Source organism: Ruegeria sp. CL3, from assembly GCF_056536505.1.
Genome location: NZ_JBQFPT010000006.1, coordinates 221,839 through 279,391, shown reverse-complemented (window position 1 = coordinate 279,391; position 57,553 = coordinate 221,839). Strand labels below are relative to the sequence as shown.

50 protein-coding genes (2 of these 50 running past the window's edge) are annotated in these 57,553 nt (G+C 59.5%); 32 read left to right on the top strand and 18 right to left on the bottom strand.

Annotated features, from left to right (window positions below; all coding sequences use genetic code 11):
• The 3 genes in view from ACR0NO_RS11385 to ACR0NO_RS11375 are tightly spaced (at most 27 nt apart) and all read left to right on the top strand, a layout consistent with a single transcriptional unit that may run on beyond the window.
• A protein-coding gene (locus tag ACR0NO_RS11385) for a cupin domain-containing protein (protein WP_170491353.1) crosses the window boundary here: on the top strand, positions 1-250 show its 3' portion. 8 nt of this gene lie to the left of the window's left edge; the window shows 250 of its 258 coding nt (coding positions 9-258); its start codon lies off the left edge, out of view; it ends in the stop codon at positions 248-250.
• Positions 247-1,356 (top strand): mandelate racemase/muconate lactonizing enzyme family protein, encoded by a 1,110-nt coding sequence (locus ACR0NO_RS11380; protein ID WP_480724005.1) that lies wholly within the window; start codon positions 247-249, stop codon positions 1,354-1,356. Before ACR0NO_RS11385 ends, ACR0NO_RS11380 begins: the two co-directional genes overlap by 4 nt.
• Before the next feature lie 27 nt (positions 1,357-1,383).
• On the top strand, positions 1,384-2,655 hold the full coding sequence (locus ACR0NO_RS11375) for an aspartate aminotransferase family protein (RefSeq protein WP_480724004.1): 1,272 nt from the start codon (positions 1,384-1,386) through the stop codon (positions 2,653-2,655).
• A 214-nt stretch (positions 2,656-2,869) separates the two neighbouring features.
• Here the strand turns inward: ACR0NO_RS11375 and hemC are convergent, their stop codons facing one another.
• A complete protein-coding gene (gene hemC / locus ACR0NO_RS11370) occupies positions 2,870-3,832 on the bottom strand; it encodes a hydroxymethylbilane synthase (RefSeq protein WP_480724003.1) in 963 nt (320 codons plus the stop codon).
• A gap of 106 nt (positions 3,833-3,938) precedes the next feature.
• Between hemC and hemE the strand changes: the two genes are divergently transcribed.
• A complete protein-coding gene (hemE, locus tag ACR0NO_RS11365; RefSeq protein ID WP_480724002.1) occupies positions 3,939-4,973 on the top strand; it encodes a uroporphyrinogen decarboxylase in 1,035 nt (344 codons plus the stop codon).
• A gap of 39 nt (positions 4,974-5,012) precedes the next feature.
• On the opposite strand, the gene ACR0NO_RS11360 is transcribed toward hemE, so the two are convergent.
• Positions 5,013-6,140: a CaiB/BaiF CoA transferase family protein gene (locus tag ACR0NO_RS11360; protein WP_480724001.1), complete on the bottom strand. Its 1,128-nt coding sequence runs from the start codon at positions 6,138-6,140 to the stop codon at positions 5,013-5,015.
• 126 nt (positions 6,141-6,266) lie between these two features.
• Here ACR0NO_RS11360 and ACR0NO_RS11355 point away from each other — a divergent pair, with 126 nt between their 5' ends.
• The 6 genes from ACR0NO_RS11355 to uvrC all read left to right on the top strand — a co-directional run bounded on the left by ACR0NO_RS11355 (position 6,267) and on the right by uvrC (position 13,061).
• On the top strand, positions 6,267-7,196 hold the full coding sequence (locus ACR0NO_RS11355) for an ABC transporter ATP-binding protein (RefSeq protein ID WP_170553853.1): 930 nt from the start codon (positions 6,267-6,269) through the stop codon (positions 7,194-7,196).
• Positions 7,193-7,954 carry an ABC transporter permease gene (locus tag ACR0NO_RS11350; RefSeq protein ID WP_170379180.1) on the top strand — a complete coding sequence of 254 codons (762 nt, stop codon included), beginning with the start codon at positions 7,193-7,195 and terminating at the stop codon, positions 7,952-7,954. The genes ACR0NO_RS11355 and ACR0NO_RS11350 overlap by 4 nt, the downstream gene beginning before the upstream one ends.
• A 204-nt stretch (positions 7,955-8,158) precedes the next feature.
• Positions 8,159-8,956: a S49 family peptidase gene (locus ACR0NO_RS11345; RefSeq protein ID WP_480724000.1), complete on the top strand. Its 798-nt coding sequence runs from the start codon at positions 8,159-8,161 to the stop codon at positions 8,954-8,956.
• A gap of 168 nt (positions 8,957-9,124) precedes the next feature.
• Entirely contained in the window at positions 9,125-10,096 is a 972-nt protein-coding gene (locus tag ACR0NO_RS11340; RefSeq protein WP_480723999.1) for a calcium/sodium antiporter, read from the top strand.
• A gap of 20 nt (positions 10,097-10,116) precedes the next feature.
• Positions 10,117-10,896 (top strand): SDR family oxidoreductase, encoded by a 780-nt coding sequence (locus tag ACR0NO_RS11335; RefSeq protein WP_480723998.1) that lies wholly within the window; start codon positions 10,117-10,119, stop codon positions 10,894-10,896.
• Between the two features lie 290 nt (positions 10,897-11,186).
• Positions 11,187-13,061, top strand: a complete 1,875-nt coding sequence (uvrC, locus tag ACR0NO_RS11330) for an excinuclease ABC subunit UvrC (protein ID WP_480723997.1) — start codon at positions 11,187-11,189, stop codon at positions 13,059-13,061.
• Here uvrC and ACR0NO_RS11325 read toward each other — a convergent pair.
• Positions 13,058-13,942 (bottom strand): DMT family transporter, encoded by an 885-nt coding sequence (locus ACR0NO_RS11325; RefSeq protein ID WP_480723996.1) that lies wholly within the window; start codon positions 13,940-13,942, stop codon positions 13,058-13,060. The genes uvrC and ACR0NO_RS11325 overlap by 4 nt on opposite strands.
• A 183-nt stretch (positions 13,943-14,125) precedes the next feature.
• Here ACR0NO_RS11325 and pgsA point away from each other — a divergent pair, with 183 nt between their 5' ends.
• From pgsA to ACR0NO_RS11310, 3 genes are read left to right on the top strand one after another with little or no spacing between them, the layout of a single operon-like run.
• On the top strand, positions 14,126-14,794 hold the full coding sequence (gene pgsA, locus ACR0NO_RS11320; RefSeq protein WP_480723995.1) for a CDP-diacylglycerol--glycerol-3-phosphate 3-phosphatidyltransferase: 669 nt from the start codon (positions 14,126-14,128) through the stop codon (positions 14,792-14,794).
• Positions 14,795-14,797: 3 nt separating this feature from the next.
• Entirely contained in the window at positions 14,798-15,043 is a 246-nt protein-coding gene (moaD, locus tag ACR0NO_RS11315) for a molybdopterin converting factor subunit 1 (protein WP_170379166.1), read from the top strand.
• Position 15,044: 1 nt separating this feature from the next.
• On the top strand, positions 15,045-15,488 hold the full coding sequence (locus ACR0NO_RS11310; RefSeq protein ID WP_480723994.1) for a molybdenum cofactor biosynthesis protein MoaE: 444 nt from the start codon (positions 15,045-15,047) through the stop codon (positions 15,486-15,488).
• A gap of 48 nt (positions 15,489-15,536) precedes the next feature.
• Here ACR0NO_RS11310 and ACR0NO_RS11305 read toward each other — a convergent pair whose 3' ends face one another.
• From ACR0NO_RS11305 to ubiA, 4 genes are all read right to left on the bottom strand, one after another.
• Entirely contained in the window at positions 15,537-16,067 is a 531-nt protein-coding gene (locus tag ACR0NO_RS11305) for a hypothetical protein (RefSeq protein ID WP_170553823.1), read from the bottom strand.
• Positions 16,068-16,380: 313 nt separating this feature from the next.
• Positions 16,381-16,701, bottom strand: coding sequence for a hypothetical protein (locus ACR0NO_RS11300; protein WP_170379160.1), 321 nt, complete (start codon positions 16,699-16,701; stop codon positions 16,381-16,383).
• A gap of 1 nt (position 16,702) precedes the next feature.
• The gene (locus ACR0NO_RS11295) at positions 16,703-18,637 is read right to left on the bottom strand and encodes an OmpA family protein (RefSeq protein ID WP_480723993.1); all 1,935 of its coding nucleotides are present in this window, start codon (positions 18,635-18,637) and stop codon (positions 16,703-16,705) included.
• Positions 18,638-18,701: 64 nt separating this feature from the next.
• Positions 18,702-19,664 (bottom strand): 4-hydroxybenzoate octaprenyltransferase, encoded by a 963-nt coding sequence (ubiA, locus tag ACR0NO_RS11290; RefSeq protein WP_480723992.1) that lies wholly within the window; start codon positions 19,662-19,664, stop codon positions 18,702-18,704.
• 12 nt (positions 19,665-19,676) lie between these two features.
• Between ubiA and ACR0NO_RS11285 the strand changes: the two genes are divergently transcribed.
• The 13 genes from ACR0NO_RS11285 to ACR0NO_RS11225 all read left to right on the top strand — a co-directional run bounded on the left by ACR0NO_RS11285 (position 19,677) and on the right by ACR0NO_RS11225 (position 43,235).
• Positions 19,677-20,402, top strand: a complete 726-nt coding sequence (locus tag ACR0NO_RS11285) for a 16S rRNA (uracil(1498)-N(3))-methyltransferase (protein ID WP_480723991.1) — start codon at positions 19,677-19,679, stop codon at positions 20,400-20,402.
• 319 nt (positions 20,403-20,721) lie between these two features.
• Positions 20,722-21,456, top strand: a complete 735-nt coding sequence (locus ACR0NO_RS11280; protein WP_480723990.1) for a helix-turn-helix transcriptional regulator — start codon at positions 20,722-20,724, stop codon at positions 21,454-21,456.
• Between the two features lie 132 nt (positions 21,457-21,588).
• On the top strand, positions 21,589-30,330 hold the full coding sequence (locus tag ACR0NO_RS11275) for an Ig-like domain-containing protein (protein ID WP_480723989.1): 8,742 nt from the start codon (positions 21,589-21,591) through the stop codon (positions 30,328-30,330).
• Between the two features lie 17 nt (positions 30,331-30,347).
• Positions 30,348-31,106, top strand: coding sequence for a SapC family protein (locus ACR0NO_RS11270; RefSeq protein ID WP_480723988.1), 759 nt, complete (start codon positions 30,348-30,350; stop codon positions 31,104-31,106).
• Positions 31,103-32,419, top strand: a complete 1,317-nt coding sequence (locus ACR0NO_RS11265; protein ID WP_480723987.1) for a TolC family protein — start codon at positions 31,103-31,105, stop codon at positions 32,417-32,419. Before ACR0NO_RS11270 ends, ACR0NO_RS11265 begins: the two co-directional genes overlap by 4 nt.
• Positions 32,420-32,426: 7 nt before the next feature.
• Positions 32,427-34,547, top strand: a complete 2,121-nt coding sequence (locus tag ACR0NO_RS11260; RefSeq protein ID WP_480723986.1) for a type I secretion system permease/ATPase — start codon at positions 32,427-32,429, stop codon at positions 34,545-34,547.
• A 2-nt stretch (positions 34,548-34,549) separates the two neighbouring features.
• Complete coding sequence (locus ACR0NO_RS11255) at positions 34,550-35,851, top strand: HlyD family type I secretion periplasmic adaptor subunit (RefSeq protein ID WP_170666759.1); 1,302 nt, start codon at positions 34,550-34,552, stop codon at positions 35,849-35,851.
• Between the two features lie 102 nt (positions 35,852-35,953).
• Entirely contained in the window at positions 35,954-36,481 is a 528-nt protein-coding gene (locus ACR0NO_RS11250) for a hypothetical protein (protein WP_480723985.1), read from the top strand.
• 65 nt (positions 36,482-36,546) lie between these two features.
• Positions 36,547-37,917 carry a glutamate--cysteine ligase gene (locus tag ACR0NO_RS11245; protein ID WP_170553793.1) on the top strand — a complete coding sequence of 457 codons (1,371 nt, stop codon included), beginning with the start codon at positions 36,547-36,549 and terminating at the stop codon, positions 37,915-37,917.
• Between the two features lie 70 nt (positions 37,918-37,987).
• On the top strand, positions 37,988-39,061 hold the full coding sequence (gene pheS, locus ACR0NO_RS11240) for a phenylalanine--tRNA ligase subunit alpha (RefSeq protein WP_480723984.1): 1,074 nt from the start codon (positions 37,988-37,990) through the stop codon (positions 39,059-39,061).
• 368 nt (positions 39,062-39,429) lie between these two features.
• Positions 39,430-40,233 (top strand): CE1 family esterase, encoded by an 804-nt coding sequence (locus ACR0NO_RS11235; protein WP_480723983.1) that lies wholly within the window; start codon positions 39,430-39,432, stop codon positions 40,231-40,233.
• Positions 40,234-40,311: 78 nt separating this feature from the next.
• On the top strand, positions 40,312-42,708 hold the full coding sequence (gene pheT / locus ACR0NO_RS11230) for a phenylalanine--tRNA ligase subunit beta (RefSeq protein WP_480723982.1): 2,397 nt from the start codon (positions 40,312-40,314) through the stop codon (positions 42,706-42,708).
• Between the two features lie 80 nt (positions 42,709-42,788).
• Positions 42,789-43,235, top strand: coding sequence for a YtoQ family protein (locus ACR0NO_RS11225; RefSeq protein ID WP_170379140.1), 447 nt, complete (start codon positions 42,789-42,791; stop codon positions 43,233-43,235).
• 48 nt (positions 43,236-43,283) lie between these two features.
• On the opposite strand, the gene ACR0NO_RS11220 is transcribed toward ACR0NO_RS11225, so the two are convergent.
• Entirely contained in the window at positions 43,284-43,982 is a 699-nt protein-coding gene (locus ACR0NO_RS11220; protein WP_170469198.1) for a glutathione S-transferase N-terminal domain-containing protein, read from the bottom strand.
• A gap of 262 nt (positions 43,983-44,244) precedes the next feature.
• On the opposite strand from ACR0NO_RS11220, the gene ACR0NO_RS11215 reads away from it, so the two are divergent.
• A complete protein-coding gene (locus ACR0NO_RS11215) occupies positions 44,245-45,006 on the top strand; it encodes a mechanosensitive ion channel family protein (RefSeq protein ID WP_480724040.1) in 762 nt (253 codons plus the stop codon).
• 195 nt (positions 45,007-45,201) lie between these two features.
• Here the strand turns inward: ACR0NO_RS11215 and ald are convergent, their stop codons facing one another.
• Positions 45,202-46,320 carry an alanine dehydrogenase gene (gene ald, locus ACR0NO_RS11210; protein WP_170469192.1) on the bottom strand — a complete coding sequence of 373 codons (1,119 nt, stop codon included), beginning with the start codon at positions 46,318-46,320 and terminating at the stop codon, positions 45,202-45,204.
• 138 nt (positions 46,321-46,458) lie between these two features.
• Here ald and ACR0NO_RS11205 point away from each other — a divergent pair, with 138 nt between their 5' ends.
• Together ACR0NO_RS11205 and ppk2 are read left to right on the top strand one after the other, a co-directional pair.
• Positions 46,459-46,917, top strand: coding sequence for an Lrp/AsnC family transcriptional regulator (locus ACR0NO_RS11205; protein WP_170462590.1), 459 nt, complete (start codon positions 46,459-46,461; stop codon positions 46,915-46,917).
• A gap of 220 nt (positions 46,918-47,137) precedes the next feature.
• Positions 47,138-48,055: a polyphosphate kinase 2 gene (gene ppk2 / locus ACR0NO_RS11200; RefSeq protein ID WP_170379135.1), complete on the top strand. Its 918-nt coding sequence runs from the start codon at positions 47,138-47,140 to the stop codon at positions 48,053-48,055.
• A gap of 51 nt (positions 48,056-48,106) precedes the next feature.
• On the opposite strand, the gene ACR0NO_RS11195 is transcribed toward ppk2, so the two are convergent.
• Positions 48,107-49,273, bottom strand: a complete 1,167-nt coding sequence (locus ACR0NO_RS11195) for a CAP domain-containing protein (RefSeq protein WP_480723981.1) — start codon at positions 49,271-49,273, stop codon at positions 48,107-48,109.
• Between the two features lie 291 nt (positions 49,274-49,564).
• Positions 49,565-49,771 (bottom strand): 30S ribosomal protein S21, encoded by a 207-nt coding sequence (rpsU, locus tag ACR0NO_RS11190; protein WP_005614280.1) that lies wholly within the window; start codon positions 49,769-49,771, stop codon positions 49,565-49,567.
• Between the two features lie 111 nt (positions 49,772-49,882).
• Between rpsU and ACR0NO_RS11185 the strand changes: the two genes are divergently transcribed.
• Together ACR0NO_RS11185 and ACR0NO_RS11180 are read left to right on the top strand one after the other, a co-directional pair.
• Complete coding sequence (locus ACR0NO_RS11185; protein ID WP_480723980.1) at positions 49,883-50,575, top strand: COQ9 family protein; 693 nt, start codon at positions 49,883-49,885, stop codon at positions 50,573-50,575.
• Positions 50,576-50,630: 55 nt separating this feature from the next.
• Entirely contained in the window at positions 50,631-51,629 is a 999-nt protein-coding gene (locus tag ACR0NO_RS11180) for an NAD(P)H-quinone oxidoreductase (protein ID WP_480723979.1), read from the top strand.
• A 12-nt stretch (positions 51,630-51,641) separates the two neighbouring features.
• On the opposite strand, the gene ACR0NO_RS11175 is transcribed toward ACR0NO_RS11180, so the two are convergent.
• On the bottom strand, positions 51,642-52,499 hold the full coding sequence (locus tag ACR0NO_RS11175) for a DUF2189 domain-containing protein (protein WP_480723978.1): 858 nt from the start codon (positions 52,497-52,499) through the stop codon (positions 51,642-51,644).
• Between the two features lie 193 nt (positions 52,500-52,692).
• Here ACR0NO_RS11175 and ACR0NO_RS11170 point away from each other — a divergent pair, with 193 nt between their 5' ends.
• The gene (locus ACR0NO_RS11170; protein WP_480723977.1) at positions 52,693-53,676 is read left to right on the top strand and encodes a quinone oxidoreductase family protein; all 984 of its coding nucleotides are present in this window, start codon (positions 52,693-52,695) and stop codon (positions 53,674-53,676) included.
• Positions 53,677-53,730: 54 nt separating this feature from the next.
• Here ACR0NO_RS11170 and ACR0NO_RS11165 read toward each other — a convergent pair whose 3' ends face one another.
• The 6 genes from ACR0NO_RS11165 to ACR0NO_RS11140 all read right to left on the bottom strand — a co-directional run.
• A complete protein-coding gene (locus ACR0NO_RS11165; protein WP_170553761.1) occupies positions 53,731-54,261 on the bottom strand; it encodes an outer membrane protein in 531 nt (176 codons plus the stop codon).
• Positions 54,262-54,528: 267 nt separating this feature from the next.
• Positions 54,529-55,002 (bottom strand): YHS domain-containing (seleno)protein, encoded by a 474-nt coding sequence (locus ACR0NO_RS11160; RefSeq protein WP_170379123.1) that lies wholly within the window; start codon positions 55,000-55,002, stop codon positions 54,529-54,531.
• 190 nt (positions 55,003-55,192) lie between these two features.
• The gene (locus ACR0NO_RS11155) at positions 55,193-55,462 is read right to left on the bottom strand and encodes a hypothetical protein (protein WP_480723976.1); all 270 of its coding nucleotides are present in this window, start codon (positions 55,460-55,462) and stop codon (positions 55,193-55,195) included.
• Positions 55,459-56,064 (bottom strand): glycerol-3-phosphate 1-O-acyltransferase PlsY, encoded by a 606-nt coding sequence (gene plsY / locus ACR0NO_RS11150; RefSeq protein ID WP_170678643.1) that lies wholly within the window; start codon positions 56,062-56,064, stop codon positions 55,459-55,461. The genes ACR0NO_RS11155 and plsY overlap by 4 nt, the downstream gene beginning before the upstream one ends.
• Positions 56,064-57,344, bottom strand: a complete 1,281-nt coding sequence (pyrC, locus tag ACR0NO_RS11145; protein ID WP_480723975.1) for a dihydroorotase — start codon at positions 57,342-57,344, stop codon at positions 56,064-56,066. The genes plsY and pyrC overlap by 1 nt, the downstream gene beginning before the upstream one ends.
• On the bottom strand, positions 57,341-57,553 hold the 3' end of the coding sequence (locus tag ACR0NO_RS11140; RefSeq protein WP_170666774.1) for a hypothetical protein. It continues 240 nt past the right edge of the window; the window shows 213 of its 453 coding nt (coding positions 241-453); its start codon lies off the right edge, out of view — the gene reads right to left on this strand; the stop codon is at positions 57,341-57,343. Before ACR0NO_RS11140 ends, pyrC begins: the two co-directional genes overlap by 4 nt.

The window sequence follows — 57,553 nt, the reverse complement described above, 5'->3', positions numbered from 1 at the left end:
CGACGCGCGCGTACGAGTGACTCGGTTTGACTTTGCCCCCGGCGCTGAAACCGGCTGGCACCGCCATGCGATGGACTATGTGATCACCGCCGTCACCGATTGCCACATGCGTTTGGAATTGCCTGATGGAACGGTCAATGAGGTGACAGTGCCTGCCGGAACATCCTACCGCCGGGACCAAGGGGTCGAGCACAATGTGATCAACGCGGGGGACCAACCCATGTCCTTTGTCGAAGTGGAACTGAAATGAAGATCACTCGACTAACGGTTTTTCAGGTCGATCTGCCGCTGGAGCATCCCTACTGGCTGTCTGGCGGACGGCTGAAGTTTGAAAATCTCGACGCAACGATAGTGAAGGTTGAAACGGATGCGGGCCTGACGGGATGGGGCGAAGGCACTCCCTGGGGTCACACCTATGTACCCGCGCATGGGCCGGGTATTCGGGCTGGGCTCGAAACCATGGCTCCGTTCATTCTGGGTCTTGATCCCCGCAAGGTGCTGGAGGTCGAGCGCGCGATGGACCTCGCACTGCCCGGTCACCTATATGCCAAAAGCCCGATTGATATGGCGTGTTGGGATATCGCCGGGCAGGCGGCGGGCTTGCCCATCGCCGATCTGATGGGCGGAGGTTCCCGCACGCCGCGCCCGATTGCCTCGTCTGTCGGGGCGAAGACCGTTGAGGAAACCCGCGAAGTCATCGAACGCTATCGTAGCCGGGGTTACATCGCTCATTCGGTCAAGATCGGCGGCGATGTGGAGAGAGACATCGCCCGCGTTCGGGATGTGGAAAGCCTCCGCCGACCGGGTGAAATTGTCCTCTATGACGTCAATCGAGGTTGGACCCGGCAACAGGCCCTGAGGGTGATGAGCGCCTGTGCAAACCTGAATGTGATGTTTGAGCAGCCGGGCGAGACGCTGGATGACATCGCAGCGATTTCGGCGAAACATGCGTCACCCGTCTCGGTGGACGAGTCTCTTGTCACCTTGCAGGATGCCGCCCGGATTGCGCGGGATGGATTGGCCGAGATATTCGGGATCAAGCTGAACCGGGTCGGTGGGCTGACCAAGGCCGCGCGGATGCGGGACATCGCGCTAGCCCATGGGATCGACATGTTCGTCATGGCGACCGGAGGGACCGTGCTGGCCGATACCGAGGCGCTGCATCTGGCCGCCACCATCCCAGATGACAATTGCCACGCCGTCTGGGCCTGTCAGGACATGATCACCGTCGACATCGCAGGCGGGCGCGGCCCGCGCAACGTGGACGGCCATCTGCATCTGCCCGACACGCCCGGCCTTGGTGTGCATCCCGACGAAGACGCTCTGGGCGCCCCGGCGGCCGTTTACAGACTCTGATTTTCTTGACGATGGAGATCGCGTGATATGCTCAAGATCAACACTCAATCCGAATGGATCGACCGCGCCAAGGCGGCTCTGCCTGCGGGTGGCTTCGGCAATTTCGACCCCGGCATCATGATCTCACGCGGCGAAGGCAGCCGCGTCTGGGATGAGGATGGGAACGAATATATCGATTACCTGATTGGCTCGGGCCCGATGCTTTTGGGTCATGGCCACCCCGAAGTGCTTGAAGCCGTTATGGAGCAACTGCCCAAGGGTATGACCTTCTTTGCAAATAACAGCAAAGGTGTCGAACTGGCCGAGGCGATCATTGACGCCGTGCCTTGCTGTGAACAGGTGCGTTTTGTCGCCTCGGGCGGCGAGGCGGATATGTACGCGCTTCGTCTGGCCCGCGCCTATACCGGGCGGGACAAGATCCTGAAATTCGAAGGAGGCTATCACGGCATGAGCGCCGAAGCGCAGATGAGCCTCGCCCCCAGCCGCGAGGTGAACTTCCCGCAAGCCGTGCCGGACAGTGCGGGCATCCCGCCAGGCGTTGCCGAACAGATGCTGATCGCGCCTTTCAATGACCTTGAGGCCGTCGAGACCCTACTGAACGAACATGACGATATCGCGGCGATCATGGCAGAGCCTTTACAGCGTATCATTCCTCCGATGCCGGGATATCTGCAGGGCCTGCGCGCGCTGTGCGACAAATACAATGTGCTGCTGATCTTTGATGAAATCGTCACCGGATTCCGTCTGGCCTATGGCGGGGCGCAGGAACGGTATAGTGTAACGCCCGATATCTGTACGTTGGGCAAAATCACCGGCGGCGGTTTTCCTCTGGCTGCGCTGGGCGCAAGCGCTGAGATCATGAAGCATTTCGACAAATCGCAGGTGGGTGAGGCCGGATGGCTGATGCAACTGGGCACTCTGTCAGGTAACCCTGTGGCCTCGGTCGCCGGGTTGAAGACGATGGAGATTCTGCGGCGCGAGGGGACATATGAGCAGCTGCGCGCAACAGGCGCGGCCTTGCAGCAGATGCAGGTGGATGAGCTAACAAAAGCGGGTATTCCCCATCAGATCTGCGGCGACGAAACGCTGTTTGACGTCTATTTCACCGAAACCCCCTGCCGCGACTACCGCAGCGCTAGACACGACGACCCCAAACGGAACGCGCTCTACAATGATGTTCTACGGGAGAACGGGATTTTCAAATCTCCGGGCAAACTCTACCCGTCTCTGGCGGTGACCGAGGCCGATCTGGAGCAAACGCGCGAAGCGGTGAAACAAGCGGTCGCGGCACTGGGCTGATCAAAAGAAAACGGGCCGCTGTCGAAATTGACAGCGACCCGTTCACCTATTGCAGTCTGGGCGTAGCCTCGCCCCCTCGAATACTTGTTAAAACACCAACAATCTGAAAACTTTCGATACTTTCGAGGCTATCCAGTCGTGCAACCGGTATGGCCTATTAATGCCTGTCTTTTCGGAATGCCACAGTGAACAAGTTCACTTTAGCTAAAATTATTTAGGATTTTTTCCAATCGAAGAAACCGGGGCCTGCCTGACGAAGCAGAGTGTCGGCCATTTCCCAGCCCATCTCGGTGGCGTCTTCAATTGCGCCCGTTGTGTTTTCCGCAATGGCCTCGGATCCGTCGGGGCGCAGAACCTCGCCCCGCAGCCGCATTTGACCGTTCTCGATTTCGCAAAGCCCGGCGATCGGGGTCTCGCAAGATCCGTCCAGCCCGGCCAGTAGCGCACGCTCCGCTGTCAGACGTTGACCGGTTTCAGCGTGATGAATCGCTTCAAGCAGTTCGGCGGCCCGGCTGTCTGTTTCGCGGCGTTCAATGCCGATCGCGCCTTGCGCGATGGCGGGCAGCATATCGTCCGTCGAAATCGCGGTGGCAGGGACGTCCTCCATCCCCAGTCTACGGATGCCGGCCATGGCCAGAAAGGTGCAATCAGCCACGCCGTCCGCCAGTTTCTTCAGGCGGGTCTGCACGTTGCCGCGAAATTCGACCACATTCAGGTCTGGGCGGCGGTTCAGCAATTGTGCCCGACGCCGCAGGGACGATGTGCCGACAACGGCGCCCTCGGGCAGGTCGTGGATCGAGGTGAATTGCGGGGAAATGAACGCATCGCGCACATCCTCGCGCGGCAGGAATGTATCCAGCACCAGCCCAGCGGGCTGTTCGACGGGCATATCCTTGGTCGAATGGACGGCGATGTCGATATCGCCGCGCAGCATCGCCTCTTCGATTTCCTTGGTGAAAAGGCCCTTGTTGCCGATCTCTTTCAACGGGCGATCTGCATCGATCATGGCGCGGTTGTCGCCGGTGGTTTTGATCACCACTATCTCAAACGCCTCATCGCTCAACCCAAATGCATTGCGCAGCCTCTGGCGGGTCTCATAAGCTTGTGCCAAAGCCAGCGGAGAGCCTCGGGTGCCAATTTTCAGCGGCGATGCGGGGGTGGGCAGAGTCAGTGTCATGGACACCAGCTTTAGTCGCGTCACATTGCCCTGACAATGGGGGCAGTGCTTGACAAATTGCCACTGAGCGCAGACCCGTGGATGAAACGCAAGATTGAGGGCAATGATGGCTGAGACGAAGAAATTGCTGCGGGCACTGGCCGGAGAGGTTCAGGACATTCCGCCGATCTGGATGATGCGTCAAGCCGGGCGGTATCTACCGGAATATCGGGCAACACGCGCGCAAGCCGGGGATTTCCTGTCGCTGTGCTACAATCCCGAACTGGCGGCCGAGGTGACGTTGCAGCCCATTCGCCGCTATGGGTTTGACGCCGCGATCCTGTTTGCCGACATCCTTCTGGTTCCTCAAGCGCTGGGGGCAGATTTGTGGTTTGTAACAGGCGAAGGCCCGCGCTTGTCGACGATCACCCAGCAATCCGACTTTGACGTGTTGAAGCCCGTTGAGGACATTCATGAGACCCTGTCCCCGGTCTATGAAACCGTGCGTATCCTGTCGAAGGAATTGCCGTCCGAGACCACGTTGATCGGGTTTGCAGGCGCGCCGTGGACTGTCGCGACCTATATGATCGCAGGGCGTGGCACGCCTGATCAGGGGCCTGCGCATGCGCTGCGCGAGGAGAAAAACGCTCTGTTCGAGGCTCTGTTGGAGCGGATCACACTGGCGACGATCGAGTATCTGTCGGCTCAGATCCAAGCCGGGGCCGAGGTGGTCAAGATCTTTGACAGCTGGGCTGGGTCGCTGAAAGGCGACGCTTTCCAGAAATACGCGGTTGAGCCGTGTCGTGTGATCACGCAGGCCATTAAGGCACGCCATCCCGGTATTCCAGTCATTGGCTTCCCGCGTGAAGCGGGCGAGGGCTATGTTGGGTTTGCCAAGGCAACCGGTGTGGATTGTGTGGCGTTGGACAACTCGGTCGCGCCTGACTGGGCGGCGGCGCATGTGCAGGTGGACGGTTGTGTGCAGGGGAACCTGGCCTCGTCCCATATGGTGACGGGCGGTCAGGCGCTGGTGGATGAGACGCGGCGGATTGTTGAGGCGTTCTCCAAAGGACCGCATATCTTCAACCTCGGCCATGGGATTACGCCGGATGCGGATCCTGAGAACGTGCAATTGATGATCGACACGGTGCGCGGGCGGTAAAGGGAAGGGGGTCAGCCCCCTTCTTGGCCTGTGGCCAATTCACCCCCCGGGATATTTTTGGCCAGATGAAGAGGCGGATCGGTCTTGGCCGGAGAGTTCGTCCAGAATGTCTTGCGTGTGTTCGCCTCGGGCCGGGCTGGGTTTGGCACTCCATTGCGTGTTCAAAAAACGGGGCGCTGCGGCGGCTTGCAAGGTGCCATCCACAGATTGCCAGGTTTGGCGGGTGGTGTTCATGGGGTGGTTTTTCGCCTCAATCGGGTCAAGGACCGGGGCGACGCAGGCATTGGTTTCGTGAAACAGCGCGGCCCATTGATCTCGGGGCTTGGTCAGGAATAGGTCCGTCAGTTTCTTCGTTTGGTCCGGCCAGAGTTTTGGGTTGAATTGCTCCTGCAACTCGGCGTTTTGTGACAGGCCCAGAACGTTCAGGAATTCGGCGTAGAATTTTGGCTCAAGGCATTGGACCGTGACGAAGCCATCATCGGCGCAGCGGTAGGTGCGGCTCCAATGTGGACCGTCAAGCAGGCTTTGGCCGCGCGTCTCGGACAGGTTTCCGGTTTGGCGCATGCTCATCAGCAGGTTCATCATATGCGCCGAACCATCGTAGATGGCCGCGTCGACGACGGTGCCCTGACCGGTGTGCTGGGCGTTGAGCAAACCGGCGAGGAGGCCGGTGACCAGATACATCGCGCCGCCGCCAATGTCTCCGACGAGAGTAGCTGGGGTTTGCGGCGGTGTTTCAGGTTGCGCCGCGTACCAAAGCGCGCCCGAAAGGGCGATGTAGTTGAGGTCATGCCCGGCGGTGTGTGACAAGGGGCTGTCCTGTCCCCAACCGGTCATGCGTCCGTAGACCAGTTTGGGGTTCAGCGCATGGCAGATGTCGGTCCCCAGTCCCAATTTCTCCATCACGCCGGGGCGGAAGCCTTCGATCAGTGCGTCGGCGGTGGTGATGAGTTCCTTGGCGGTGTTCAGGTCGGTTGCATCCTTTAGATCAAGCGCAATGGACCGTTTGCCCCGGTCCAGCACCGAGCGTTCCGGCATGCCGGGTGTCACACTGCCGCCCTTGCGATGGATGGTGATCACATCTGCACCGAGATCAGCCAGCAGCATGGCCGCGAAGGGGCCGGGGCCCAGGCCTTCGATCTCGATAATGCGTATTCCGTTCAGCATGGATCTCTCCGGTATATGCAGCGTTCCCCGGACCCTACAGCAATTCTGCGCAGAGCTCTGTGCGAAATTGGCCTGTTCCACCGGGAGGCGAAACGATAGGGTCTCTGCCAGAACGGGGAAACAGGCATGACTACCATTTTGTCGATCAAGGATTTGCGCAAATCCTATGCGGACGGGTTTGAGGCGCTGAAAGGCGTGTCGCTGGACATCGAGGAAGGTGAAATCCTTGCTCTGCTCGGGCCGAACGGGGCGGGGAAGACAACGCTGATCTCGACCATTTGCGGGATCACCACACCGACCTCGGGCAGTGTCTCGGTTGGCGGGCACGATATCCAGGCCGAGTTCCGCGCCGCCCGCAAAATGATCGGTCTGGTGCCGCAGGAAATCGCGTTGGAGCCGTTCGAGAAGGTCTATAATACGGTGCGGTTTTCCCGAGGGCTGTTTGGCTATGGCAATGACAGCGCGCGGATCGAAGAGATCCTGCGCAAACTGTCGTTGTGGGATAAACGCAAGAACGCGATCAAGGAACTTTCCGGGGGCATGAAGCGCCGGGTTCTGATCGCCAAGGCCTTAGCCCATGAACCGCGCATTCTGTTTCTGGATGAGCCCACCGCCGGTGTCGATGTCGAGCTACGCAAGGATATGTGGGAGATCGTCGCCGAGCTGAAGCAGGCGGGCGTCACCATCATTTTGACAACGCACTACATCGAAGAAGCCGAAGCCATCGCTGACCGTGTGGGTGTCATCGACAAAGGTGAGCTGCTGCTGGTGCAGGACAAGAAAACCTTGATGGCGCAGATGGGTAAGAAACAGATCGAGGTCATGCTGACCGAGCCGATCGCGGCAATCCCGGACGGTTTGGCCGCGCATAATCTGGTTTTGAACGGAAATGGCGATGCGCTGATCTATACCTATGACACCAATGCGGATCGGACCGGGATCACAACGCTGCTGAATGACGTGGCCCAATCGGGGCTGGTTCTGAGGGATGTGCAGACGAGGCAATCCAGTCTCGAAGAGATCTTCGTCAATCTGGTATCGGGAGAGGCCGCATGAACTGGACCGCCATTGCCGCCATCTACCGGTTTGAGATGGCTCGCTTCTTCCGCACCTTGGCCCAGAGCTTTCTGTCGCCGGTCTTGTCGACCTCGCTGTATTTCGTGGTCTTTGGCACGGCCATCGGCAGCCGGATTCAAGAGGTGGAGGGCGTATCATACGGGGCATTCATCGTGCCCGGGCTGATCATGTTGTCGGTGGTCATGCTGGCGATCTCGAACGCGTCGTTCGGGATCTATTTTCCAAAGTTTCTGGGCACGATCTATGAGTTACTCTCGGCCCCGGTCAATTTCATCGAGATTGTCATAGGTTACGTAGGCGCGGCCGCCACCAAGGCGCTATTCGTCGGTCTGGTGATCCTTGCGACGGCGACATTCTTTGTCGATATCCGGATTGAGCATCCGCTGGCGATGGCCGCGTTTTTGGTGCTGTCTTGCCTCAGCTTTTCGCTTTTGGGGTTCATAATCGGAATATGGGCCAGCAATTTTGAGCAGATGTCGCTGGTGCCGCAGTTGGTTGTCACGCCGCTGATCTTTCTGGGCGGCACGTTCTATTCGATCTCGATGCTGCCGCCGCTGTGGCAGACGATCACCCTGTTCAACCCTGTGGTCTATCTGATTTCCGGCTTTCGCTGGTCGTTCTATGGGCTGGCTGATGTGCCGATCGTGTTCAGCCTTTTAGCCATCGTGGCCTTCACCGGACTGTGTCTTGCGATCATCTGGTGGATCTTCAAAACCGGTTGGCGCATCCGCAGCTAGATCGCTTTGCGTTTGATTTGAACCGAAATGCGCTGTCTCTCCCTATGCTCGAACGCGCATCTCGGTGGCATTGTGTCAGCTACAACGCAAAACGCTTTATGGCGTTGCATTTTTGCCCATCGGTGTGAGGAAATTGTCTAACGCCGCGTTTTGCGTTCGGCGAGTCCCTTGTTTAGCCGATGGGGGCACTCTACATCGGCACCCATGAAACTCAGCCTGCCTTTTATCAAAAAACCGCCCGTTGTGGCCATCGTTCGCCTGTCCGGTGCCATCGGCATGGCCGGGCGCGGCGCGTTGAATGATACCTCGCTGGCACCTGTGCTGGAAAAGGCCTTTCGCAAAGGCAAGCCTGCGGCTGTCGCGCTCGAGGTCAACTCGCCTGGTGGATCGCCTGTGCAAAGCTCTCTGATCGGCGCGCGTATCCGACGGCTGTCGGACGAGCTTGAGATACCGGTGGTGGCCTTTGTCGAAGACGTTGCGGCCTCGGGCGGGTATTGGCTGGCGGCGGCAGCGGATGAGATCTGGGCCGATGACAGCTCGGTTCTTGGGTCGATCGGGGTGATCTCGGCCGGGTTTGGCGCACATGAATTTCTGGTGAAGCAGGGTTTTGAGCGGCGCGTTCATACGGCCGGGAAATCTAAATCCATGCTCGACCCGTTCCGCCCGGAAAAGGAAGAGGATGTCGCGCGGCTGGAACGCCTTTTGGAAGACATCCACGAGAATTTCATCACCCATGTCAAAACCCGTCGTGGGGACAAGCTGGACGCGGATGCTGATCTGTTCACGGGTGAGATCTGGCTGGCGCGACGCGCGCAGGAGCTGGGCTTGATCGAAGGCATCGCCCATCTGAAACCCAAGATGCAGGAGCGTTTCGGCGACAAGGTGAAGTTCCGCCGCTACGGCGTGCGTAAACCACTTTGGTCACGTTTCGGGGCCGCACTGGCGCAGAACGCCGTAGCGGGGCTAGAGGAGCGGGCGGCCTTCGCGCGTTTCGGTCTGTAACGTGATCATCAAGATCGTCACTCTGTTTCTGGTCGCCATGGGTGTTTTGGCGATGTTCGGCAAGCTGCGCTTTCCGGGGCAAAATCGGTTGAGTTCTGCCAAATGTCCGCGTTGCGGTCGGTTCAGGATCGGCAAAGGCCCCTGCGCCTGTGAAAAAGGAGGCCGGACATGACGGCATGGCTGCTCTCCGGCCTCGGATTGGTGATCTTGCTGCTGGCAGGTGATGCGCTGGTGCGCGGTGCGGTTAACCTAAGCCTGCGGCTGGGTGTGCCCGCCTTGATCGTCAGTCTGACGATCGTTGCCTTTGGCACTTCGGCACCTGAGTTGCTGATTGCGATCAGCGCGGTGAAGGAGAACGCACCGGGCATCGCATTGGGTAACGTCGTCGGCTCCAACACCGCGAATATCCTTTTGGTTCTGGGCCTGCCTGCCTTGTTGGCAACGCTGCACACCAGCGAATGCGATAGCCGCAAGAACTACGTCTTCATGCTGTTGGCGAGCGTCCTGTTCATTGGCCTGGCCTTCTGCGGGGTGTTCAATCTGATCAGCGGTGCCATTTTGCTGGCTGCCCTTGGGCTAGTATTGTGGAACGCGTTTCGCGAAGCCAAGGCGCATCGCAAGGCCTGCGCTGATGCAGCCGGGGCATGTGGCGACGACGAAGAGCTGGACGGTTTGGAAGAGGCCGATCCGAATATGCCCTATTGGAAGATATCGATCTACGTGGTCCTTGGCTTGATCGGTCTGCCCATGGGCGCGCATCTATTGGTCGAAAACGCCACCGAAATCGCCCTGATGTACGGGATCACCGAAACGGTGATCGGGTTGACACTTGTGGCTGTCGGAACGTCTCTGCCTGAACTGGCAACGACCGTTATGGCGGCGCTTCGGCGTCAGGCGGATGTGGCGCTTGGCAACGTGATCGGCTCGAACATGTTCAACCTGCTGGCCATCGTTGGCATTGCCACGTGGTTCGGCAGCATCCCGGTTGATCCGGAATTCCTTGAATTCGACCTGTGGGTCATGCTGGGCGCCTCGCTGCTGCTGATCCCGTTTGTGTTCTTCAAACAGGATATTTCCCGGATCTGGGGTCTGGTGTTGACTTTCCTTTATGCGCTTTATGTCACCACATTGCTGATGTGATCTGACGGAAAGAGGTATCCATGTCCCGAGCGCTAGTAACCGGAGCCGGCATCCGCTTGGGCCGAGCCATGGCCCTTTATCTGGCAGGGCGCGGGTATGATGTCGCCGTACACTATGCGACCTCGGAACAGCCCGCGGCTGAGACGGTTGCAGACGTCCAGGCGCTGGGCCGCAAAGCTGTGGCGTTGCAGGCCGACCTGCTGGATGAGGAACAGGTGACCGCCCTGCTGCCCCGCGCGGCTGAGGCTTTGGGCGGGCCGATCACATGTCTGGTCAATAACGCGTCGGTTTTTGAGTATGACAATATCCATACAGCTACGCGCAAAAGCTGGGACCGGCATATCGACAGCAACCTGCGCGCACCCTTTGTTCTGACTCAGGCCATGGCCGAACAGGGCTTGCAACCTGAGACGGATGCGCAGGGAGAGCCGCAGGCATCCGGCTTGATCGTCAACATGGTTGATATGCGGGTGCGGAAACTGACGCCTGAATTCATGAGCTACACCATCGCCAAGATGGGCCTGTGGGCGCTGACGCGCACGGCTGCCCAAGCGCTGACACCCGCAATCCGCGTCAACGCCATCGGTCCCGGACCGACCATGCAGGGACATCGTCAGAGCGAACAGCACTTCAAAACGCAGCGCTCCAACACAGTGCTGGAGCGGGGCTCGAACCCGTCAGATATCACCGCAGCTTTGGGCTATTTTCTGGATGCGCATGCCGTCACTGGGCAACTTTTGTGTGTGGATGGTGGTCAGCATCTGGGATGGCAAACGCCGGACGTACTGGGCGTAGAATAAGTAAATCCGCTGCAAGTTTTGCACCGCTCTCGTTTGCGTTACTTAGTCGTTACAAAAACGTCTTATTTTTCATACACTTGCTAAGCGTGTAAAAAAATAGCAATAAAAAACAATCACTTAAGTGTATGCCTGTTTTTTGTGCAAATTGACGAACAAGCAAGGAAACAAGGAAGATTCTACGCTCACGGAAACTTATCTTCATACTTATCCACAGAAACCGTGGATTTGTTTTCTCTTGAACTGAAGCGCCCAAGATTGCAGCCATAGACAGAGAATCATATCTCAGGCCCATGACAACCCAGGACGAATCGACACCCGAGCTTCAGCCCACCGGCTATGCCTGCATCCAGCGCTATGTGAAAACGCTGGACAGCTCGCCCGGTGTGTATCGGATGTTGGATGCGGACAGTCGGGTTTTGTATGTGGGTAAGGCGCGGAACCTTAAGGCGCGGGTGTCGAACTATACGCGGCCTGGGCACTCGGGACGGATCGAGAAAATGATCGCCTCAACTGCCTCAATGATGTTCCTGACCACAAGGACCGAGACCGAGGCGCTGCTGCTGGAGCAAAACCTGATCAAGCAGCTCAAGCCCAAGTACAACGTGCTGCTGCGCGACGACAAGAGTTTCCCGAACATTCTGGTCGCCAAGGATCATGCTTATCCTCAGATCAAAAAGCATCGTGGCGCCAAGAAAGAGAAGGGCGCGTATTTCGGCCCTTTTGCCAGCGCAGGTGCTGTAAACCGGACGCTGAACCAGCTGCAAAAAGCGTTTCTTCTACGCAACTGCTCGGATTCCATGTTCGATAGCCGCACGCGCCCATGTCTTCTCTATCAGATCAAGCGGTGTTCGGGGCCATGCGTCGGGCTGATCTCGGAAGCCGACTACCGCGAAAGCGTCAAGGATGCAAAACGTTTCCTGTCGGGTCGGTCCACCAAGGTGCAGGAGGAGTTGGCCGAACAGATGATGGCCGCCTCCGAGGCGATGGAGTTCGAACGCGCCGCCGGTCTGCGGGATCGTATCCGTGCGCTGACGCAGGTGCAGACCAGTCAGGGCATTAACCCGCGCGGTGTGACTGAGGCGGATGTGATTGGCCTCTATATGGATAGCGGGCAGGCCTGTGTGCAGGTGTTTTTCATCCGCGCGAACCAGAACTGGGGGAACAAGGATTTCTACCCTCGCGTCGGTGCGGATGTGTCCCCGGCTGAGGTGATGGAGGCGTTCCTCGGTCAGTTCTACGACAACAAAGAGCCGCCCCGACAATTGATCCTGTCAGATGGGATCGAGAACGCCGATCTGATGCAAGAGGCATTGTCCGAAAAGGCGGGCCGCAAGGTTGAAATCCTTGTGCCCCAGCGCGGTGAGAAACAGGAACTGGTCGCGGGTGCCCTGCGCAACGCGCGTGAATCTCTGGCGCGCCGTATGTCGGAAAGCGCCACACAGGCCAAGCTGCTGCGCGGTGTGGCTGAGGCGTTTGATCTGGACAACCCGCCGGGTCGAATTGAGGTCTACGACAACTCGCATATTCAGGGCACCAATGCAGTCGGCGGCATGATCGTCGCTGGCCCCGAGGGCTTCATGAAAAACGCCTATCGCAAGTTCAACATCCGCGGCGACGACCTCACGCCCGGTGATGACTTCGGGATGATGAAAGAGGTGCTGACCCGCCGCTTCACCCGTCTGCAAAAGGAAGACCCGGATCGTGAAAAGGGCATGTGGCCCGATCTCCTGTTGATCGACGGCGGGGCCGGGCAGGTGAGTGCCGTGCATGAGATCATGGTCGAACATGGCGTCGAAGACATCCCGATGGTCGGCGTGGCAAAGGGCGTCGACCGGGATCACGGCAAAGAGGAATTCCACCGGATCGGTCAGCGTGCATTTGCCCTAAAGCGCAACGACCCCGTGCTGTATTTCATCCAGCGCCTGCGGGATGAGGCGCACCGATTTGCCATCGGTACCCACCGCGCAAAACGGGCCAAGGCCGTTGGCGCGACGCCACTTGACGAAATCCCCGGTGTTGGGGCCGCTCGCAAACGTGCGCTGCTCACTCATTTCGGCAGTGCCAAGGCTGTTAGCCGGGCCAATCTGGCGGATCTGAAAGCGGTCGAAGGGATCTCGGCCGGGTTGGCGCAGAAGGTCTATGATTTCTTCCACGACAAGGGCTAGGCCTTTCGGCCGCGCCATAGGATGTAAAGCCCCGAGACCACGATCAGCGCGCTGCCGATCCACATAGTCTGATCCAACCTCTCGCCAAACATCACCACGCCCAGCCCGACGCCAAACAGCAGGCGGGAATAGCGGAACGGTGTAACGGCCGAGACCTCACCGGTTCGCATGGCCTTCATGAGCGAGGCATAGGCGGCAGTGCCCATCAGGATCGCTCCGCCCACGTGCAGGCTCGTGTTCAGGTCCAGCGGAGCCATCGGCACCCCTTCCCAGACCTGATAGGCCAGACCAGCCACGATGATGCAGAGGAAGCCGTAAAAACCCAAGACCTCGGTCCCCAGTGTCGCGGGCGCGGCGCGGCTGGCCAGATCACGCCCGGCGAAGCCCAGCATGCCCAGAACGGCCAGGATCGACAGGGCCGAGAAGCTGTCTCCGGTCGGTTGAATGATGACCACGACGCCGATCAGACCGACCAGAATGGCACTCCACCGTCGCCAGCCGACAGTTTCGCCGAAAAACAGCGCGGCACCTGCCACCACGACCAAAGGGGTCGCCTGCAGGATCACGGTCGCCGCTGACAAAGGCGTCAGCGTGATCGCCAGCACATAGAACATCCGTCCCAGAATCTCGAAGAGAACGCGCACCTTCATGGGCCGTGACAGCACATCCCGATGCAACAAGCTGGCGCCACGCAGCAGGGCGACGGCGGCAAAGATGATCGCGCCACCGGCACCGAACAGGATCAGGATCTGCCAGATCGGCAAATGCGCCGAGGCGCCTTTCAACAGCGCATCCTCGAGCGCGAACAGTGCCATGCCCGCGATCATCCATGCGCTTCCGATCAGGTTGGATCGGGGGTCGGTTCGAATATGTGCGGTCATGGTCTTCCGTCGCTGCTGAGCCGTGCGCCAATCTGACCGCAAAGCCGCCGTGGGCCAAGCTGTATCTGGCCGAGAGCTCCCGGTTGCGACCCTTTGACTTTTTGCCCCACAACCCTCTGTGAACCGGTCAGTTTTTCATTTGTCTGTCTTTTCTGTCCTTGGGCGGCGATGTAGTGTCGGTTCATGAAGTGGAACTTGCCCAATATTCTGACCTTGCTCCGCCTGCTGGCAGCGCCCGGTCTGGCTGTGATGTTTTTGTATTTCACCCGTCCCTATGCGGACTGGTTCGCGCTGATCTTGTTCATGTCTGCCGCGATCACCGACTGGTTCGATGGTTACTTGGCGCGGGCATGGAAGCAGGAAACCAAGATGGGTGCGATGCTGGATCCGATTGCCGACAAGGCCATGGTGGTGATCGCGCTGATGATCCTAGTCGGCTATTCGACCGAGCATTGGACCCCGTGGCTGGTGCTGCCCGCCACCGTGATCCTATTTCGCGAAGTGTTCGTCTCGGGACTGCGTGAATATCTGGGTGATGTCGCCGGAACGCTCAAGGTGACCAAACTGGCCAAGTGGAAGACCACGGCCCAGATGTTTGCCATCGCCATCCTGTTCTCGCAGGGGATATTCGAGCACAATTTCGTCATGGCCACCTTCGGCATGGACCCTACGATCATAGATCAGGTCCTGACCGGAGAGGTTGAGGACATCAACAACATCCGCTGGCACCTTGAGGGAATGTTCTGGTCAGGACGCATTGGCCTGTGGCTGCTGTGGATTGCCGCCACGCTGACATTGATCAGCGGCTATGACTACCTACGTAAAGCCATGCCGCATCTGAAGGAGAGCTAACCGATGGACGTGCTGTATTTCGCCTGGGTCCGCGAACGCATCGGCCTGCCGAAAGAAAAGGTCGAAACACAAGCTGCGACCGTGTCTGATCTGGTAGCTGAACTCAGCGCGCGTGAGGATCGTTATGCCGCGGCCTTTGCTGATCTGTCTGCGCTTCGAGTGGCCTTGGATCAGGAGCTGTCCGATTTTGACGCTCCTCTGGCCGGCGTGCGTGAGGTTGCGTTCTTCCCGCCAATGACGGGCGGCTGAGATGCGGATCTCGGTTCAGGAAGAGGCGTTTGATCTGGGTGCCGAGGCCAATGCCTTTGCAGCAGGCGACGACGCCAACGGGGCGATCGTGACCTTTACGGGTGTCGTGCGCGATCTGGCCTCGGGCGATCTGGATGTGATGGAGATCGAACATTACCCCGGCATGACCGAACGCGCGCTGACCAAGATCGCGCAGGAGGCCAAGGAGCGTTGGTCGTTGGGCGATGTTCTGGTGATCCACCGCCACGGTAGGCTGGCTCCGGGTGATCGGATCATGATGGTCGCGACAGCCGCACCGCATCGCAAGGATGCGTTCGAGGCGGCAGAATATCTGATGGACTACCTGAAATCCCGCGCACCGTTCTGGAAGAAAGAGATCACCAATTCCGGTGCCGAATGGGTGGCCGCGAAGGACGAAGACGAAGATGCCCTGACGCGGTGGTAAAGGTCGGCTCCGGCACCCGTTTCCAAGTGCCGGGCCAAATGGAATAGCTTAGCTATTCTGCTCCGTATTGCAGGTCCGCGCCGCCTCGATCGCTTTCAAGGTGCCATCAAGACTTACGGTAAATCCGCTCTCTTTTTCCGGGAAGACTGTCATATCGTACTTTTTCATGACGTCCTCAACGAATTGCGGGTTGTTGGCCAGAATGTAGCCTCCTGTATACCCTTCCGCGAGATGCTTGGTCTTCTTGTAGGCTTTGGCTTCGTAGACATTACCATCCAGCGACAGGATGATGTCTTCCTTTTTGCCTTTCAAGCCAATGTCATTCTGAGTGAAGACACCAAGGTATCCCATTTCCTGATCCTTGGTCAGGCCCATTTGTACGACGTTGTTGTTTTCGTCGACACGCTCAATGAGGCAAGAGCCGCGGGTATCATCCACATAGATGGTCCAGCCGGATTCCTCGCCCCATTTCGAAAACGTGTCATTCTCGGAAGGGATCACATCGCTCGAGGCGAAGGCGGCAGTTGTGCCAAATGCGGCAAGGGTAGCGGCGGTCTTTAAAGTAACTTGGAAATTCATGATAGACTCCAGTTTTACAGAAAAAGGACAGTTCCGTGTGCAGGCAAAAACACACTCATTCATTATGTTGAATTTGTTGCAAAACTAAAGAAACCGGAGTCGGATCGGCTAAAACCCGCCGACCCAAGCCGCTCAGGCGCTTTGGGTTTAGACCGAGACGCGAAGACTCTGCCGCGCTTCCAACAGTCTTGGAACGTCCGTGTTGCCGGATGACTCAGGTAAAATCCGAAGCACCATCATTAACTCCGATGGCGGTGCATGCTCCCGTTTGGTCGTCTGAACGGAGCGCGAGAAAAAGACTCAGCGGGTCGTATTAGTCCGCGTTGTTGATGCGTCCGCGCATTTCTTCAGCCTCTTGCCGGGCGGCGCGGAGGCCGTCCATGGCGGCGGCCAGTTCTGCCTCGGTTTGGGTCAGCTGGTTGGTCAGCTCGGCTTCGCGCTGCTGCAGATAGGTGATGGCCTGATCGCGGGTTTCCTCGGCCTCGTGCAGTTCCTGGCTCATACGGTCCAGATCGGCGACGTCACTTTGGCGCACGCGGGACAGGCGATGGGCCAGCCAGTTGGCAAACCATCCCATGCAGAAAGCCGCGAACAGGATGACGGCGGTGGCGATGATGAATTCTACTCTGTTCAACTTACTGGTCCTCTGCTTCCGCATCCGGCGCGGTCGTCTCGGTCTGGTCTTCTGATGCGGACGTCTCGGTCTCGTCTTCCGCCCCGGTCTCAAGCGCCTCGAGGCCGGTTTCCGAGGCCTCGGTGGGTTCCGGCCGGATCAGGCGGAACTCAATCCGGCGGTTTTCTTCGCGGCCCTCTTCGGTGTCATTGTCGGCGATTGGCTGTGTTTCGCCATAGCCGACGGCCGTATAGCTTGAGGTCGGAATGCGCCGTCCGCGTAACTCGTTCAGGATCGACTGCGCCCGCGCTTGGCTGAGCTGCTGGTTCATCTCTTCACGGCCCTGGCTGTCGGTATGGCCCTGAATCTCCATCCGGATCGGGCCGCAATCACGTAAGATATCGGCGATCTGATTGACCGTATCGCGCGACTCCGCAGCAATCGTGGCCGAACCCGGCTCGAACGCGATTTTGCTGGTGGCCTGAATTTCAGCGATACCTTCTTCACAAAGTTCAGGATCGGGCAGGGCGTCTTCGGGTTCGGGCGGGGCGACATAGGTGATCGACAGGGTGAAGTTCTGCGCATCGCCCAGCTTGTCCGAAAGCAGACCGGCGATCCGGGCCTTGGCTTCTTCATCATGGCTGATGCCGTTCAGGTCGACCAACTCGGGCGTTACAGTCAATGCACCGTTATGCAGTTGGGACAGGGCCTCAAGCCCGGCCAGAACACGTACGGGCCAGTCCATCGGCAAATCCGAGGTGATACGGGTCGCGGTATAGACATTGTCGGACCCAAACGCCGCGCGGGCATAGCTGTCGACCATGTCGCGCAGAACGTCATCACCGACGCGGCCGCGCAATTGGATCAGGCCCTCAGGGCTGCGGGTGGCAGAGAACTCGACGGGCCCGGTCTCATCCGCAACCTCGGGTTCAGGCAGCACGGCATGCAGGGCGAACACCTCGGGCAACGCGTTTTCCAGCTCACCCACCACGCGGTCGAACAGCGCCGGGTTCGTGCCTTGAGCTGCGACCAGAGTGATATCCGCATCCGACATTGTCACCGATCCTTGCCCGATTTCGGCAAGTGCGTTGATGCTCTGTTCTGCGGCTTCTGCCCAGCGGGGGGAGGGCACACCCAGACCAATGGTGCAGAAGGAGGGTCCGGCAAGACCGGCCTCCTCCGCCGCTGCGATGATCTGATCGCGGGCGTCTTCATCCTGGGCAGAACAGGCGTCGAACTGGCCTCCGGCCTCGTCAATCAGGTAGCGTAGGGTGAAGGGCGTGATCACCGGGCGTGGGGCTGATATGGACAGACCGATCCGCACGCTTGGTGGAGCGGCGCGGGTCAGGTCTTGCTCCAGCCGCTCTTTTTCTTGCTGGCTGTTGGCAATCGCGGTGATCCGGACAAGGCCGGGGCTGGCCGAGATCTTGGCGCGCGGCAGATCGGACAGGGCCAGCACGGCATAGGCCAGCGCATCGTCCCAGCCATCGGGTTTCGGGTAGTCGGCGGTCTCAACCAGGTCCGAGACGGAATGGTCGCTGTCCAGCGCCTGCAACCCGTCCATAAGTGACTCGCGATCCTCGCTGGCCGGTATCAGGCCGATCACCGAGACACCGCTGTCATTGCGCAGGATTTCCACGGAAAACCTGGGGGCGGCCAGTGCCGACGTGGCGGCCACATCCATCTCATCTATCACCCTGGAGGTGTCGACCTCGGTTCCGGCAGCGGTCAGGGCATTGAAGCGGATCGCCTCATCCGGCGCGGTGCCTGTGAGTATGACGCGCAGACCGTCGGATTCGACCTCGGCCCAGTTGTGACCTTTCAGGTCCAGCGCACGTCGGACGGCGAATTCCGAGGCGTCTTCGACCTTTGTCACGGCAAAGCCCGCAGCCAAAAGGGACAGTCCGGCAGAGACGAGAAAGATCAGGCAAACAGCTACAAAATAGGGCAGACGCATATGCAGGCTTCAGACTCCTCGGGCGTTTGGGCGGGGTTGTACAGGCCCCGGCGCGCAGGTGCAATCAGAGCAGCAACGCGACGCAGAGGAAGATCAGCGGAATTAGGCCGGTATCCCGGTTTGACCGGAATAGCATCAGCAATTTGGCATTGTCCTCGATGTTCAGATTGCGCAGCTGCCACAACATATGCCAGCCCATGGCCCATGGCCCGCCCAATGCAATCGTGACAATCCAGAACGGCGAATCCGGCACACCTGCGTCGATGATCGCCAGCCCCATCAGCGAGACTGTGGCGATCAGAAAATACTTGAGCCATCTGGCCGTATCCGCCCCGAACAACCGCGCAGTGGATTTGACACCGATCAGCGCGTCGTCCTCGGTATCCTGATGAGCATAGATCGTGTCATAGAACAGCGTCCACGCGATACCCGCCAGATACAGCATCACCGCAGGCCAGCCCAGCCATCCAGTATGGGCCACCCAGGCCAGCAGCGCACCCCAGTTGAAGGCAAGTCCCAGAAACACCTGCGGCCACCACGTAAACCGTTTCGCAAAGGGATAGAGGGCAACTGGCGCTAGCGACAGAACGCCCATGAGGATAGCGCCTGTATTGAAGCTGAGCAGAATCCCCAGCGATATCAGCGCCTGCAGACCCATCCAGATCACGGCTTGTCGCACGCTGACCTGACCCGAGGGGATCGGGCGGGATTTTGTACGCTCGACCTGTGCGTCGAAATGGCGGTCGGTGATGTCATTCCACGTGCATCCCGCGCCGCGCATCAAAAAGGCTCCAATAGCACAGCCGATCGCGATCCATGCATCCTCCAGCCGCGCTGTGCCATCGCTGAGGATCGCCAGCGCCAGCCCCCACCAGCAAGGGATCAGCAACAGCCAAGTTCCGATGGGCCGGTCCGCCCGGCTCAGCCGCAGGTAGGGGCGGGTGAAGGCGGGCGCGCGGGTGTCCACCCAATTGCCGGAGACAGCATCAGCGACCTGACCGTCTGGTGTTGGAGCATTGCCTTGCATATGTAGGGTCTCATGAGTGCGAAGATCAGACTGTATGTAGAGCAGCCCTTGGGTCAGGGGCAATCGGTTCCTTTGACGCGTGAGCAGGCGCATTACCTGTTCGGCGTGATGCGGCAAACCATCGGCGCGCAGATTGCGCTGTTCAATGGCCGGGATGGCGAATGGCTGGCCGAAGTCTCTGAGACGGGCAAGCGCGGCGGCGTTCTGTCCTGCCTGCAGCAGACCAAGCCTTTGCAACTGCCACCGGATTTGTGGTTCCTGTTTGCACCGATCAAGAAGGCGCGCACGGATTTCATTGTCGAGAAGGCTGCAGAAATGGGGGCCGCACGCATCCTGCCTGTGCAGACGGAGTACACAAACTCCGAGCGTATCCGGCAGGACCGGCTTCAGGCGCATGCGGTCGAGGCCGCCGAGCAATGTGGCGGAACTTTTGTGCCCGAGGTCGCGGATCTGCAAAAACTGGACCGCGTGCTGGATAGTTGGCCTCAGGATCGGCAATTGATGTTCTGCAATGAGGCCGAGGTCGGTTCAGCCCTACGGCTGGCCGCGCAGGAAAAAGGTCAACCCTGGGCCATTCTGATTGGCCCCGAAGGCGGGTTCTCGGACCAAGAGCGCGCCCGTTTGACCGCGCTGCCCTTTTCGCACGTGGTCAGCCTCGGCCCGCGCATTCTGCGCGCGGATACGGCGGCGGTAGCCGCGCTGACCATTTGGCAGCAGGCCTTGGGGGATTGGCTTTAGCCAAGTTTAATTTCGGCTATTCCCTCAGGATTGCGAACAATAGGCCCTGTTTAGTGGAATTGCACTTAAAGTAAGTGCAATCCGACAAAAACGATCGCCGAAGAGCGCTTTTTCTGAAACCGTTTTCAAGTGTTGAGGCGCAGCTCTCAATGCGACATCAATCATATGAATGTTTGAAGGCCTAGATCTCAGGCCAAGCCTTTGAAAGTAAACTGCCTCTTCAGGGTCCGAAAAGCATCAAAATGTTGACTAAATTTTAATTTCTCTATTTCTTGATTTAATGTGAACTTAACAAGTGAAGTGGACGCCGCTGGTCGTCATGAAAAACGCGCTGATTGATTTCGTTGATGCTTTGGCCGGACTCACCTCCGCAGAAGACCGATGGAATGAAGCAGTCGCGCAGTCTCAGAAACAGGGTATTGAGGCGATCCTAGTCGGTGAGGCCGACGGGATCAAAAAGCAGATCTTCTGGATGAACACCAACATGCCAGAAGACTGGATCACAGAGTATCTCGAAGAAGACTACATGTCGGTGGACGCCATGCTTGAGAATTTGGCCTGGCAGAACGAATACCACATTGTTGAATCCGGCCAGATGAAACGCATTGATGCGCGATCTGACAAGGAATACGCCCTGGATCACGGGTTGAAATCTGCCGGCCTGGCCTCATTGATCGGGTCTCGCTTTGGCGAGCCTGGGCGGCGCGGGGTCTATGTGACGCTGTGTTCTAGCGACAGTATGAAAGCCGCGCATAACAACAGTTCCGTCGATTTGACGATGCTGTCGGCCTTGCTGGCCACTGCCATTACAGAACCCATTCACTCACCAGCAAATCTGAGGTTAAAAGCAATGACCCAGGTCCTTTCACAACGTCAACAAGAAGTATTGGAGTTGCTGGCCAACGGGTGTCAGACGGCCCGCATCGCTGAACGCCTCAACATCAGCGAAGCGGCAGTTAACAAACATTTCTCACTAGCGCGCAAGGCGTTGGGCGCGTCTACCCGTGAACAGGCGCTCGCCATAGCTTTGAAAGAAAACCTAATTAACCTGTGAAGGTATAAATATCTCTACCTTGGGCGAACGCCGCCTGTTTCCTAGAGTGAGGTAGCAAATTTTCGCCGACGAATAGTCGGGGTCCGTTTTTGGCCCCGCTTTACCAGTATTTTCGATGGAGCCACCTCTCACATGAATATGCAGTCGCAATTGACAGGCCGTCTGGCCCGCACGCCTTCGTTCTCCCTATCTACCGTTGAGCTGCGCGGTGTCTCAGCCGAATTCGATCAGTCCATCAAAGTGCTGCCTGCGTCGTTGGTGCAACCTGTGCGGGTTCCGACTGATACCAAGGGGCGGGGCGACTTTCTCAAGCAACTGGCGGCAAAATCAGCCGCGAAGCTGGCTGCGGGTGGTACCGCGCTGATCCTTGTGTTGCTGAGTGCAGAGACAGCCCAGGCGCAAACATCGGACGTGTCTCTGCGTACATTGGACGGTGTGAAGTCCATTGAAGTTCTGCCCGACGGAACCGCCGAGGTCACGCTGGAAAACGGGGCCGTTATGCGCCTGCCTGCGGGTAGCTTCACCGTTTCTGGCAGCGAGGTTCTGGTCTCTGAGGCGGTCGCGCTGCAGATGACAGAAGCCGCAGCAGCGGGCGGAGGTGTGTCCGGGGGAACGCTGGCCGCAGTCGGCGGAGGGCTTGCCTTGGCCGGAGCCGCCGGTGGTGGCGGAGGCGGCGGTGGCAGCAGCGATGGAGGTGGCTCGGGATCGACAACCGCCCCTACCACGGGTACGGTTGTTGATGGCTATCTGGTCAACGCCACCGTCTTTCAGGATTTGAACGGCAACGCGATTTTTGACGCAGGTGAGCCAAATACAACCACCGATGCGCAGGGCAACTATTCGATCACCTTGGATCCCTCAAACCCGACGGCCAAGATCGTGTCGATTGGTGGTACGGATTCCTCGACGGGCCAAGCGTTCACGGGCACTCTGACTGCCCCGGCGGGTTCAACCGTCATCACCCCGCTGACCACACTTGTCCAGAGCCTTGTCGAAGCGAGCGCTGACAGCGACACGCCGCTGACCGCAGCCGAAGCGAATGAGCAACTGGCCGCCGCGCTGGGTCTGGGCAGCGACACCAACCTGTTGGAGCTTGACCCGGTCGAAGAGATCGAAAACGCCAGCGACCCCTCTGATGCTGCAGCTTTTGCGGCTGCCGCTCAGGTTGCCGCAATCATCTCGGCAGCGGCGGCAACGCAATCCGATGCTCAGGGCAGTTCAGACGCCTCCGAGGCCGTGGCCGCATCGCTCGCTCAACAATTGCTGGACGCGGCGGCTGGCCCCGGTGATCCCGATCCGTCTTCGGTTCTGAGTGACGCCGATGCGATTGCAGAAGCGTTGGAAGAGGCTGAGGTTGAAGCGGGCGAGGCCAGCGCGATCGCAAATGGTGTTCAGGCCCTGAACGAGAATATTGATGAAGCCGTAGAGAATGCGGATCCCGGTGATCTTGATGCCCTGCAAAACGAGATCGTCGCCAACCAGGAAGTTGCACAGGGTACATTGGTCGATTTGGTTGAGTCGGGTGATATCGCCACGACTGATCCTGCAGATCTTGCCGATGAGGCGGACAATATCGTTCCGCTGGAACCGGTTGTCCTGTCTGAGGACTTCTTGAGTACCTACGGCCCGTCAAACTTGGATAGCGCTCCGGTCATGTCCGGCACTGGCCGCCCTGGCAGCATCGTTCGTGTGACCTTCAGCGATGGCGATGATGCGACACCTGACGCCAGCCGGACCACGACGGTTGATGGCGCTGGCAATTGGTTGTTCACGTTCGACGCCGCTGATTTCCCCGCTGCAAGTGGGGCTTACACGGTTGAGGTTGCGGCTGCGCCCTCTGGGGCATCTGTGTTCACCGTTCCGGCCGTCTCGGGTGGCAGCTTTGATGTTGATCTGACACCACCGGATGCACCTGTCCTGGGCACGTTGTCCAGCGATGACGCTCTGGCATTGGAGGAACGCGAGTCGGATCTGACGGTTTCAGGCACGGCCGAGGTGGGCGCCACTGTGGCCGTGACGATCGGCGGGGTCACTCTGACGGATAACGCCGCCGCCGATGGTTCGTTCAGCGTCACGTTCGATGCAAGCGACATCCCGAATAGCGACTTTACCATCACAGCCGAGGCTGCTGATAGCCTAGGTAACACTAGTGACGCTTCTGATCGTGACATCATGGTTGAGCCTGAGGTGAATCTGGACCCGACTATTGATCCAGTCTCTGGTACGCTGGGGTCTGCGGAACTGGCATCGGGCCTGACGGTCACCGGCACAGGCCGCGCAGGCAGCACGATCACCGTGTCCATCGACGGCGAGGATCAGAGCGCAACCGTTGGCGGTGACGGTACGTGGAGTGTTACATTTGCCGAGACAGATCTGCCAGGTGCAAGTGGCGACTATACGGTTTCTGCCGTGGCAACCTTGCCGCCGACCTCGTTCACCAGCGGGCCGGTTGACGGCGGAGGGTTCTCGGTCGATCTGACAGCCCCCGATGCGCCGTCGCTCGACACCATCGCGGGCAACAACGCGCTGGAGCTTGAGGAGCAGGGCGCGGACCTGACTATCACCGGTACCGCCGAGGCCGGCGCAACGGTTGAGGTTACCCTAAACGGCGCGGTTGAAACAGCGATTGCGGATGCGGGTGGCGCGTTCTCGGTCACCTTCGGCGCGGCCGATGTTCCTGGTACGGATTTCTCGGTAAGCGCCACGGCGACGGACCCGCTGGGCAATGAAAGCAGCGCGGCGACGCAACCCGTAACGGTCGAGCCGGTCTCGGCCCTGACCCCGACAATCACGCCGGTCTCGGGCACGTTTGGTCCGACCGAACTGGCCGCAGGGCTGGTGGTGTCCGGCACGGGCCGCGTGGGTAGCACCGTGACCGTCGATATCGACGGCGTCACGCAGGACGCAACCGTTGATGGCGACGGCAACTGGACAGCCACCTTTGCTGAGGCCGATTTGCCGGACGCGACGGGGGACTACACGGTCTCTGCTACGGCGGCCTTGGCGGGTACTTCTTTCTCCAGCGGTTCGGTCTCGGGCGGTGGGTTCTCGGTCGATCTGGACGCCGCCGCCGCGCCTGTTCTCGATGTGGTCGCAGGCAACAATGCCATCGAGTTGGAAGAAAGTGGCTTGGACCTGACCGTAACCGGTACCACGGATGAAGGTGCGACGGTTGAGGTCACAATCGGCAGCGTCACCCTGACAGACGTGGCCGGTGTGGGGGGCGTGTTCAGCGTCACATTCGATGCCGCTGACGTTCCGACCTCGGACTTCTCCATCAGCGCTGTGGCGTCGGATGATCTGGGCAATACCAGCGCTTCGGCAACGCAGGCGATCTCGGTCGAGCCGGTCTCAGCCTTGACCCCGACCGTTGATCCAGTCTCGGGTGTCCTGGGTGCGGATGATCTGGCAGCCGGCCTGACGGTCACCGGGACAGGCCGCGCCGGCAGCACGGTCACCGTGACGATTAATGCTGAGGATCAGGAGGCCGTCGTGGACGGCGACGGCAACTGGAGCGTGACCTTCGCTGAGGCAGACCTGCCTGCGACGACCGGCGACTACGCGGTGTCTGCCGTGGCAACCTTGCCTCCAACCGCGTTCACCAGCGGTTCGGTTGATGGCGGTGGATTCTCGGTCGATGTGACCGCGCCCGCTGCACCGGTGATTGACAACGTCGCGGGCGACAACGCTTTGGACCTGGAAGAGCAGGGCGCAGACCTGACCATCACCGGAACCGCCGAGGCCTTTGCCTCCGTCGAGGTGGAGATCAATGGGGTCGTGGAAACCACCGTCGCCGACGATGGCGGCCTTTTCTCAGTAACCTTTGCTGCGGCAGATGTTCCGGCCGCGGATTTCTCGGTTAGCGCCACGGCCACGGACGCGGCAGGCAATACCGGTGCCGAGGCAACTCAGGCCGTGACGGTTGAGCCGATTTCGACCCTGACGCCCACAATCACTCCGGTCTCGGGCACGTTTGGCCCGACCGAACTGGCCGCCGGTCTGGTGGTATCCGGCATGGGCCGTTTGGGCAGCACCGTCACCGTAACGATTGATGGTCAGGATCAGCAGGCCGCCGTTGCCCCCGATGGCAGCTGGAGCGTCACCTTCGCTGAGGCAGACCTGCCGGACGCCAGTGGTGACTATTCGGTGTCTGCCGTGGCGACTCTGCCGCCGACCTCTCTATCCAGCGGGTCGGTTGATGGCGGCGGTTTCTCGGTTGACGTAACCGCACCTGACGCGCCGCTTCTGGACGCGGTCTCTGGCGACAATTTCATCGACCCGTCCGAGCAAGCCGACGATCTGGCCATCTCGGGCACGGCCGAGGCGTTCAGCACCGTCACCGTCACCATCGGCGCGGAAACCGAGCAGGCGACGGCTGACGTGAATGGTGACTTCTCGGTCACTTTCGCTGCTGCGGATGTTCCAACCTCAAATTTCCAGGTCACTGCGGTCGCCGTAGATGCGCTGGGCAATACCAGCGCGGCAACAGATCGCTCGGTTCTGGTGGGCGCGGTTGGTCAGACGATCACCGGCACCAGCGGCGATGATGAGCTGTCGGGCACGCCCGGCGACGACATGATCAACCCCGAAGGCAATGATGGTGAGGCCGGTGGCCTCGATATCATCAACGGCTCTCAGGGGGATGACGAGATCGACCTGAGCACATCCGGTGGCACCAGCTTTGTTGAGCTGAACTATGCCGCGCTGGATGGCCCGATCAACGTGACAATGGACTATGCCAACAACACGGGATCGGTGGATAAAGGGGCCGATGGTACCGACACGCTGATCAGCCCGGAAACCACGGGTGAGGCGTTCGGGATCGGCCTTGTTGGCACGCAGAGCGACGACACGTTTACCCTCGTTCAGGACGGTGTCGAGACATGGGCGGGCATCTTCTACGAAGGCGGCGATGACACGGTCAACGTGACGCTGAACACCGGCATCGTGCGTGTGAATGCAGTGACCCCCGGCGCCGTGGATGAAGATGTCACGGCGGATCTGACCACGGGCGATATCACCTTCGCCAGCGGCTCAATCGATCTGAACGTATCCGGTTCCGGTGGCCAGATTGAGCTGGAAACCGGCGACGGTGATGACAATGTGACCGGCTCTGACGCGGATGAGCGGTTCATTCTGGGCGCAGGCACCGACACGCTGGATGCGGGCGGCGGTTTCGATACCGTGCGCTATGACCGCGGCGTCGTGACCGATGGCGTGACTGTGAACCTGCAAACCGGGGTCGCAACTGGCATTTGGGACGGTCAGGCCTTTACCCATAACCTGTCCAATGTTGAACGCGTGCGCGGCTCACGCACGGGCGACGACATGTTGACGGCGGCCGACACCGGCTCGCGTCTGGAAGGTCGTGGCGGGGATGATACGCTGATCGGCGGGGACGGTGACGACCTGCTGATCGGTGGTGATGGTGCGGATACGTTCTTTGTCGGACGTGGCAACGACACCATTCAGGACTATCAGGGCGACGCCATCGACACGATCGAACTGGACCCTGCCTATACTGAGGCCGAAATCGACGCAGCTGTTGCGGCGGCGGTGCAGGATGGCGACGCGGTGGTGGTCACTTTCGTCTCGACCGGTGCAACGCTCCGGCTGGAGGGCTGGACGGTTGCCGAGCTACAGGCCGAAAATGCAGGTGGGGGTTCCGACATTATCGGCACGTTTGGTGATGATGTTCTGGACGGCACCGCTGGTGACGACTTCATCGACCCGCAGGGCAATGATGATGGGTTTGACCTCATCAACGCCTCGACTGGAGATGATGAGATCGACTTCTCGAACTCGGGTGGTGAAAGCTTTGTCGAGCTGAATTATTCAGTGCTGGACGGTCCTATCACGGCCTCGATTGACTATGCCAACAATACAGGCTTTGTCGACAAGGGCGCGGACGGGTTCGACTCGCTGACCAACCCCAACACAACTGGGGAATCTCTTGGTATCGGGCTTGTCGGAACCGCTGGCAATGACACCTACAATATCACGCAGGGTCCTGGCTTTTCGTGGGCCGGGATTGTCTATGCCGGTGGCAATGACGTGATCAATGCTAGCCTGAACGAAGGTATCGTCCGTGTTGATACAAGCGGCGAGGCAACCACGGCTGATCTTTCGAGTGGCCTGATCAGCTTTGCCAGCGGAAGCATCCAATTGAATGCGACAGGCTCTGGCGGTCGGATAGAGCTTCGGACATTTGACGAAGACGATTCTATCACCGGTTCGGATGCGGATGAGCGTTTCATTTTGGGTGCGGGGACCGACACGCTGGATGGTGGCGCAGGTTTTGACACCGTGCGCTATGACCGTGGTGATGTGACGACGGGTGTGACCGTGAACCTTGCCACCGGGGTCGCGACCGGCTTGTGGGATGGTCAGGCCTTTGAACATAGCTTGTCCAATGTCGAAGCGGTGCGCGGTTCTCGGACAGGAGATGACACCCTGACAGCGGCGGATACGGACGCGTTCCTGGATGGTCGTGGTGGCAATGACACCATCACTGGCGGTGCGGGTGAGGATATCCTCATCGGCGGCGAGGGTGATGATACGTTGCAGGGTAACGCTGGCGAAGACCTGTTCATCGTTGGACGTGGAAATGACATCATTCGCGACTTTGAAGCCGGGATCGACGACATCGAACTGGACAACAGCGCCACGGATGAAGAAATCGCCCTAGCTGTGCAAAACGCCGAACAGATCGGCGATGATGTCCGGATTACCCTGCCGGATGGCGCGACGATCCTGTTCGAAGACTGGACGGTTGCGAACTTCCAGCAGGAATATGCGGATCGCTTTGCGGTCAATCCGATCATCGGAACGGACGGTCCGGATGTTATCGATGGAACCGATGGCAATGACTTTATCAACCCGCTGTCCAGCGGTGATGGAGATGATGTCATCAACGGCACTCTCGGTGATGATGAGTTTTTTCTGTCAGACGTGGACAGTGAGAGCTTTGTCGAGCTGCGCTATGACGGACTGACCGGACCGATCGAGGCCTTCGTTGATTTTGCCAACAACAATGGTGTGGTCAACAAGGGCGGCGATGGCGTGGATACCATTACCGATCCGCTTGCAGCCGGCGAAGCCTTTGGCCTGGGGATCTCCAGCACCTCTGGGGATGACACGATCAACATCACTCAGGGCAGCGGTTTCTCGTGGTTCGGAGCATTTTATGCGGGCGGCAATGACACCATTAACGCCAATCTGAACTCGGGCATCATCCGTATTGATACTGGCGGTGGCGCGACGACAGCAAACCTCGATACGGGCGACATCACCTTTGCTGGTGGGTCCATTGACCTGAACGTGACAGGTTCGGGTGGCCGGATTGAACTGCGGACATTTGACGATAATGACAACGTGACAGGTTCTGACAGAGACGAACGTTTCATTTTGGGCGCTGGTACCGATGTTCTGGATGCGGCAGGCGGATATGACGTCGTGCGATATGATCGTGGCGACGTAACGACTGGCGTGACCGTGAACCTGGCAACAGGGATCGCGACCGGTACATGGGACGGTCAGGCATTTACTCACACCCTGTCGAATGTGGAAGAAGTTCGCGGCTCACGTACCGGCGACGACACACTGACGGCGGCGGATACCGGCTCGGTCCTCGAAGGGCGCGGCGGTGTAGACACCTATACGGGCGGTGCGTCCGAGGACATCTTCATTGTGGGTGAGGGTCATGATGTCGTTTACAATTTCGACATCGACGTCGATCAACTGCAAGCTCGGAATGGTGCCTTTGAATTCGGGCTACCGGACTATGAGGATGTCATCTTCGACGGTCAGCCGTCCCTGCGCTTCAACCTCAGCCCTGACGACTCTGTAACACTGGTCGGATGGCGCGCACAGGACCTTGAAAACTCGATCGCGGAGGAGCTTTTGTCGCTAACACCCGGGCGGATGAACAATCCGGCCACGCTGACGATCACCGGCGCGGGGAACCTTGCCCTGATCGCGTCGGACATCACCGAATTCCTGCAGACGCAATCGACGACCGAGTTTACATTCTTCGAAGTCGGTGCGGCGGAAAACTACGCCTTGTCGGTCACTGGCAGCGGGTTGTCCTTGTCAGGTACGCCCGGCAACGAGGTTCTGTCCGGCACGGTCGACGCAGCTACCCTGACCTTGGATGGCAGCCCGGTTTGGTCACTGACGGATCTTGGAATTCCGTTTGCCGACTTTGCTGCAATGCTCGACAGCGCCACGAATGAAGGGGCGATCGACTACTCGCTCGGCATCGGAGATCGTGATCTAATCGTTGTCGCAGACGATGCGGCGCAGGATATCCGTATCGAAGGCGTCGATCATTGGATTGAGGCGGGCGGCGGCGATGATGCCGTGACCTTCAATGGTGGCGGCAACGCAGCCATCATCCTCGGGGGTGGCGATGACACGGTTGATATCGCGGGAAGCACCCCAGCAGAGGACCGTGCGTTCATCTATATCGACCCAGCCGACTCGGGTACCAATGTGATCAACGGCTTCCGCTTCACCGATAGCGAAGATTCCGGTGACCGCATTGTGGTTGAAGAAGATCTGGCGGTGTTCTCGATCGCTTGGGAGGTCGACGATGCGACCAATCAGGGGGATCTGGACTCGATTGCGGCAACATTTGATCCGATTGGACCGGGCGAATACGCTCTGTTCTTCGATCAAAGCGGCAACGCGGTGTTGCAGGATCTGATCGAAGGTGGCGCACCGGGGGCGAACTATACTCTTGGCGACACAATCGCGAGCTTCACCAACGCGGATGTCAGCGGACTTTCGGGCAGCAATCTGGGTGGATACAACCTCGACGGCTTCCTGGTCTATTCCGAGATCGACCTGCCGCCCGCGTCCGAGTTGGTTTAACGCCCAGGAGGGTGCCTATGACTTCACCCGTCGCGATCATGCCGCGACCTCTGACTCACAAGGACTGCGCCGGTTTGCACTGGCGCAGTCCTTCTGATTTCGGTTTTGCCGGCCACATGCCCTCGGTTCTAGTCGGGGTGTCGGAACTATCTTCTGTGACACTGGAGATGCCATGGTTCTTTGCGCAGGCCCGCGGCAAGTGGTGCGCGCTTGCGCCGTTGAACTCGGACGCAGGGCTGAAATTTAACCATGTGCCGTTCCTCTTTCGCATGTATCCGTTCACCCTTCTGCCGGACGCTGACAGTTTTGTGCTTGGCATCTGGCAGGACCCTAACTGTATCGGCGAATCCGGGCACCCGATTTATGACGGCGCGCAATTACACCCGAGGTTAGAACCGGTTGCCAAGGCGTTCTCTCGTTTCGTAAACGGCCTGGACACACTGCATAAAATCGGTGAAGCATTGCACGAGGCGGGCGTTCTGCAACCTACCCCTCGGCAAGCCAGCGACACCGTCCTGCTGTTTCAAACGGATGAGGACGCGCTGCGCGCTCTGCCGGCAGACACAATGTCTGAGCTTGCGAAACCCGGTGCGCTGGGGGCGGCATATGCGCAGTTATTGTCACGCACTCATTTAAAAAGAAAGGCAAGGCCCAAGGTTGCTTCCCAACCGCAAAATACTCCTGTAACGCGAGAGGAAGACCGCGCCTTTCTGGATGCATTGACCGATGATCTTCTGGAGGGTGCTGAACTAAAACCAGGAGCGTTGGCACCATGAAGACTTGGTTGTCGGTTGTGATGACCACACTTGTTTTGGCGGGGTGCAGTGAGGATTTGCAGGGCACGCAGTCATTTGACCCTGCAGCCGAACCCGCCGCGAAGCCTGCGGCGGCGCAAAGCAATTTGAATGGTAACGTTGCGCGCACGGAATTTGCCGAACTGGTGCGCAGATCCGTCGCGACGTCGCCGACGACTGCGGCGGGAACCGCCAATGTTCTGGCCTCGCAATCTCGGATCGAGGCCGAAAGGGGCGCGTTCCGACCCCAGCTGAACGCCGAGACCTCTCTGACGTCCGATGGGGATACGGTTCCGATCCTGCGACTGAGCCAGATCATCTATGACGGCGGCAAGGTTTCAGGCCGTGTCGGGCTGCGCCAGATCGAGGCGCGTCAGACCTGGCTAAGCGAGCTGTCCGAACTGAGCGCCCAAAGCTTTGAGGCAATAGAGGCCATCATCGACCTTGACCGCAACCGTCGTCTTGAGGATCAGGCCCGGCAGAACCTTGAACGCACCGAGGCTCTGGTCAGCGATCTGCAATCCCGGTTCGATGCCGGTGCCGGATCGGTGGCGGATTTGCTCGCCGGTCAGGGGCGGCAATCCAATGCCGAGACCGAGTTGGCGCAGGCGCAGACCGATGTGGAACTGGCGACAGCCACCTGGATCGAAGTGTTCGGCAGCCGCCCGAGTGCCATTCCAACCATCCCTCCGGCACCGGTTCTGGCGGGCACAACCTCGCAGGCTATGGTCGAACGCAGCCCGCGTCTACGCACACAGGTCGCCGTCAGTGAGGTGCGCCAGCAAGAGGTTGTCGTGGCCGAGCGCGCGACGCGCCCGACCCTGTCCGCGATCCTCGAGACCGACTTTAACGAAGGCAGTATCGACAATGGGGCGCAGGCCCGTCTGGGCGTGAATGTCCCGATCTATCAGGGTGGCTCGGCCCGCGCCAATGTGGAAACGGCAAGGGCCAATCTGCAGCAAAGTGAGGCCGATGCAGAAGAGCTGCGCCGCGAATTGCAGCGCAATCTGTCTCAGGCTCTAGAAGAGACGAACTCGATCCAGCGACGACTTGCGACGGCCCGCCGTGCGGTCGAGATCAACGAACAGGCACTTGATGCAGCGCGGGGGCAGTTCAACATCGGACGGTCGACCATCGTGCAGATTCTGGATGCTCTGCGCGAGCTGAACCTGGCTCAGGTCCGGGTCATCCAGCTTGAGGCACAGGCGCGCCGGGCTGAATATGCGGTGCTTGCGGTGACAGGCGATATTCTGGATGCGCTGGGCGTCGCACAACCGACTGATCCAACCTTGTGATATTCCCATGACCCCAACCGCCACAGACCCGCTGATCACCCATCTTCAGCTTTTGACAGAGCGGTTGGGCCACGGGCTGTCCGAAGCGGATCTGTTTCGCGTCTTCAAAGGCAGCAGTGAGGCTTACGAGGTCAAAGACGCGGTTAGCGCGCTTGAAGCGGCGGGCTACAAGGCTGATTTTGGTAAGGCACGCTTGCTCAAGCTCGACCCGATCCTGTTCCCGGTCCTGGCTTTCGATGCGGATGGGGTGCCGTTTGTGGTGCTCGACCGCGAAGACAAGGACCGCTTTCTTGTCATAGATGCCAGCAGCGGATCCGCTGAGCCTCAGATCTGGCGACGCAAGGACCAACGCATTGCCAAAGCGCGCTGGATCCTGCGCGCCTCACGCGCCCGCCGCTCGGACGAGGATCGCACCACACCGCAAGGCCATTGGTTCTGGTCGGCGTTCAGCGATCTGCGTGGCGTGTATGTTCAGATCATCCTCGCGGCGATGGTGACCAGCATATTGGGGCTGGCGACGTCACTGTTCACCATGGTGGTCTATGACCGCATCCTGCCGAATGAGGCGGTGGACAGCCTGTTGGCGCTGGTCGCCGGGGTCGGGTTCGCGCTGCTGTTCGACTTTCTGATCAAGAACCTGCGGTCGCGCTTTATCGATACGGCCGGAAAACGCGCGGATATGAAGATTGCCGAGCGTCTGTTCAATCAACTCATGGCGCTGAAGATGAAAGCGCGTGGCGGGCAGAACGGGCGCATGGCCTCAATCCTGCGGGATTTTGAGGTGGTGCGGGATTTCTTCACTTCCGCCTCGCTGGTGGCGCTGGTCGATCTGCCGTTCCTGCTGGTGTTCATCGGGGTGATCTGGGCCATCGGCGGGCCGCTGGCGCTGGTCCCGGCGATTGCGGTGCCGATCACGCTGCTGTCCGGCTTGCTGGCGCAGCCATTCCTCAGCCGCTATGCGCGCGAATCCAGTGTTGATGGCCAGACCAAACAATCGGTTCTGATGGAAACCCTGACGGGGATGGAGACGCTCAAGACCACCGGCGCGGAACCGGTCATGCGCGCGCGCTGGGATGATACCGTGCGGGCGCAGGCGGACAGTTCCGGCAAGACGCGGTTGGTGTCTCAGGGCACGGTGAACCTGACGCTTCTGGTGCAGCAGATCGCGCAGGTCGCCATCGTGTTCTATGGCGTTTTCCTGATACGGGACGGGGTGATCTCGATGGGCGCGCTGATCGCCTGTGTGATCCTGACGGGCAAGACATTGGCCCCCCTGTCGCAATTGGCACAGGTGCTAACGCGGCTGAATCAGGCGCGGGTCGCCTATGGCCAGATCGACGCGCTGATGCAGCAGGAGGTCGAGCGTGAGGCTGGCCGCCGCTACTTGTCGCGCCGCACGATTGCGGGGCAGATCGAATTCAAAGGCGTCAGCTTTGCTTATGATGAGGCCTTGGGCTCGATCCTCAAGGATATCGACCTGTCGATCAAACCCGGTGAGAAGGTGGCCATTCTCGGCCCTGTCGGATCGGGCAAAAGCACTCTGGCGCGCCTCATTCTGGGCCTCTACGAACCCGATGACGGCGCGGTGCTGCTGGACGGCCTGGATGCCCGCGCCGTGGATCCGGCAGACAAGACGCGCAATATCGGGGCGGTGTTGCAGGATTGCTGGCTGTTCTCGGGTACGCTGCGCGAGAACATCATCGCCGGGCGCTTTGGCGTGACGGATGATGAGGTTCACAGCAAGGCCGCTATCTCTCTGGCCGACCGCATCGCGGCGGCGCATCCGCATGGCTACGACATGCAGGTGCATGAGGGCGGCGCTGGCGTGTCCGGCGGGCAGCGTCAGGCGGTGGCCATCGCGCGGGCGCTGATTGGTGACCCGCCGACGCTTGTGATGGACGAGCCGACCTCGGGCATGGATGTGCAGACGGAATCGCAGGTGATCGAGAACCTGAAAGGCTGGCTGTCCGAGGATCGGACCCTGGTGCTGGTGACGCACAGAACCAGCCTGTTGCAACTGGTGGACCGGGTGATTGTTCTGAACGGTGGCAAAGTCACCTATGACGGCAGCAAGGACGATATGCTGGTCCGCAACCGCCCGGCCGCGCGCGCCGTGAAGGAGGCGTAAGGATGGCCGGGGCAGATTTCACCGCAACAGCGCGCGAGCTGCGCGGCAGGCGTGGTGCCGCCGGTGGCCTGATCCTGCTGTCGGTCGTGACTTTGCTGGCCGTTGTGCTGACCTGGGCCTATTTCACCGAGATTGACGATGTAACGCGGGCCGAGGCGCGCGTGGTGCCCTCGCAGCTTGTGCAGGTGGTTCAGGCGGCAGAAACCGGCACTATCACCGAGATCAACATCCGCGTCGGCGACACGGTTGAGGCTGGGGACGTCCTTATGCGCTTCGACCCCGCGCTGTTGCGGGCCGAGCTGGACACCGCCGTATCTGAGGCCACCGCCCTGCGCCTGCGCCGCGCCCGGCTTGAGGCGCAAATTGCCGGAGAGCCATTCGACATGCCTGATCGTGAGGGCGTCGAGGGGAAACTGCTCGACGCGGAACGGGATCTGTTCCTGGCCATGGCAGCGCATCTGACCGCCGATCTTGAGGTTCTGGACGCTCGGCGCGAGATCAAGCTGGCCGAGATCGAGGCCGCCCGGATCAGCAAGGATGTGAACAATGAGACCATCGGCCTACTGGAGGAAGAGATCAGCGTGATTCAGCCTCTGGTCGAGCGTCGGATTGAAAGCCCGATCGCAATGATCGATTTGCGCCGGGAACTCAGCCGCCAGAACGGGCAGTTGAGTGATGCCGGCAACCGTATCCTGATGGCGCAGGCGGCGCTGACCGAGATCGACAGCCAAATCGTTGCCCGCAAGCGGGAGTTTCGGTCCATCGCGAACAGGGAATTGACCGAAACACAGGCCGGGTTGGCCGCGCTGGAAACCCGCATTCCTGCGCTTCAGGCCCGATTGGCGCGGGCGGAAATCCGTGCTCCGGCGCGCGGGGTGGTCAATCAGGTGCTGATCTCGACCTTGGGCGGAGTGGCGCAGCAAGGCCAGACCGTGGCTGAGATCGTGCCCTTTGGCGACACTGTTACGGTCGAGGCCTATGTTGCCCCCGATGACATCGCCTTTATCCGGCCTGATCAGGATGTGAAGGTCCGTATCACTGCCTACGACGCCTCGCGCTATGGCGCGCTGGACGGGCGGGTGACGCGGATCGGCGCGGATACGATTCTGGCCCCGGATGGGGAAACCTCGGTCTATGTGGTCGAAATCCAGTTGGACGGATCGCTCACCGATGCGGATGGGCAGAAACTGGATGTGATCCCCGGCATGGTTGCGCAGGTCGATATGCTCTCCGAGCCGAAGACGGTGCTGGAATATCTGACCAAACCGGTAATCCGCGTTAAAGACCGCGCCTTCCGGGATTAGGTCGGGAAACGAAGCGCCCCCTTGAACTCTGTACCGCTCGGCCCGATTTTGAGGGGGCTGAGTATAGCCCATCTCGTCCAAGCGCTGAAACAGGAACACCATATGAGTTTCATTCGACCCGAAGCCAAATTGGCCCTCTGGCGTTGGCGCGAGGTTGTCGCTGCCGGTTGTGTTTTGGTTCTGGGTCTCAGCTGGGTCAGTGGGCCGGGCGGTCTGCTCGGCGTTCTGGGCTGGGTGCTTGTGGCCGTCGCAGTCGCTCTGGCCGTGATCGGCGTGCAGCGTGCCCGGTTTCGGACCGGCGCAGGCGGGCAGGGCGTCGTCAGCGTTGATGAGGGGCAGATCACCTATCTCGGCCCGCTGGATGGCGGAATAGTGGCAACGCGCGAGATTGAGCGACTCGCGCTTGATCCGACCTCAAGCCCGGCGCATTGGGTGTTGGACCAACCGGGTCAGCCCACGCTTCACATTCCTGTGAATGCGGAAGGGGCCGAGGCGCTGTTCGATGTGTTCTCGGCGCTGCCGGGGTTGAAAACGCAACAGATGCTGGCCGAACTCCACGGCGGGTCGCGCCATCCGGTGGTGATCTGGGAAAAAACCTCCTCGCGCCCGGCCCACCTTAGGCTGCATTGACACTGGCGCGGTTTGCGCTCAGGACTGACCGATAAGACAGACACATCAGGATCGGAGATCGGTTCATGTCCATCCCTCAGTCCGGCGGCGGTCCGATCGAGCGCCACGAGCAATTGGCCGAATATCTGGAATCGGGCTGCAAGCCCAAGGCCGATTGGCGTATCGGGACCGAGCATGAGAAGTTCGGCTATTGCAAAGACACCCTCAAACCGCTGCCTTTCGAAGGCAAACGGTCCATCGTTGCGGTGCTTGAAGGGCTGCGTGACCGCCATGGCTGGGCCGAGGTGCGCGAAGCGGGCCATCTGATCGGGCTTGAAAAAGACGGCGCAAATGTCAGCCTTGAACCTGGTGGCGCGCTGGAATTGTCGGGTGCTCCGCTCGAGACGATCCACGAGACCTGCGATGAGGTGAACACCCACCTGCGCGAGGTGAAGGATATCGCCGATGAGATCGGCGTGGGCTTCATCGGTCTGGGCGCGGCTCCGATCTGGACCCACGAAGAGATGCCGCTGATGCCCAAAGGGCGCTATCGGCTGATGAACGACTACATGGAAGAAGTCGGCACCATGGGCCGTGCCATGATGCGCCGGACCTGTACCGTTCAGGTCAATATCGACTTTGGGTCCGAGGCCGACATGGTGCAGAAACTGCGCGTGGCACTGGCGCTGCAACCGGTGGCAACGGCACTGTTCGCGAACTCCCCGTTCTTTGAGGGCAAGGTGAACGGCCAGAAAAGCTGGCGCAGCCACATCTGGCGGCATCTAGACGATGCGCGCACCGGCATGCTGCCTTTCGTGTTCGAAGAGGGCTTCGGGTTCGAGCGCTACGTGCAGTACGCGCTCGATGTGCCGATGTATTTCGTCTATCGCGACGGCCAGTATATCAACGCGCTGGGCATGTCCTTCCGCGACTTCCTGAAGGGCGAGCTGCCCGCACTGCCGGGTGAGACACCGACTCTGTCCGACTGGGCCGATCATCTGACCACGGCTTTCCCCGAAGCGCGGATCAAGAAATTCATGGAAATGCGCGGTGCCGATGGTGGCCCGTGGCGTCGTCTGTGCGCGCTGCCGGCTTTCTGGGTCGGCCTGACCTATGACCAAACCGCGTTGGATGCGGCGTGGGATCTGGTCAAAACCTGGGATGCTGAAACCCGCGAGGAACTGCGTGTTCAGGCGGCGGTCAAAGGCCTGCAGGCCCAGGTCGGAGACATCAACATGCACGATCTGGCGCGTGAGGTCGTGGCGATCTCTGAGGCTGGTCTGAAAGCCCGTGCTTTTCCCGGTGCTGGCGGTCTGGTCCCGGATGAAACGCATTTCCTGAACGCGTTGAAGGAAAGCATTGACACCGGCAAGGTGCCTGCCGATGAGTTGCTGGAACACTACAATGGCGACTGGAACGGCGACCTGACCCGGATTTTCCCCGAATACAGCTATTGATCCGCCCGGTCCCGCTTGCATTCGCGGGGCTGGCCCGATAGCAGGTTGGCGACCAAATTCAGAGGGCGTCATGGACGATCTTAAGGCAAAATATCTGGGCCAAATCGCCGAGGCCGGCGACGAGAACGCGCTTGAGGCGATCCGCGTCGCTGCCGTGGGCAAAAAAGGCGAGGTCGCGCTGAAGATGCGCGAGCTGGGCAAGATGACCCCCGAGGAACGTCAGGTCGCAGGCCCGGCGCTTAATGCCCTGAAGGATGAGATCAACTCGGCGCTGGTCGCTAAAAAGGCTGCTCTAGCCGATGCTGCGCTGGATGAGCGTCTGCGCACCGAATGGCTGGACGTCACCCTGCCGACCCGCGCGCGCCGTGAGGGCTTGATCCACCCGATCAGCCAGGCGACCGAGGAACTGACCGCGATTTTTGCCGAGCTGGGCTTTGCCGTGGCTGAAGGTCCTCGGATCGAGGACGACTGGTATAATTTTGACGCTTTGAACATCCCCGGTCACCACCCCGCGCGGGCCGAAATGGACACGTTCTACATGCATCGTGGCGATGGCGATGACCGCCCGCCGCATGTGCTGCGGACGCATACGTCTCCGGTGCAAATCCGCTCGATGGAGAAACAGGGCGCGCCGATCCGCGTGATCTGTCCGGGCGGTGTATACCGCGCCGACTATGACCAAACCCATACGCCGATGTTCCATCAGGTCGAGGGGCTGGCGATTGATAAAGACATCTCGATGGCGAACCTGAAATGGGTTCTGGAAGAGTTCGTGAAGGCCTTCTTTGAGGTCGATGATGTCGAACTGCGCTTCCGCGCCTCGCACTTCCCCTTCACCGAACCTTCGGCCGAGGTCGATATTCGCTGTTCCTGGGATAACGGCCAGCTGAAGATCGGCGAGGGTGACGACTGGATGGAGATCCTCGGCTCCGGCATGGTCCACCCCAAGGTGATCGCCGCTGGTGGGATTGATCCAGAGATCTACCAAGGCTTTGCGTTCGGGATTGGGATCGACCGTCTGGCGATGCTGAAATATGGCATTCCGGATTTGCGGGCGTTCTTTGATTCTGACCTGCGCTGGTTGCGGCACTATGGCTTTGCGGCGCTGGATATGCCGAACCTGCATGGTGGTTTGTCGCGGTAAGTGTATCCGCTGGGCGTTTATCTGGCTCGCTACTTCGATTGGTGGAGTGAGCGAATAACGAGCGCTCCGGTGCGGTGGGTCTTAGCTTTATTTATTGGTCCTGTCGTGTTGTCTTTGGCCCCCACCATGCCAGCGTTTGAGATCACCTTAGCGCTACTAGGCTTTGCGCTTATTGTTTTTGTCTATCCTGGTCTGTTGGTCGGTTACGTCCGGTATGGAATCCAGTTTCGGCAAGAGCGCGAAGAACTAAAGCAGATTAAAAAAGTGCAGGTAGCGATTAAGCAGACTAAAGCCCAAAGCGCGGCTTGTTACAGCTTCCCACAGTGTTGTGACGTGACAGTTGGCATCAGGCGGCTAGGCTCCGGCCTATGATCTATCGACTGCTATTTCTTCTGTTGACCGCAACCCCGGCCCTCGCCATGGGGCCTTGGAAATCCGATTGCCATGGCGATACGGCCTGTGAGGTCGGCGACCGCTCTTACCATGTGCTGGAGCCTGAGGGGTGGGACGGCGAAACGCCTCTGCCAGTGTTGTTGCATTTCCATGGCTGGGCTCGGCAGGGGACTGTGGTGGTGAACCATGAGCGCATTGCCGGGGCGACCAAGCTGCGTGGCGTTTTGCTGGTGGCCCCGAACGGGCTGGGCAAAAGCTGGGATTTCTGGACCTCGGGCACGGGTGATGTGCCCTTTGCCGACCGCGTGTTGGAGGATGTCGCCAAGCGCTATCCGGTTGATCAGGAGCGTATCTATGTCTCGGGATATTCCTTCGGCGGCGCGATGGCGTGGCGCTATGTGTGCCAGTCGGGCAATGACGTCGCCGCCTTGCTGGCCGTTGCCGGCAGCATCCGCCAGACTGAAGACTGCCCCGAAGCCCCGCTTGAGGCGCGCCATGTGCATGGCCTCAGCGATACGGTGATGGATTTTCCCTATGGCGCGAATGGTGACACGACCTATCCGGTGGCTCTGTGGCGCGCGAAATACGACTGCCACGACGCAACCCCGCGCGGCGATTGGAGCGTGGTGCCGATCCTGACCCTCAGCCGGGTGGAATGGACCGATTGCGCGCAGGGGCAGGTGGTGCTGGATACCCATCCGGGTGGGCATTTCATCCCCCATGGCTGGATCGGGCGGCAATTGGACGAGCTTTTGGGCCGCACCCCCACCTATCCGTGACCCGCAGCGCTTGCACCTTGGCGCATTCTTTGTCATTGCCTGTGCCGACTGGATATCTGCCAAAAAAGGCCCCGAGCAATGAAATTCACTCTGTCCTGGCTGAAAGACCACCTCGACACCAATGCGTCGGTTGATGAGATCACTGAGGCGCTGACCGATCTTGGCCTTGAGGTCGAAGAGGTCGTGAACCCGGCGGACCGTCTGGCGGGCTTTACCTTGGGCCATGTGAAACATGCCGAGAAGCACCCCGACGCCGACAAACTGCGCGTCTGCACGGTGGCGACGGATGAGGGCGATCTGCAGATCATCTGCGGCGCCCCAAACGCGCGCGAAGGCATTACGGTCGTTGTCTGCAAGCCGGGCATGTATATCCCCGGTCTGGATATCACCATCAGCGTCGGCAAGATCCGAGGCGTTGAGAGCTTTGGCATGATGGCCTCGGAGCGCGAGCTGGAGCTGTCGGATGAGCATGACGGTATCATTGAACTGCCGTCAGGCGAGGTCGGCGACACGTTCGTCGATTGGCTGGCCGAGAATGACCCCTCCAAGATCGACCCGATGATCGAGATTGCGATCACCCCCAACCGCCCGGATGCGTTGGGCGTAGCAGGTATCGCGCGCGACCTGGCTGCGCGCGGCGTTGGCACGCTGAAAGAGCGCGCCTATGCGCCGGTGCCGGGTGATTTCGACAGCCCGATCAAGGTGACGATTGATGAGGATACGCTGGACGGCGCGCCTCATTTCACCGGCCGTCTGATCCGAGGCGTTAAAAACGGCCCCAGCCCGCAGTGGTTGCAGGATCAGTTGAAGGCAATCGGTCTGCGTCCGATCTCGGCCTTGGTCGATATCACCAACTACATGACCTATGACCAGAACCGCCCGCTTCACGTGTTTGACGCGGACAAGGTGCAGGGCAACCTGCGCGTTCACCGTGCCAAGGGCGGCGAGAAGCTGGTGGCGCTGGACGAAAAAGAATACACGCTGCAGCCCGGCATGATGGTTATCTCGGACGACAAAGGACCTGAGTCCATTGCCGGTATCATGGGCGGTGAGGAAACCGGCTGTACTGGCGAGACGGTGAATGTCTTTCTCGAAAGCGCGTTCTGGGATCACGTACAGATCGCGCTGACCGGTCGTGCACTCAAGATCAACTCGGACGCGCGCTATCGGTTCGAACGCGGGATTGACCCGGAATACACGCTGGAAGGGTTGGAGCAGGCGACGCAGATGATTCTGGGTATCTGCGGCGGTGAGGTTTCCAAGGTGGTTGAGGCTGGCAAAGCTCCGAACCATGCGCGGGCCTACAAGTTGGATGCGGCGCGTGTGCAGTCTCTGGTCGGGATGGAAATTGCCGAAAGCGAGCAGCGCCAAACTCTGACCCGTCTGGGCTTCCGTCTGGAAGGCGAGATGGCGCATGTGCCCAGCTGGCGTCCAGATGTCATGGGCGAGGCCGATCTGGTGGAAGAGGTCGCGCGGATCGCGTCTCTGACCAAGTTGCAGGGCAAGCCCTTGCCGCGCGTGACCGATGGTATCCCGAATCCCGTAATGACCCCGACACAGCGTCGTCAGTCGATGGCGCGACGTACCTGTGCCGCGTTGGGGTATAACGAATGCGTCTCATATACCTTCATCGATCAGGCCTCGGCCGCGCTGTTTGGCGGCGGTGATGATGCGACGCGTCTGGAGAACCCGATCTCGTCCGAGATGAGTCATATGCGCCCCGATCTGCTGCCCAGCCTGCTGCAAGCTGCGGCGCGCAATCAGGCGCGCGGCTATGCTGACGTGGCCTTGTTCGAGGTCGGCCCGGTCTTCCATGACGGCGAACCGGGTGATCAGAAGACACAGATCTCCGGCCTGCTAGTTGGCCGCAACGGTCCCAAAGACGTCCACGGCGCGTCCCGGCCGGTTGATCTTTTTGATGCCAAAGCGGATGCCGAGGCGATTCTGGCTGCAATCGGCGCTCCGGCGAAGGTTCAGATCCTGCGCGACGGAGACGCCTGGTGGCATCCGGGTCGTCACGGCAAGATCTGCCTAGGCCCGAAAAAGGTTCTGGGCGTGTTTGGCGAGTTGCACCCGCGCATCCTGCAGGCGATGGATATCAAAGGTCCGGCGATGGCCTTCACCATCTGGCCGGATGAGGTGCCGCTGCCGCGCAAATCCGGCGCAACCCGCGCCGCGCTGGAACTGCGCGATCTGCAAGCCGTCGAGCGTGACTTTGCCTTTGTGGTCGATGATACTGTCGAAGCTCTGACTTTGGTGAACGCTGCGGCGGGGGCCGATAAGGCCCTGATCGAAGACGTTCGCGTTTTTGATGAGTTCATCGGCGGGAGCCTCGGTGAGGGCAAGAAATCTCTGGCCATCACCGTGCGGTTGCAGCCGAAAGACGAGACGCTGAAAGAAAAGGATATCGAGGCAGTGGCTGAGAAGATCATTGCCAAGGTGTCAAAAGCCACAGGCGGCGTTCTGCGCGGCTAAGGGTGATCCACCCTCGGTCACAAGATTTTTAGAAAGATGAAGGGGCGAATGCGCCCCTTTTTCATGGGAGGAAACGCAAGATGTTGAAAGTTTATCTTTCTGGTGAGATTCACACCGATTGGCGCGAGCAGATCATTTCGGGTGCTGAGGGGCTGGATGTCACGTTCAGCAGCCCAGTGACCGATCACGCGGCCAGTGATGATTGTGGTGTCGCCGTCTTGGGCGCAGAGCCGAACAAGTATTGGCACGACCACAAGGGAGCGATGGTGAACGCGATCCGGACGCGTAAGGGAATCTCGGATGCGGATGTTGTGGTTGTCCGGTTCGGTGACAAATACAAGCAGTGGAACGCTGCCTTTGACGCAGGCTACGCGGCTGCGTTGGGCAAGTCGATCATTGTGCTGCACGGCCCCGATCATCAGCACGCGTTGAAAGAGGTCGATGCCGCCGCGCTGGCAGTTGCGGAGGAACCGCGCCAGGTGGTGGAGATCCTGCGCTATGTTCTGACCGGCGCACTGCCGGGCTAGGTTGCCAAAAGGGCTTGCGCGCCGGGATGGTCGCAAGCCCTTTTGGTGTCAATCGCGGGCGGGTGTCACCAAGCCTTTTTGCACGGCGGGGCGGTCAAGGAACCGATCTAGATAGGCGGTGAGATTGGCGTGGTCATCCCACCCAACGACCTCTTTAGCGCCATAGAAATCCAGCCCGCGCAGCCAGGGTGCGATAGCCATATCGGCGATCGAGTAGTCTCCGGCGATCCAGTCCTGACCCTCGAGTTCCTGGTTCAGGACGTTTAGCAGGCGCTTGGCTTCGTTGATATAGCGCTCGCGCGGGCGGGGGTCTTCGATCTCGCTGCCGGCGAATTTGTAGAAAAAGCCCAATTGTCCGAGCATCGGCCCAAGGCCACCCATCTGGAACATCAGCCATTGCGTGATGCGATGCTTGTCGGTGGCGGATTGGCCAATGAACTGCCCGGTTTTCTCGGCCAGATAGAGCAGGATCGCGCCACTCTCGAACACGCCAATGGGGGTGCTATCCGGGCCATTGGGGTCAATGATCGCGGGGATCTTGTTGTTGGGGTTTAGCGACAGAAACTCGGGGCTTTTGACATCGGCATCGGCCAGGGTAACCTTGTGCGCCTCATAAGGCAGGCCGGTTTCTTCCAGCATGATCGAGGCTTTGACCCCGTTGGGTGTCGGGAAGGAATAAAGCTGAAGGCGATCGGGGTGTTGCGGCGGCCATTTGGCCATGATCGGGAAAGAGGCGGTGTCCAGCATGCGAAAGCTCCTGTTCGGGCGGTTCCATTCGAGTTAGGCACGGAGTCGTGTATTTGTCAGCCCCCCAAGCTGTGCAGTGTAGGTCACCCGTTGTTTGCTGGCGAACAATGGGGAAAACTGCCGAAACTCGCACCTAGACCGATTTGCGTTTTTCACTCACAATTCAGCGAGTCCCGCGCGAAAGCCGCGGGATTGATGTTTGAGAAAGGAAATGCGCGTGGATGAAGTTGCAACACAGGTGGGTGCTTTTGCGCCTCTGATCATGAGCGCGGTCAAGGCGCTGATCGTACTGATTTTGGGCTGGATCGTTGCTGGAGCAATCGCTGGCATGGTGCGGCGACGCATCAACGCAACGCCGCAGATCGACCCGACACTAGGGAACTTCATGGCCAGCCTTGTCAAATGGGCGATCCTGGCGATGGTTCTGGTTGCTGTTCTCGGGATTTTCGGGATCCAGGCAACAAGCATCGTGGCCATTCTGGGTGCCGCGTCTCTGGCGATTGGTCTGGCGCTGCAAGGGACACTCAGCGACCTGGCAGCTGGTGTGATGCTGGTCGTGTTCCGTCCGTATAAACTGGGCCAGTTTGTCGACATCGGCGGGACAGCCGGGACAGTGAAAGACCTCAACCTGTTCACGACCGAATTGGTGACGCCGGACAATGTGCAGATCATCGTGCCAAACGGGCAATCCTGGGGGTCGATCATCACCAACTACTCGGCACATGACACGCGCCGTGTGGATCTGGTGTTCGGGATCGACTATGGCGACAGTGCGGATGAAGCGATGAAGATCATTCTGGACGTTGCGAACGCGGATGCGCGTATTCACAAAGATCCGGAGCCCTGGGTGCGTGTGACCAATCTGGGCGATAGCTCGGTCGATCTGACAGCACGTCTGTGGTGCGCAGCGGCGGACTATTGGGATGTGAAATTCGAGCTGACCAAAACTGTGAAAGAAGCCTTCGATGCGAAGGGCGTCTCGATCCCCTACCCACATTCGGTTGAGATCCACAAAGAGGGCTGAACGCTCCCGCCCGTCGCGCGGGCATTGGAAATGCCCTCCTCCGGTTGGGCCAAGCGCCGCACTTTCGTGCGGCGCTTTCGTTTTTGCGGATGGGGTGTCATTCAAAACCAACCGCGCCGCGCCGATAGGCGCGGCGCTATGCCCAACGCTGTAAATCGCCTTTTGGTAAAAAGGCGATTTCAGGGGCGGGAGTTGTTAGGACTTGATCACCACATTCGGGGAGACAACGTCGATGCCAAGGGCTTTGCCCACCGCATAGTAGGTCAGTTGCCCGGCGTGAACGTTCAGACCCGCCAGCAGGTGGGGGTCGTCCTGACACGCCTGTTTCCAACCTTTGTCCGCCAGTGCCAGCATGAACGGCATCGTCGCGTTACCCAAAGCGATGGTCGAGGTTCGGGCCACCGCGCCCGGCATGTTGGCGACGCAATAATGCATCACACCATCGACTTCATAAATCGGATCGGCATGGGTCGTTGCGCGTGAGGTTTCAAAGCAGCCGCCCTGGTCGATAGCCACGTCCACCAGCACCGCACCGGGCTTCATCGTCGACAGTTGCTCGCGGCTGATCAGTTTCGGAGCAGCTGCGCCTGGGATCAGAACGGCTCCGATCACCATATCGGCGTCCTGGATCAGTTCAGCCGTCGCGCCAGCCGTCGAGTATTGGTTCTTGAATTGCCCGCCAAATACGTCATCCAGATAGCGCAGCCGAGGCAGCGAGCGATCAAGAACTGTCACATCTGCGCCCATACCTGCAGCGATCTTGGCCGCGTGGGTACCAACGACCCCACCACCAATCACGACGACTTTGGCCGGACCTACGCCGGGAACGCCGCCCATCAGCACGCCTCGGCCACCATTGGCCTTCTGCAGGGTCCACGACCCGACCTGAGGCGCCAGACGGCCGGCAACCTCGGACATGGGCGCCAGCAGAGGAAGACCACCGCTTGCGTCCGTGACGGTCTCATAGGCGATTGCGGTACAACCCGAGGCCAGCAGGTCGTGGGTCTGATCCGGGTCCGGGGCGAGGTGAAGGTAGGTGAACAGCAACTGGCCTTCGCGCAGCATCTTGCGCTCTCCGGCCTGAGGTTCCTTGACCTTCACGATCATGTCGGCTGTGGCAAAAACCTCTTCTGCGGTGTCCACGATGCCCGCGCCAGCGGCGACATAGGCGGCATCGTCAAATCCTGCGCCAATCCCGGCACCGGATTCGATCAGCACGTCGTGTCCACGCGCAACCGCTTCCTGCGCGGCGTTGGGCGTCATGCCGACGCGAAATTCCTGGGGTTTGATTTCCTTGGGGCAACCGATTTTCATCTGCACCGTCTCCGTTCATAAACTGCCTAAATTATGTGCAATTCAAGGCGCAATTTTTGTGAAACAAGACGGGCCTTTGTGTTTTTTGTCGGAAGATTTTCGCGTAAACTGCGAAAATCTCGCAAAGGAATTGCAGCAATGAGCCTAGACACGACTGATCGGAAGATACTTTCTGCACTGCAGCGCAATGGTCGAATGTCAAATGCCGAGCTGTCGGAGCAGGCGAACCTGTCCCCCTCGGCCTGCCATCGCCGGGTACAAAGGCTTGAGGCTGACGGCTATATCCGCAATTACGTGGCTTTGCTGGATGCGCGCAAGATGAATGTGCCGACGACCGTCTTTGTCGAGATCACATTGCAGGGCCAGGCCGAAGAAGTTCTGGACGCGTTCGAAAAGGCGGTTTCGCGAATCCCGGACGTTCTAGAATGTCACCTGATGGCCGGAACCGCTGACTACATCCTGAAAGTGGTGGCCGAAGATACCGAGGATTTCGCCCGGATCCACCGTCAATACCTGTCGCGATTGCCCAAAGTGGCGCAGATGCAAAGTTCGTTCGCTTTGCGCACGGTGTTCAAAACAACCGCCCTGCCAGTTTGAACGGCGCCTATTTTCTGCGCGCAGAAAGGCAAAGGACTGCCTTGCGTCAATTCTACGGCTTGTATCCCCGGGGCGGGGCGTCCAAAATTGAGACGATGAGACCCTCGCGCTGCGCCTCCCCGTGATCCCGGCAGCGCGATGTCATCAATTCATCTGATGACATCAGGCGGTTACACAAACCTGCCAGGGTGGGAACCCGAAGAATAATAAGGAGTTGACCTTGGCCTACGAAAACGATGGCGCCCCCAAAGACTGGTTGGAGGCTGAGCTGGAAGATACGCTGGATGAGGACTTCGAGATCGAATTCAGCGAGCCGATGCTGTCGATGGAAGTTCGCAAGATCTATCGGGAACAGCATCCGGATATGCTGGACCGAAAGGTTTATTTCCGAAACCTGCTGCGCCTTCAGGCTGAGTTGATCAAGGTGCAGGACTGGGTTCAGCACACCGGTGCCAAAGTCTGTATCCTGTTTGAAGGCCGTGACAGTGCGGGCAAGGGTGGTGTGATCAAACGGATCACCCAGCGCCTCAATCCGCGTGTGGCGCGTGTGGTCGCTTTGCCAGCCCCCAGCCGCCGGGAACAAAGTCAGTGGTATTTCCAGCGCTACGTGCCGCACCTGCCTGCAGCCGGTGAGATCGTTCTGTTCGATCGGTCCTGGTACAACCGTGCAGGCGTAGAGCGGGTGATGGGCTTTGCGACCGAGGATCAGGTCGAACAGTTCTTTCAGGACGTTCCTGAATTTGAGCGTATGTTGGTGCGCTCGGGGATCATCTTGCTGAAATACTGGTTCTCGATCACGGATGAAGAACAGCAACTGCGATTCCTCATGCGCATCCATGATCCGATGAAACAGTGGAAGCTGTCGCCCATGGACCTGGAATCCCGCATCCGCTGGGAATCCTACACTAAGGCCAAGGAAGACATGTTCTTCCGCACCAATATCCCCGAGGCGCCGTGGTACATTGTGGAAGGTAATGACAAGAAACGCGAGCGTCTGAACTGTATCGAGCATCTTCTGACCATGATCCCCTATACGGATGTTCCGCATGAGAGGGTCAATCTGCCCGATCGCCGCTACAATCCGGACTACGAACGCCGCGTTCTGCCCGACGAGCTGCACGTACCCAAGATCTACTGATCGTGTTGTGAGGATGCGAGGCAGCGGACTGCCTCGCATCAGGATGGGCCGTCAGGCGACGTCCATCATGCAATCGAAATTGAAGAAGTTGACGAAGAAGACGTCTCCGGAGTCGTCCGATGCCATCTCCGGGCACGACGTGTCATCCGAGGATGGGTCCATATCGTCGACCATCACCAGATCCAAGTCATCCTCGGGTTCGTCCGGAGTCATGACGTCATCATTCCAGGCGAATTGATCCAACTGCATCTGCAGCTGTTGAATGAACGCCTCAATTTCGGCGAGGAAAGCTGCTACGTCGAAACAACCGCTATCAGGGTCCTCGATCTCGGTGACATTGGTCTCGGGCTGCTCGGGCTCTGGATCATCAGTCTCAGTGACGTCGGTCTCGGGTTGTTCAGGTTCCGGGTCCTCGGTCTCGGTGAAATCGGTTTCGGGCTGTTCCGGTTCTGGATCTTCCGTCTCGGTGACATCGGTTTCGGGCAGTTCAGGTTCCGGGTCTTCGGTCTCGGTGACGTCAGTTTCGGGCTGCTCGGGCTCCGGGTCTTCTGTCTCGGTGACGTCAGTTTCGGGCTGCTCGGGTTCCGGGTCCTCTGTCTCTGTGACATCAGTCTCAGGCTGTTCCGGTTCCGGATCTTCCGTCTCGGTGACATCGGTTACCGGTTGTTCCTGAGTTGGGTCTTCGGTTTCCGTCACATCTGTTTCCGGTTCCTCGGGCACTGGATCTTCAGCCGGGGGCGGCGTCATGGCGGTGTCGTCAATGTCCAGCATGACCTCTGCGTCAGTTGTGGCAAAGTTTTGCGTCACCATGACTGCGTCAAAGCCCTGCATGTCGCCCGTCTCAACGCCGATCCCGATATATTTGAAATCGGGGTTCAGAATGTTGGCCCTGTGGCCGGGGCTGTTCATCAGGTTCTGGTGCAGTTGCGCGACATCATCGCTGATGCCTGGGGCGCCGCGCTCGGATTGCCAGGCGATATTCTCGCCCGTGCGCCAGTTGCCTTCCAGATCGAAACCGGCCGACTGCATGCGCTGGGTTGCGCTGGATCCGCCCGATCCGGTGTGGCTGAACCGGTCCGTATTCAGCATCCATGCGCTGTGGTCTTCTGATGACTCGTTAAGCTGTCTTTCAAGTTGCAGGGGGTCCAGACCGCGGGATGTGCGCTCTTGGTTGATGAGCGCCAGCATCTCTCGTTCTACTTCACTTGCTGTAGACATTTTTGCCTCCGTTTTATGTTTTGTCTGAGTGGACGAGCCCAGTTATCGGGGCCACCAAAGACATGAACAGAGAGGCGATGAAAATCGGCGCTTTTCGGCGAGACGATGCAGTCGGACGCAGATTCGCTGCGCTGGAAAACGCCGAGAAAGAGGCGAGACTAAGGCTCGGCGAGTTATCGCACTGGTTGTGCAGTGGCGCGGGCAAAAACGCACTTAGAAACGACAAACCCCCGGGCGATGCCTCGGGGGTCGTCAAATAGTGTCATCCAAAACTGGACGAGCGTCAGGTGCTTAGAGCAAACCTTCGCGCTGTGCTTTCTTACGTGCCAGTTTACGGGCACGACGGATCGCTTCAGCCTTCTCGCGCGCTTTTTTCTCGGACGGTTTCTCGAAATGTTGCTTCAGCTTCATTTCACGGAACACGCCTTCGCGCTGCAGCTTTTTCTTCAGGGCACGAAGCGCCTGATCGACGTTGTTGTCGCGAACACTAACCTGCATGTGGTTGTCACCACCTTTCTAGATAGAGTTGCAAGGAAATTGCAGGAGTTGGCCGTATAGCAAAGCCGCTCTATCTTGTCTAGTACTGTGCCCAAGCACCGGAGACCCACCATGACCGTCACATATGAAGACACCAAGAAACAGCTGCTGGACGCGATCCTGATGCATGTCCCGTTCGATGGCTGGTCCGAGGCCAGCTTTCGCGCGGCCGTTGTCGATTGCGATCTGGATGACGGTCTGGCCCGTGCGATCTGCCCGCGCGGCGCGGTCGATCTGGCGCTGGCCTACCACGCGCGAGGCGATCAGGTCATGCTGGACAGAATCAAGTCCACTGACATGAGCGAGCTGAAGTTTCGTGAAAAGGTCGCCGCCGCCGTTCGGTTCCGGCTTGAGGCTGTTGAGGACAAGGAACTGGTGCGCAGGGGCATGACCCTGTTTTCACTGCCCAACCACGCCGCGGATGGTGCCAAGGCCGTCTGGGGGACTTGCGATCTGATTTGGGACGCGCTGGGCGATACGTCCGATGATGTAAACTGGTACACCAAGCGCGCAACCCTATCGGGGGTCTATTCGTCGACACTGCTGTTCTGGCTGGGGGATGATTCGCCGGATCACCAGAACAGTTGGGCGTTTCTGGATCGTCGCATCGAAAACGTGATGCAGTTCGAAAAGCTCAAGGCGCAGGTGAACGGCAACCAGTTGCTCAAGCCATTGCTGGCCGTTCCGAATTGGTTTGCAGCTCAGGTGAAACCTCCGATGAAGATGCGGGCTGATTTGCCGGGGATGTTGAACCCGCGCAAGTAAGCATCTGGGCCTTTGCTTTTTGGCCTGCTAGGCATTGGGCAAAGGAGATTTGCCCATGACTTCGCCCGAGACCCAGACAATGCGTGCCGTCGAAATCACCGAACCCGGCGGCCCTGATGTCCTGCAACTGACCGAACGACCGATTCCCGAGCCGGCGGCCGGGCAGGTTGTTTTGAAAGTGGCCTATGCTGGCGTGAACCGACCGGACGCGCTGCAGCGCGCCGGGGCCTATGATCCGCCTCCCGGTGCAAGCGATCTGCCGGGGCTTGAGGCCTCGGGCGAAGTGGTTGCGATTGGCGCGGGCGTTGAGGGGCTCTCGATCGGTGACAAAGTCTGCGCGCTGCTTCCGGGCGGCGGATATGCTGAATATGTCGCCACGCCCGCCGCGCATTGCCTGCCTGTTCCCGATGGCATGGACCTAAAGCAAGCCGCCTGCCTGCCAGAGACCTTTTTCACTGTCTGGTCGAATGTCTTCACGCGCGGAGGTCTGAAAGCGGGTGAGCGGTTCCTTGTCCATGGTGGATCTAGCGGTATCGGAACGACGGCGATCCAATTGGCGAACGCGTTTGGCGCGCGTGTCTTTGCGACGGCGGGCTCGGTTGAGAAATGTGCGGCCTGTGTGAGCTTGGGGGCCGAAAAAGCGATCAACTACTGGGATGAAGACTTCGTTGGGGTCATGCGGGCCGAAGGTGGAGCGAACCTGATCCTCGATATGGTTGGAGGCGACTATATCCCGCGTAACGTGAAAGCGCTGGCCGAGGATGGACGTCTGGTTCAGATCGCCTTTTTGCAAGGACCCGTGGCCGAGTTGAACTTTGCCCTGATGATGGTGAAACGCCTAACGCTGACCGGCAGCACGCTGCGGCCGCAAAGCGATCTGGCCAAGGCGAAGATCGCTCAGGACCTGCACGAGGCCGTCTGGCCGCTGCTCTCTGCAGGCAAGGTCGCGCCGGTGATGCACAGCGAATTCCCTCTGGCCGAGGCCGCTGCGGCGCACACGCTCATGGAAAGCTCGCAGCATATTGGCAAGATCGTTCTGAACGTCGCGGGCTAGAGACCTTTTGGGTTACGCAACAGCGCGCCGGTAGAGGTGCCATGTTGCGTGGCCCAGAACGGGCATCACGACGATCAGCCCCAGCAGCATTGGGATCGCGCCCAGCACCAGCAGGGTCGCGACGATGAAGCCCCAACCCATGATGACGCCGGGATTGTGGCGCAGCACGCGAACGGATGTCACAACGGCCACGGGCAGCCCTACTTTACGGTCCAGCAGAAGCGGGAAGCTGACAACGCTGACCGCCAGCGCAATCAGCGCGAAAAAGAACCCCGCAGCGGTACCGAAGATGACCATTGTCCACCCCGCACCGGTGGTCAGGACCTCGGTCGCAAATGCGCCCAGCGAGGCAGGCGGTTCGGGGCCGAGCGTCTGCGCATAGACGCTTTGAGCGACCATCAGCCAGACAAGCAGCAGCAGGACTAAATAGAACCCGAGCGCCAGAATTGCCCCGAAGGAGGGCGATCGGAACACACCGAACGCGTCCAGCCAATGGACCTCTCCGCCTTGTTCGCGCTTGCGGCTGATTTCATATAGACCAACGGCTGCGATCGGGCCGATCAGGGCAAAGCCTGCGATCAGGGGTGCCAGCAATGGCACCAGATCCATGTTCATTGCAAAGCCCACCATCAACAGCCCGGCGATTGGGTAGATCAGCACAATAAAGATCGCATCCGCGCGGGTTTCCAGAAAGTCCGTGTATCCGGCCCTCAGGCAGTATTTCAGGTCGTTGAATGTGAGTGGCTGCACCATGGGCAGGTGGCGCACGTCCGAGCTGCCCAGGTGCGAGACGCTTTCCGAGACGTGATCGCTAGTTGCTCCAAGGCTTTGGGCCGCCCAGCTGATCGGATTACCGATAGTTTTTGCCATTTTGTTCCCTTCCTTGGCGAGTGGTGCGCCGCGGAATGGATCCGGCTGAGGGTTGCTCGTGGCCGGACCAGCCGGCAACGCCTGTATGCAGTATAGCACAGTTTTGGAATTTCCCGAATTGCCGCCGCCGCATCGCCCGGATTGTCTTGCCGCGCAGGCGTGTTAGCTTGAGCAAAGGCAAGAGGAGGTCAGAATGCAGCAAACTGCGCGTACAGTTGTCATTGAGGAATTCGGCGGACCCGAGGTCCTCCAGATCAAGGACAAGCCTTTAGGCGATCCCGGCCCCGGCGAAGTTCGCATTCGCCATGAGGCGTGCGGGTTGAACTTCATTGATGTCTATCAACGAACGGGCCTCTATCCTCTTGAATTGCCGCATGCATTGGGGATGGAGGCTGCGGGCGTGATCGAGGCTGTCGGTGAAGGCGTGACGCATTTGCAGCCGGGCCAACGCGCGGCCTATGCCAGCGCCCCGTCCGGCGCCTATTGCGAGGCGCGGGTGATGCCCGCAGCGCAGGTATGCCCTCTGCCGGATGGCATCCCCTTCGAAATAGCCGCCGGGATGATGTTGAAAGGTCTGACGGTCGAATATCTGTTCCATCGCACCACTCCCTTGAAGCGCGGCGACACGGTTCTGTTTCACGCGGCTGCGGGCGGTGTTGGGCTGATCGCCTGCCAATGGGCGAAATCCGAAGGCATCAAGCTGATCGGAACCGCAGGGACAGATGAAAAATGCAGTCTGGCGCAATTTAACGGCGCGGCCCATTGCATCAACTACCGAACCGAGAACTTTGCCGAACGCGTTGCCGAACTGACCGGCGGCAAGGGTGTCGATGTGGTCATGGATTCCGTTGGGGCCGATACGTTTGATGGCTCATTGGACTGCCTGAAGCCTTTGGGGATGATGATATCCTTCGGCAATGCATCCGGGCCGGTGCCGCCGGTTAATATCGGCGTTCTCGGGCAGAAAGGCTCGCTCAAGATCACCCGCCCGACCCTGTTTACGCATATTGCCGATCATGCGGTTTGTCAGGCGATGGCGCGGCGGTTGTTTGGCAAGGTTCAAGGCGGCGAGGTCAAGATCCATATCGACCAACGCTTCCCTCTGGATCAGATTGCCGAAGCGCACCGCGCGCTAGAGGCGCGGCAAACCACAGGTAGCACAATTCTGGACCTTTAAACGCAGAGACCCGGCGCAGGACGCCGGGTCTGTTCCAGTACAAAGCCGGAAAAATCAGAAGCGGTAGGCCGCTCGAATCTGGAGGGTTGTGGCGTCAACATCCACGCTGGACGAGTTGAAGTTGTCAAACTCGTGATAAAGCAACTCGCCTGCGATGCTGACATTAGGGGCCACGATCTGCTCATAGCCTGCGCCGATGAACCAGCCGTCGTCGCTGCCCAGATTGTCGGTGCCAGCATCCGCATAGCCGCCAACGCCGTATAGAAGACCCTGAGGGTTCACCTTGTAGCCAGCGCGCACTTTGATCCGCCAGACGTCCTCGACAGTTGCGGGGCCGAGATCGATATTGGTCCAGTCATAGTCAAAGCCGCCGCCCACGACCCAGTCGCCCAGATCGTAGTCATATCCAAGGATGATACCGCCAATCGCGCCATCGCCATCGACGCCGGAGACGCTGGTGTCCACGTCGATATAGCCCAATTGCAGACCGCCGTAGAACCCTGTCCAGTTGCCCGAGGATTGGGCCATCGCGGCCCCTGCCGCTAGGGTGGACGCCGCTGTCACAAGTGCCAATCTGCCTATCATGTCTTGATCCTTTCATTCCAAATAACCGCGCGCCAATTTGTGGGTCTGGCTACGCATATCCATACTCAAATACGGCCCTGCCTCAGGACCGGATCATCGTTTGTGGCATATTCCGTACTAGGTCTTGGATCGTTCAGGCCGTCTGGCCCGATGTCCGCCCGTTAAATCTGGGTCTGTCTCAATAAGATAGTTAGTGTTTTCAAAGCTTCAAATAAAATGCGGCGGCAGATCACTCTGCCGCCGACGCGTACTGTCAATTTCAGCGGATTATTGCTGCAGTTCAGCCGGGCTTTTGTCTGCGATGGTTTCCCAGTTGGTGCTGGCTTGCTCGATGAAGCCCGGGATGTCGCCTTCCCAACGTTCCTGGATGTCTTGCGACAGGTTCAGGTACAGTTTGTTGTCAACGATTTTCCAGTGGTTCGGGTCACCGTCGAACTTGAAGCCCATGGCCGCGCCGAAGGCGCAGTAGCCGCCATATGCGGGCAGGTAGGCCTCGGGGTTGGCTTCAAATGCCACTTTGTTTTCTTCCGACGAGAAGCGGTACAGAGCGTCGTTGTGCAGGGCGGTGATGCGGTAGTCGCCTTTGGTTGCTTCGCCAGCGGTGAAATAGGCAACCGGGTCATAGCCTTGCATCGCCAGGCCGGTCGAGCTTGCGTTGAGTTCAACACCAGCGGCCAAGGTCGAAGTGGCCAGAGCAACAGACAGGGCAACTCCGCCGATCAGAGATTTAAACGTGTTCATAGCTTCACCTTTCGTGAAAGGGCCGCGCGACCTCGCCTGAATTGCGATTTGCGGACCCGGGATTTTATCTTGTGAGACCGGTAATTGGCCGCCACGGACTGCAGATGGGAGGCGGGTTGATCACGTTCAAAACAATGAATTGTGATTGTGCCAAGACACAGAGGTGCTGTGCAAAAATGCGGAATATCAATCAGATATCCGGGGTCAGCGCCAATACGAAATCCACCACTTTGGGGGCGGGCATTTCACAGGGACGCAGCAGCGCGCCGCTGTTTCGCGTCTGGTAGAGGTTCAGGCTGATATAGTCCGTCCCGCCCAGCTCATGCGCGACAAGCTTGTGGGATTTGCCCCCGGCCAGAACCTGCCGCGAGACCACATAGCGCTTGGCATCTGCTCGGCCAGAGAACGTACCGGTGGGCAGGGCGAAAAGTGCCGACAGAAAATCCTCTGGCGGGGTCACGATTTCCCGATTTTCGGCTCGGTCCGGGATTTGATACGTGCCACGTTGTCCTTATGACGCCAGTAGATCAGGAAGGTCAGGGCAATTCCGAGGATGAATGTCGAACCGTCTGTCAGGGTGATGATCCAAGTGGTCGACAAGGCCGCTGCGGCCAGCGCTCCGGCCGAGGACATGCGCCAGATCGCGACGGAGACCAGCCAGGTCAGACAGCAAGCAACACCAACGCGCCAATCCAGCGCCAGCCAAAGGCCGATGAAGGTTGCAACGCCTTTACCGCCCTTGAAGGCAAGCCAAACAGGCAGGCAGTGGCCGAGAAAGGCCATCAGGGCGGCAATCTGCGCCGCGTCCTCACCTGCATAGGCGCGTGCCAGCAGGACCGCCAACGCCCCTTTGCCGCCATCCAGCAGCAGCGTCAGCGCGGCGGCCGGTTTGCTGCCGGTGCGCAGAACATTTGTTGCGCCGATATTGCCCGATCCGATCTGCCGCAGATTACCCAGCCCCATGACGCGCGCGATGATCAGACCAAAAGGGATTGATCCGATCAGGTATCCCAAGGCCGCCCACAGGGCGAGTACGGTCATTGAGCTGTCGATTTCGGGCATCAGGTTCTCCGGTACACGTCTTTGCCGGCCACATAGGTTGCAAGGACCTTACCTTGCATGCGCTGCCCGTCAAACGGTGTGTTCTGCGATTTCGATTTCAGGGCAAACCGGTCCAGCACAAAGGGCACATCCGGGTCGAAAAGAACCAGATCGGCAGGCGCACCCTCCGCCAGACGCCCGCTGTCCAGCCCCAACCGTTTCGCGGGATTCAGCGCCATGGCCCGGAACAGACTGGGCAGGTCCAGTTGCCCTGCATGGAACAGGCGCAGAGCTGCAGGCAGGAAGGTCTCCAACGCAACCGCGCCCGAGGCGGCCTCTTCAAACGGCAGGCGTTTGCTTTCTTCGTCCTGCGGCGTGTGCATCGAGCTGATGATGTCGATCAGGCCGGTGCGCACCGCTTCGATCACGGCCTGCCTATCATCCTCGGACCGCAGGGGCGGCTTGACCTTGAAGAAGGTGCGATAGTCGGCCACGTCCAGCTCATTCAGCGTCAGGTGGTGGATTGAGGTCCCGGCGGTGATGTCCAGCCCGTTGCGCTTGGCACGCTCCAACGCGGGTAGGGCGCGGGCGGTGGTTATCTGGTCGGCATGATAGGCGGCCCCGGTCATCTCTAGCAGGGCGATGTCACGGTCCAGCCCCATTCGTTCCGCCATGGGCGAGACGGCTGGCAACCCGCGCAAAGCAGCAAACTTACCGCTCGTGGCGGCGGCCCCTTTGCTCAATCCCGGTTCCTGAGGGTGCGCGATGACCAGCGCGCCGCAGGATTTGGCATAGGTCAGCGCGCGGGAGAATACCTTGGTGTTGGTGATGACATGATCGCAATCGGTGAAGGCGACCGCGCCCGCGTCCTGTAGAAATCCGATCTCAGTCATCTCACGCCCTTCGCGCCCCTTGGTAAGGGCGGCCATGGGCAGGACGTTTACAGGCGCATCCGCTTGCGCCCGCCGAGTGGCAAATTCCAGCGTTTCCGGCGTGTCGACCGCAGGCAAAGTGTCCGGACGAGTGACGATGGTGGTCACACCGCCCGCAGCGGCGGCCAGACCGGCGGATTTGTAGCTTTCCTTGTGCCGTTCACCCGGTTCGCACACCTTGACGCCGATATCGACAATACCGGGGGCGAGGCATTTGCCGTCGCAGTCGATGACCTCTGCGTTGATGGCAGGGGCGTTTCCGCCCCCCAGCGCCACGATGTGTCCGTTTTCGGCGTGTAGCCAGCCCAAGCTGTCCGTACCGGTTTCCGGGTTGATCAAGCGGGCATTGGTGAAAACGACAGAAGTCATGCTGAGGCCTCTCGGGCTTGGTTCAAGGCCGCCAAAGCGGCATCAGGGTCGGACAGGTATTCGAATACAAGAAACAGGCGGCGTGAAAACACCACGTTCTGACCGCTGCGATGGTAGTTCAACGCGTGGTCGATAGGGACGTTTTTGGGCTTGAAGATCTTGCTGATCCACCAAGCGTTGCGGGTGGTCACCACATAGATACGACTCCT

Excerpts from the sequence above, each read along its gene's own strand:
- ACR0NO_RS11380 (WP_480724005.1), top strand. The coding sequence starts at position 247 with ATGAAGATCACTCGACTAACGGTTTTTCAGGTCGATCTGCCGCTGGAG.
- ACR0NO_RS11375 (WP_480724004.1), top strand. The coding sequence starts at position 1,384 with ATGCTCAAGATCAACACTCAATCCGAATGGATCGACCGCGCCAAGGCG.
- hemC (WP_480724003.1), bottom strand. The coding sequence starts at position 3,832 with ATGACACTGACTCTGCCCACCCCCGCATCGCCGCTGAAAATTGGCACC.
- hemE (WP_480724002.1), top strand. The coding sequence starts at position 3,939 with ATGGCTGAGACGAAGAAATTGCTGCGGGCACTGGCCGGAGAGGTTCAG.
- ACR0NO_RS11360 (WP_480724001.1), bottom strand. The coding sequence starts at position 6,140 with ATGCTGAACGGAATACGCATTATCGAGATCGAAGGCCTGGGCCCCGGC.
- ACR0NO_RS11355 (WP_170553853.1), top strand. The coding sequence starts at position 6,267 with ATGACTACCATTTTGTCGATCAAGGATTTGCGCAAATCCTATGCGGAC.
- ACR0NO_RS11350 (WP_170379180.1), top strand. The coding sequence starts at position 7,193 with ATGAACTGGACCGCCATTGCCGCCATCTACCGGTTTGAGATGGCTCGC.
- ACR0NO_RS11345 (WP_480724000.1), top strand. The coding sequence starts at position 8,159 with ATGAAACTCAGCCTGCCTTTTATCAAAAAACCGCCCGTTGTGGCCATC.
- ACR0NO_RS11340 (WP_480723999.1), top strand. The coding sequence starts at position 9,125 with ATGACGGCATGGCTGCTCTCCGGCCTCGGATTGGTGATCTTGCTGCTG.
- ACR0NO_RS11335 (WP_480723998.1), top strand. The coding sequence starts at position 10,117 with ATGTCCCGAGCGCTAGTAACCGGAGCCGGCATCCGCTTGGGCCGAGCC.
- uvrC (WP_480723997.1), top strand. The coding sequence starts at position 11,187 with ATGACAACCCAGGACGAATCGACACCCGAGCTTCAGCCCACCGGCTAT.
- ACR0NO_RS11325 (WP_480723996.1), bottom strand. The coding sequence starts at position 13,942 with ATGACCGCACATATTCGAACCGACCCCCGATCCAACCTGATCGGAAGC.
- pgsA (WP_480723995.1), top strand. The coding sequence starts at position 14,126 with ATGAAGTGGAACTTGCCCAATATTCTGACCTTGCTCCGCCTGCTGGCA.
- moaD (WP_170379166.1), top strand. The coding sequence starts at position 14,798 with ATGGACGTGCTGTATTTCGCCTGGGTCCGCGAACGCATCGGCCTGCCG.
- ACR0NO_RS11310 (WP_480723994.1), top strand. The coding sequence starts at position 15,045 with ATGCGGATCTCGGTTCAGGAAGAGGCGTTTGATCTGGGTGCCGAGGCC.
- ACR0NO_RS11305 (WP_170553823.1), bottom strand. The coding sequence starts at position 16,067 with ATGAATTTCCAAGTTACTTTAAAGACCGCCGCTACCCTTGCCGCATTT.
- ACR0NO_RS11295 (WP_480723993.1), bottom strand. The coding sequence starts at position 18,637 with ATGCGTCTGCCCTATTTTGTAGCTGTTTGCCTGATCTTTCTCGTCTCT.
- ubiA (WP_480723992.1), bottom strand. The coding sequence starts at position 19,664 with ATGCAAGGCAATGCTCCAACACCAGACGGTCAGGTCGCTGATGCTGTC.
- ACR0NO_RS11285 (WP_480723991.1), top strand. The coding sequence starts at position 19,677 with ATGAGTGCGAAGATCAGACTGTATGTAGAGCAGCCCTTGGGTCAGGGG.
- ACR0NO_RS11280 (WP_480723990.1), top strand. The coding sequence starts at position 20,722 with ATGAAAAACGCGCTGATTGATTTCGTTGATGCTTTGGCCGGACTCACC.
- ACR0NO_RS11275 (WP_480723989.1), top strand. The coding sequence starts at position 21,589 with ATGAATATGCAGTCGCAATTGACAGGCCGTCTGGCCCGCACGCCTTCG.
- ACR0NO_RS11270 (WP_480723988.1), top strand. The coding sequence starts at position 30,348 with ATGACTTCACCCGTCGCGATCATGCCGCGACCTCTGACTCACAAGGAC.
- ACR0NO_RS11265 (WP_480723987.1), top strand. The coding sequence starts at position 31,103 with ATGAAGACTTGGTTGTCGGTTGTGATGACCACACTTGTTTTGGCGGGG.
- ACR0NO_RS11260 (WP_480723986.1), top strand. The coding sequence starts at position 32,427 with ATGACCCCAACCGCCACAGACCCGCTGATCACCCATCTTCAGCTTTTG.
- ACR0NO_RS11255 (WP_170666759.1), top strand. The coding sequence starts at position 34,550 with ATGGCCGGGGCAGATTTCACCGCAACAGCGCGCGAGCTGCGCGGCAGG.
- ACR0NO_RS11250 (WP_480723985.1), top strand. The coding sequence starts at position 35,954 with ATGAGTTTCATTCGACCCGAAGCCAAATTGGCCCTCTGGCGTTGGCGC.
- ACR0NO_RS11245 (WP_170553793.1), top strand. The coding sequence starts at position 36,547 with ATGTCCATCCCTCAGTCCGGCGGCGGTCCGATCGAGCGCCACGAGCAA.
- pheS (WP_480723984.1), top strand. The coding sequence starts at position 37,988 with ATGGACGATCTTAAGGCAAAATATCTGGGCCAAATCGCCGAGGCCGGC.
- ACR0NO_RS11235 (WP_480723983.1), top strand. The coding sequence starts at position 39,430 with ATGATCTATCGACTGCTATTTCTTCTGTTGACCGCAACCCCGGCCCTC.
- pheT (WP_480723982.1), top strand. The coding sequence starts at position 40,312 with ATGAAATTCACTCTGTCCTGGCTGAAAGACCACCTCGACACCAATGCG.
- ACR0NO_RS11225 (WP_170379140.1), top strand. The coding sequence starts at position 42,789 with ATGTTGAAAGTTTATCTTTCTGGTGAGATTCACACCGATTGGCGCGAG.
- ACR0NO_RS11220 (WP_170469198.1), bottom strand. The coding sequence starts at position 43,982 with ATGCTGGACACCGCCTCTTTCCCGATCATGGCCAAATGGCCGCCGCAA.
- ACR0NO_RS11215 (WP_480724040.1), top strand. The coding sequence starts at position 44,245 with ATGAGCGCGGTCAAGGCGCTGATCGTACTGATTTTGGGCTGGATCGTT.
- ald (WP_170469192.1), bottom strand. The coding sequence starts at position 46,320 with ATGAAAATCGGTTGCCCCAAGGAAATCAAACCCCAGGAATTTCGCGTC.
- ACR0NO_RS11205 (WP_170462590.1), top strand. The coding sequence starts at position 46,459 with ATGAGCCTAGACACGACTGATCGGAAGATACTTTCTGCACTGCAGCGC.
- ACR0NO_RS11195 (WP_480723981.1), bottom strand. The coding sequence starts at position 49,273 with ATGTCTACAGCAAGTGAAGTAGAACGAGAGATGCTGGCGCTCATCAAC.
- rpsU (WP_005614280.1), bottom strand. The coding sequence starts at position 49,771 with ATGCAGGTTAGTGTTCGCGACAACAACGTCGATCAGGCGCTTCGTGCC.
- ACR0NO_RS11185 (WP_480723980.1), top strand. The coding sequence starts at position 49,883 with ATGACCGTCACATATGAAGACACCAAGAAACAGCTGCTGGACGCGATC.
- ACR0NO_RS11180 (WP_480723979.1), top strand. The coding sequence starts at position 50,631 with ATGACTTCGCCCGAGACCCAGACAATGCGTGCCGTCGAAATCACCGAA.
- ACR0NO_RS11175 (WP_480723978.1), bottom strand. The coding sequence starts at position 52,499 with ATGGCAAAAACTATCGGTAATCCGATCAGCTGGGCGGCCCAAAGCCTT.
- ACR0NO_RS11170 (WP_480723977.1), top strand. The coding sequence starts at position 52,693 with ATGCAGCAAACTGCGCGTACAGTTGTCATTGAGGAATTCGGCGGACCC.
- ACR0NO_RS11165 (WP_170553761.1), bottom strand. The coding sequence starts at position 54,261 with ATGATAGGCAGATTGGCACTTGTGACAGCGGCGTCCACCCTAGCGGCA.
- ACR0NO_RS11160 (WP_170379123.1), bottom strand. The coding sequence starts at position 55,002 with ATGAACACGTTTAAATCTCTGATCGGCGGAGTTGCCCTGTCTGTTGCT.
- plsY (WP_170678643.1), bottom strand. The coding sequence starts at position 56,064 with ATGCCCGAAATCGACAGCTCAATGACCGTACTCGCCCTGTGGGCGGCC.
- pyrC (WP_480723975.1), bottom strand. The coding sequence starts at position 57,344 with ATGACTTCTGTCGTTTTCACCAATGCCCGCTTGATCAACCCGGAAACC.